This window comes from Capnocytophaga sputigena (assembly GCF_002302495.1).
In the GTDB taxonomy this organism is placed as follows: Bacteria; Bacteroidota; Bacteroidia; order Flavobacteriales; family Flavobacteriaceae; genus Capnocytophaga; species Capnocytophaga sputigena.
In genome coordinates this window covers 1-57671 of record NZ_CP022379.1, presented here as the reverse complement: position 1 = coordinate 57671, position 57671 = coordinate 1, and the positions used below count along the sequence as shown (strand labels likewise).

The 57671-nt window shown below is 38.7% G+C and carries 47 protein-coding genes and 4 tRNA genes (1 of these 51 running past the window's edge); 39 read left to right on the top strand and 12 right to left on the bottom strand.

From position 1 onward, the window contains the following. Nucleotides 1-966: the 3' portion of a ComEC/Rec2 family competence protein gene (locus CGC57_RS00255; protein ID WP_095897507.1), read on the top strand. Its footprint begins 945 nt before the window's first position; the window shows 966 of its 1911 coding nt (coding positions 946-1911); the start codon falls outside the window, past its left edge; its stop codon occupies nt 964-966. Here CGC57_RS00255 and CGC57_RS00250 read toward each other — a convergent pair. Continuing rightward, a complete protein-coding gene (locus tag CGC57_RS00250; RefSeq protein WP_095897506.1) occupies nt 952-1656 on the bottom strand; it encodes a CDP-alcohol phosphatidyltransferase family protein in 705 nt (234 codons plus the stop codon). The genes CGC57_RS00255 and CGC57_RS00250 overlap by 15 nt on opposite strands. 1 nt (nt 1657) lies before the next feature. Then, complete coding sequence (locus CGC57_RS00245; protein WP_095897505.1) at nt 1658-2494, bottom strand: FKBP-type peptidyl-prolyl cis-trans isomerase; 837 nt, start codon at nt 2492-2494, stop codon at nt 1658-1660. Between the two features lie 86 nt (nt 2495-2580). Here CGC57_RS00245 and CGC57_RS00240 point away from each other — a divergent pair, with 86 nt between their 5' ends. Further along, the gene (locus CGC57_RS00240) at nt 2581-2970 is read left to right on the top strand and encodes an RNA-binding S4 domain-containing protein (protein ID WP_095897504.1); all 390 of its coding nucleotides are present in this window, start codon (nt 2581-2583) and stop codon (nt 2968-2970) included. 50 nt (nt 2971-3020) lie between these two features. On the opposite strand, the gene CGC57_RS00235 is transcribed toward CGC57_RS00240, so the two are convergent. Continuing rightward, nucleotides 3021-5399, bottom strand: a complete 2379-nt coding sequence (locus CGC57_RS00235; RefSeq protein WP_095897503.1) for an alpha-ketoacid dehydrogenase subunit alpha/beta — start codon at nt 5397-5399, stop codon at nt 3021-3023. Between the two features lie 413 nt (nt 5400-5812). Between CGC57_RS00235 and CGC57_RS00230 the strand changes: the two genes are divergently transcribed. From CGC57_RS00230 to CGC57_RS00195, 8 genes are all read left to right on the top strand, one after another. Continuing rightward, nucleotides 5813-6451, top strand: coding sequence for a hypothetical protein (locus tag CGC57_RS00230; RefSeq protein WP_123862243.1), 639 nt, complete (start codon nt 5813-5815; stop codon nt 6449-6451). A 119-nt stretch (nt 6452-6570) separates the two neighbouring features. Beyond that, nucleotides 6571-6645: transfer RNA gene (locus tag CGC57_RS00225), tRNA-Val, on the top strand. A 34-nt stretch (nt 6646-6679) separates the two neighbouring features. Beyond that, nucleotides 6680-6757 (top strand) — tRNA-Val (locus CGC57_RS00220). A gap of 38 nt (nt 6758-6795) precedes the next feature. After that, nucleotides 6796-6870, top strand: a tRNA-Val gene (locus CGC57_RS00215). A 169-nt stretch (nt 6871-7039) separates the two neighbouring features. Continuing rightward, on the top strand, nt 7040-7738 hold the full coding sequence (locus CGC57_RS00210) for a MotA/TolQ/ExbB proton channel family protein (RefSeq protein WP_095897501.1): 699 nt from the start codon (nt 7040-7042) through the stop codon (nt 7736-7738). A gap of 24 nt (nt 7739-7762) precedes the next feature. Continuing rightward, complete coding sequence (locus tag CGC57_RS00205; RefSeq protein WP_002678130.1) at nt 7763-8149, top strand: ExbD/TolR family protein; 387 nt, start codon at nt 7763-7765, stop codon at nt 8147-8149. Between the two features lie 8 nt (nt 8150-8157). Then, complete coding sequence (locus CGC57_RS00200; RefSeq protein ID WP_002678076.1) at nt 8158-8982, top strand: TonB C-terminal domain-containing protein; 825 nt, start codon at nt 8158-8160, stop codon at nt 8980-8982. A gap of 102 nt (nt 8983-9084) precedes the next feature. Continuing rightward, complete coding sequence (locus CGC57_RS00195) at nt 9085-10299, top strand: bifunctional folylpolyglutamate synthase/dihydrofolate synthase (protein ID WP_095897500.1); 1215 nt, start codon at nt 9085-9087, stop codon at nt 10297-10299. A gap of 41 nt (nt 10300-10340) precedes the next feature. Here CGC57_RS00195 and mgtE read toward each other — a convergent pair whose 3' ends face one another. Further along, entirely contained in the window at nt 10341-11696 is a 1356-nt protein-coding gene (gene mgtE, locus CGC57_RS00190) for a magnesium transporter (RefSeq protein ID WP_095897499.1), read from the bottom strand. Between the two features lie 262 nt (nt 11697-11958). Between mgtE and CGC57_RS00185 the strand changes: the two genes are divergently transcribed. From CGC57_RS00185 to uvrA, 10 genes are all read left to right on the top strand, one after another. Continuing rightward, nucleotides 11959-12031: transfer RNA gene (locus tag CGC57_RS00185), tRNA-Pro, on the top strand. Between the two features lie 37 nt (nt 12032-12068). Next, nucleotides 12069-12635 carry a hypothetical protein gene (locus tag CGC57_RS00180; protein WP_095897498.1) on the top strand — a complete coding sequence of 189 codons (567 nt, stop codon included), beginning with the start codon at nt 12069-12071 and terminating at the stop codon, nt 12633-12635. Between the two features lie 26 nt (nt 12636-12661). Further along, entirely contained in the window at nt 12662-13711 is a 1050-nt protein-coding gene (gene queA / locus CGC57_RS00175; RefSeq protein WP_095897497.1) for a tRNA preQ1(34) S-adenosylmethionine ribosyltransferase-isomerase QueA, read from the top strand. A gap of 26 nt (nt 13712-13737) precedes the next feature. Continuing rightward, nucleotides 13738-14574, top strand: a complete 837-nt coding sequence (locus CGC57_RS00170; RefSeq protein ID WP_095897496.1) for a hypothetical protein — start codon at nt 13738-13740, stop codon at nt 14572-14574. 108 nt (nt 14575-14682) lie between these two features. Beyond that, nucleotides 14683-16374, top strand: coding sequence for an energy-dependent translational throttle protein EttA (gene ettA, locus CGC57_RS00165; RefSeq protein WP_095897495.1), 1692 nt, complete (start codon nt 14683-14685; stop codon nt 16372-16374). A 78-nt stretch (nt 16375-16452) separates the two neighbouring features. Next, nucleotides 16453-17094, top strand: a complete 642-nt coding sequence (locus CGC57_RS00160; protein ID WP_095897494.1) for a ribonuclease H1 domain-containing protein — start codon at nt 16453-16455, stop codon at nt 17092-17094. Between the two features lies 1 nt (nt 17095). Further along, on the top strand, nt 17096-17998 hold the full coding sequence (locus tag CGC57_RS00155; protein ID WP_095897493.1) for a NifU family protein: 903 nt from the start codon (nt 17096-17098) through the stop codon (nt 17996-17998). A gap of 16 nt (nt 17999-18014) precedes the next feature. Continuing rightward, nucleotides 18015-21347: a transcription-repair coupling factor gene (gene mfd, locus CGC57_RS00150; protein ID WP_095897492.1), complete on the top strand. Its 3333-nt coding sequence runs from the start codon at nt 18015-18017 to the stop codon at nt 21345-21347. 148 nt (nt 21348-21495) lie between these two features. Next, nucleotides 21496-21780 carry an immunity 17 family protein gene (locus tag CGC57_RS00145; RefSeq protein ID WP_095897491.1) on the top strand — a complete coding sequence of 95 codons (285 nt, stop codon included), beginning with the start codon at nt 21496-21498 and terminating at the stop codon, nt 21778-21780. A gap of 87 nt (nt 21781-21867) precedes the next feature. Continuing rightward, nucleotides 21868-24705, top strand: a complete 2838-nt coding sequence (uvrA, locus tag CGC57_RS00140; RefSeq protein ID WP_095897490.1) for an excinuclease ABC subunit UvrA — start codon at nt 21868-21870, stop codon at nt 24703-24705. A 31-nt stretch (nt 24706-24736) separates the two neighbouring features. Here uvrA and CGC57_RS00135 read toward each other — a convergent pair whose 3' ends face one another. The 4 genes from CGC57_RS00135 to CGC57_RS00120 all read right to left on the bottom strand — a co-directional run bounded on the left by CGC57_RS00135 (nt 24737) and on the right by CGC57_RS00120 (nt 30557). Beyond that, nucleotides 24737-26569, bottom strand: coding sequence for a HEAT repeat domain-containing protein (locus CGC57_RS00135; protein WP_095897489.1), 1833 nt, complete (start codon nt 26567-26569; stop codon nt 24737-24739). A gap of 9 nt (nt 26570-26578) precedes the next feature. Continuing rightward, nucleotides 26579-28408 carry a HEAT repeat domain-containing protein gene (locus CGC57_RS00130; protein ID WP_095897488.1) on the bottom strand — a complete coding sequence of 610 codons (1830 nt, stop codon included), beginning with the start codon at nt 28406-28408 and terminating at the stop codon, nt 26579-26581. A gap of 123 nt (nt 28409-28531) precedes the next feature. After that, entirely contained in the window at nt 28532-29977 is a 1446-nt protein-coding gene (locus CGC57_RS00125) for an SWIM zinc finger family protein (protein WP_095897487.1), read from the bottom strand. 121 nt (nt 29978-30098) lie between these two features. After that, a complete protein-coding gene (locus CGC57_RS00120; RefSeq protein WP_095897486.1) occupies nt 30099-30557 on the bottom strand; it encodes a hypothetical protein in 459 nt (152 codons plus the stop codon). A 176-nt stretch (nt 30558-30733) separates the two neighbouring features. On the opposite strand from CGC57_RS00120, the gene CGC57_RS00115 reads away from it, so the two are divergent. Continuing rightward, on the top strand, nt 30734-32323 hold the full coding sequence (locus CGC57_RS00115; RefSeq protein ID WP_095897485.1) for a peptide chain release factor 3: 1590 nt from the start codon (nt 30734-30736) through the stop codon (nt 32321-32323). A 27-nt stretch (nt 32324-32350) separates the two neighbouring features. On the opposite strand, the gene gldA is transcribed toward CGC57_RS00115, so the two are convergent. Together gldA and CGC57_RS12945 are read right to left on the bottom strand one after the other, a co-directional pair. Next, nucleotides 32351-33250, bottom strand: coding sequence for a gliding motility-associated ABC transporter ATP-binding subunit GldA (gene gldA, locus CGC57_RS00110; protein ID WP_095897484.1), 900 nt, complete (start codon nt 33248-33250; stop codon nt 32351-32353). Nucleotides 33251-33291: 41 nt separating this feature from the next. Then, entirely contained in the window at nt 33292-33621 is a 330-nt protein-coding gene (locus CGC57_RS12945) for a hypothetical protein (RefSeq protein WP_232034004.1), read from the bottom strand. 67 nt (nt 33622-33688) lie between these two features. Here CGC57_RS12945 and CGC57_RS00100 point away from each other — a divergent pair, with 67 nt between their 5' ends. The 18 genes from CGC57_RS00100 (at nt 33689) to recQ (ending at nt 55016) form a co-directional block, all read left to right on the top strand. Further along, on the top strand, nt 33689-35824 hold the full coding sequence (locus tag CGC57_RS00100) for a S46 family peptidase (protein WP_095897483.1): 2136 nt from the start codon (nt 33689-33691) through the stop codon (nt 35822-35824). 81 nt (nt 35825-35905) lie between these two features. Further along, on the top strand, nt 35906-37297 hold the full coding sequence (locus CGC57_RS00095) for an MATE family efflux transporter (RefSeq protein ID WP_095897482.1): 1392 nt from the start codon (nt 35906-35908) through the stop codon (nt 37295-37297). A 61-nt stretch (nt 37298-37358) separates the two neighbouring features. After that, nucleotides 37359-38450 carry a redox-regulated ATPase YchF gene (gene ychF, locus CGC57_RS00090; protein ID WP_095897481.1) on the top strand — a complete coding sequence of 364 codons (1092 nt, stop codon included), beginning with the start codon at nt 37359-37361 and terminating at the stop codon, nt 38448-38450. A gap of 31 nt (nt 38451-38481) precedes the next feature. Then, nucleotides 38482-39231, top strand: a complete 750-nt coding sequence (tpiA, locus tag CGC57_RS00085) for a triose-phosphate isomerase (protein WP_095897480.1) — start codon at nt 38482-38484, stop codon at nt 39229-39231. 185 nt (nt 39232-39416) lie between these two features. Beyond that, nucleotides 39417-40439: a uroporphyrinogen decarboxylase gene (gene hemE, locus CGC57_RS00080; protein WP_095897479.1), complete on the top strand. Its 1023-nt coding sequence runs from the start codon at nt 39417-39419 to the stop codon at nt 40437-40439. 10 nt (nt 40440-40449) lie between these two features. Next, nucleotides 40450-41046: a lipoprotein signal peptidase gene (locus CGC57_RS00075; RefSeq protein WP_009413660.1), complete on the top strand. Its 597-nt coding sequence runs from the start codon at nt 40450-40452 to the stop codon at nt 41044-41046. Further along, complete coding sequence (locus CGC57_RS00070) at nt 41047-43218, top strand: endonuclease MutS2 (RefSeq protein WP_095897478.1); 2172 nt, start codon at nt 41047-41049, stop codon at nt 43216-43218. Between the two features lie 75 nt (nt 43219-43293). After that, nucleotides 43294-45810, top strand: coding sequence for a TonB-dependent receptor domain-containing protein (locus CGC57_RS00065; RefSeq protein WP_095897477.1), 2517 nt, complete (start codon nt 43294-43296; stop codon nt 45808-45810). A 97-nt stretch (nt 45811-45907) separates the two neighbouring features. Further along, nucleotides 45908-46441, top strand: coding sequence for a 30S ribosomal protein S16 (locus CGC57_RS00060; RefSeq protein WP_002678283.1), 534 nt, complete (start codon nt 45908-45910; stop codon nt 46439-46441). 9 nt (nt 46442-46450) lie between these two features. Continuing rightward, the gene (gene rimM / locus CGC57_RS00055) at nt 46451-46981 is read left to right on the top strand and encodes a ribosome maturation factor RimM (RefSeq protein WP_002678153.1); all 531 of its coding nucleotides are present in this window, start codon (nt 46451-46453) and stop codon (nt 46979-46981) included. Between the two features lie 71 nt (nt 46982-47052). Next, nucleotides 47053-48006, top strand: a complete 954-nt coding sequence (locus CGC57_RS00050; RefSeq protein ID WP_095897476.1) for a transketolase family protein — start codon at nt 47053-47055, stop codon at nt 48004-48006. Between the two features lie 5 nt (nt 48007-48011). Next, nucleotides 48012-48866, top strand: coding sequence for a YicC/YloC family endoribonuclease (locus CGC57_RS00045; RefSeq protein ID WP_095897475.1), 855 nt, complete (start codon nt 48012-48014; stop codon nt 48864-48866). A gap of 28 nt (nt 48867-48894) precedes the next feature. Continuing rightward, nucleotides 48895-49461, top strand: coding sequence for a guanylate kinase (gene gmk / locus CGC57_RS00040; protein ID WP_095897474.1), 567 nt, complete (start codon nt 48895-48897; stop codon nt 49459-49461). After that, nucleotides 49458-50045, top strand: coding sequence for a nicotinate (nicotinamide) nucleotide adenylyltransferase (gene nadD, locus CGC57_RS00035; protein ID WP_095897473.1), 588 nt, complete (start codon nt 49458-49460; stop codon nt 50043-50045). The genes gmk and nadD overlap by 4 nt, the downstream gene beginning before the upstream one ends. A gap of 111 nt (nt 50046-50156) precedes the next feature. After that, nucleotides 50157-50624: a low molecular weight protein-tyrosine-phosphatase gene (locus CGC57_RS00030; protein WP_095897472.1), complete on the top strand. Its 468-nt coding sequence runs from the start codon at nt 50157-50159 to the stop codon at nt 50622-50624. Between the two features lie 15 nt (nt 50625-50639). Further along, nucleotides 50640-51260 (top strand): recombination mediator RecR, encoded by a 621-nt coding sequence (gene recR, locus CGC57_RS00025; protein ID WP_095897471.1) that lies wholly within the window; start codon nt 50640-50642, stop codon nt 51258-51260. Nucleotides 51261-51775: 515 nt separating this feature from the next. Beyond that, nucleotides 51776-52429 carry an SGNH/GDSL hydrolase family protein gene (locus CGC57_RS00020; RefSeq protein WP_095897470.1) on the top strand — a complete coding sequence of 218 codons (654 nt, stop codon included), beginning with the start codon at nt 51776-51778 and terminating at the stop codon, nt 52427-52429. A gap of 397 nt (nt 52430-52826) precedes the next feature. Further along, nucleotides 52827-55016 carry a DNA helicase RecQ gene (recQ, locus tag CGC57_RS00015; protein WP_095897469.1) on the top strand — a complete coding sequence of 730 codons (2190 nt, stop codon included), beginning with the start codon at nt 52827-52829 and terminating at the stop codon, nt 55014-55016. A 61-nt stretch (nt 55017-55077) separates the two neighbouring features. On the opposite strand, the gene CGC57_RS00010 is transcribed toward recQ, so the two are convergent. Then, the gene (locus tag CGC57_RS00010) at nt 55078-56250 is read right to left on the bottom strand and encodes an alanine dehydrogenase (RefSeq protein WP_095897468.1); all 1173 of its coding nucleotides are present in this window, start codon (nt 56248-56250) and stop codon (nt 55078-55080) included. Next, complete coding sequence (dnaA, locus tag CGC57_RS00005) at nt 56250-57671, bottom strand: chromosomal replication initiator protein DnaA (RefSeq protein WP_002678805.1); 1422 nt, start codon at nt 57669-57671, stop codon at nt 56250-56252. The genes CGC57_RS00010 and dnaA overlap by 1 nt, the downstream gene beginning before the upstream one ends.

The window sequence follows — 57671 nt, the reverse complement described above, 5'->3', positions numbered from 1 at the left end:
ATGTTTAGCTTCGTAGGGTTGGGTACCCTTATACGCCGAAAACAAGGGCGATTCGATGCTTTAATGCTCTCAATGTTGTTTCTGTTGCTTATCAATCCTTATTATTTATATGATGTAGGCTTCCAATTGAGTTATGCAGCTGTATTTTCTATAATGAAATTCTACCCTGTAATGCGCAAATGGTGGCAACCTGAAAATAAATACATCCAATGGATTTGGTCTTTATTTTTGGTAGGATTATCTGCTCAGATAGTTGTTTTGCCCATCAGTTTATACTATTTTCATCAATTTCCTATTTTGTTCTTTGTTTCTAACTTGGTAGTAGTACCTTTGTTACAACCTATACTTATAGGAGGTATCATTGCTCTATGTTTGGGAGGTTTAGGTATTTTGCCTTACCCTATAATTTTTGTCTTAGAAAAATTAATAACTCTGATGAACATTTTAGTAGCTTTTATAGCACATCAAGAAATGTTTATCATACGCAATATACCTTTCACAACTCCCCTACTTCTTTCTTCTTTAGTAATAGTACTAGTACTCATCATCTTTGTACATTATAGGAAATATAAAGTATTGGTAGCTCTTCTCGTTTCTGTACTTTTGTTTCAAGGGGTACTTTTCTATCACAAATACCAATTAGAAACTACCGAAGAAATGTTAGTATTTAGCAAGTACAAAGATAAGATAATCACTATTAGGCAAGGTAATAAACTGAGTGTCTATCAGGTCGATACAACTTCTATCAATCCAATGGTAAACAACTACATTAAAAACAAAGGCATCAGTGATATTACACTTTACAAAATGCCCTATATATTGCGCTTCAAACAAAAAAACTACTTGCTAATGGATAGTTTAGGGGTATACCCAAAATCCAAGCAAGTAGTTATTGATAGTGTTATCTTCTTACAAAAACCTAAAATCAATTTAGATAGAATGAAGCGTGATTTATCGCTTAGGTAGTAAGGAAAGAATAATATACAATAAAATGATTATAGGGATAGCAATTATTTTTAAACTTACAAGTAGAATAACACAAAGTGCTAAAAATATATACTTCAATGCATTATTCTTAAATGAATAATCACTGAACTTCAATGCAAAGAGGGCTATTTCAGCATTCAGCAAATATGCACTCAACAATGTAATTCCTAATAAAACCCAACTATTATGCAATAAACTATCAAATAGTTCTGTTGATTGGTATTGCATTATAAGTGGTAGAGAAAGGATAAACATTGTATTAGCTGGAGTAGGAAGTCCTATAAAACCAGAAGTTTGCCGCGTATCTATGTTAAAATTCGCCAATCGATAGGCTGATGCTAAAGTGATAAGGAAACCTATATAAGGTAAGTAGGCTGCCCAAGTTGTTGGATTTTCTACTACATAACTACTTTGGTTAAACAACTGAAACATCACAACACCTGGTACTACTCCTGAGGTAACCATATCAGCTAAAGAATCTAACTGTAACCCCATTTCTGATTTCACGTGTAGCAAACGGGCAAAAAAACCATCAAAAAAATCAAGGAAAATACCTATCGCTACAAAGAGAGCTGCCCAATCAAGTGCCCCCTTCACGGTAAAAATAATTGCCACTGTTCCGCAAAAGAGGTTTCCTAAAGTAATTAAATTAGGGATATGCTTTTTCATTTTACTTACAATCGGCATCTAAATAATCTGGAAGATATGATTGATCTTTCTTCTCATCACAATCAGGATAAGTAACCACTCCATAGTTATCACGTACAATTTCATCTTTAGATGGTTTGCCGTCGTGATCGTGATCGGCGTGACGAGCAGCGATAAGTCTTACTGTAAAAATTAAAGGTGAATAAGCTGGTATTTTTGCCTGACTATTATTGAAGTAGCCTAAACCTGATGGAATGAAGAACACCCCTACCCCTCCATCGGTAGGAGCGGTGAGTGTACCATCTGAATTTTGTGTGAGTTTAGTTACTGAAGGTTTTAGTTGAGCAACTCCCTCTCTAAATCCTCTGATAGTACCTGAAGGGCGATTGGTAACAATATTTCCCAGTAAATCCATCCAATTAGATGCTGATTGAGTTGTAGTATCATCAAATACAGTTAAGTTGAGTAACTGACCTTTATAGTTTACATATACCGAGTCGGCAATAGAAGTAGTATGGGTGCTAGTACCTTCTTGTAATACCATATAGTACAAGGTATGACGAATGCGATTGTTGTTGGCATCAAATACATCTAATTCCATTTTTTTTAGATTACTATTATTAAAAATGGATTGTGAAACATTAGTTGTACTTGTGAAGGTAACAGCATCCGATATAGCTGCCGTGGCGGAATATGTGTAAGTATGTGTTTTTAAGAATGTTTCAATAGCTTGATTGTTTTCATTCCTCACTTCTGTAACATCTCTTGGTGGTGTTACATTAGAACTATCGTTTTTCTTACAACCTATAGTCAATAGCAGAGCTATTACACTGATGCTAAATAGAATTTTGTTTATCATATAAAATATTGTCTTATTTTTGGGGCGCAAGATACAAATTATTTCTTACTTTTGCACCTCATTGTTATTTTTAAAATTATAAAAGAATGCGAATTGATAAATATTTATGGTGTGTACGTTACTTCAAAACACGCAATATTGCTACTGAAGCTTGTAAAAAAGGTCACATTAAAGTAAATGGCGAAACAGTAAAACCTTCACGTGAGATTTATAAAAACGACCAAATAGTAGTACGTAAAAACCAAATCAACTACCAATTAGAGGTTTTAGACATCCCTGAAAGTCGTGTGGGAGCTAAGTTAGTAGACCTTTATCGTCAAGATAACACACCTCCTGAAGCTTTTGAGCAAGCCGAAATACAAAAACTTGCTCAGGACTATTACCGCGAAAAAGGAGAAGGTCGCCCTACTAAAAAAGATCGCCGTGCTATTGATAATCTCTTAAATGATTTTCAAGAAAATAACGATGACGATTAAAATTCACTTTGTCAAAGTCCTAAAACTTTGACAAAGTGAAAAATACAATACTACAACAATGTAGGATATTTTGTAGGATTAACTTCGTGCATTATACTGTATATCTTCTCAATAATGCTATCGGCATTAGGTTTAGAGAAATAATCACCATCAGTTGCATAAGCAGGACGGTGATTACCTGCCGCCAAGGTTTGTGGTGCACTATCTAAATACTGATAAGCATTTTGTTCTTCCAAAATTTTCTGCAAAATATATGCCGAAGTAGCTCCAGGCATATCTTCATCAACTACTAATAGTCTGTTGGTTTTCTGTATGCTCTTCACTATATCGTGACGCACATCAAATGGCGCTAATGATTGTACATCAATAATTTCAATATCAATACCCAAGGCAGCCAATTCATCAGCAACCTCACACACAATACGCAAAGTAGACCCGTAAGATACTACAGTAATATCTTTTCCTTCACGAAGTGTTTCTACTACTCCTATAGGAGTCTTAAACTCAGTGAGATTACTAGGCAACGCTTCTTTCAAGCGATAACCATTGAGGCATTCCACCACTACAGCTGGTTGATTACCCTCCAAGAGTGTATTGTAGAAGCCTGCTGCTTTCACCATATTACGTGGGGTGAGAATATACATTCCTCTTAAAGAAGCCAACAATACCCCCATAGGTGAACCCGCATGCCAAATACCTTGCAAACGATGTCCTCTCGTTCTGATAATAAGAGGTGCCATTTGCTTACCAAAAGTGCGATAGTGCAAACTGGCTAAATCATCACTTAGCGTTTGTAATCCATAAAGAATATAGTCTAAATACTGAATTTCAGCAATTGGGCGCAAACCTCGCATTGCCATACCTATACCTTGTCCCACTATAGCTGTTTCACGAATACTTGTATCAGCTACTCTTACAGCTCCGTATTTCTTTTGCAAACCTTCTAATCCTTGGTTTACATCACCTATATTACCTACATCCTCACCAAATATCAAAAGATTAGGATATTTAGTAAGTAAAGCATCAAAATTCTCTCTCAACACAATACGCCCATCTACAAGTTCTTCTGATGCGTCATAAGTAGGAAGTACCTCTGCTATATGAATAGGATTTTGCTCATTCTCTGTGTGGAGAAATCGACTATATTTAGGCTCATTTTCCTTTATGTAGTTCTTTATCCATTCTTGTAAAGGAAGTATTTTATTTTCACCCTCTGGTAATAACAATCTCAAGGCTTTTTTCGCACTACTCAACACATCTTTGCGATTAGGTAAAGCTACTTCCAAAAGAGATTTTGATAAACTCTTTACTCTTTCTTTTATAGTATTATCGTTCGTATTGGTTAACAATGAGGAGAGAAGAGCTACAAGTTCTTTTCTTTCTTTTTCAATAGGTTTAATATAAGCTTCCCAAGCTATTTTTTTACCTTCATTCACACGTTTCTTAGCTTGTTGTTCTATAGCTACCAATTCTTCTTGAGTAGCATATTTTTCGGCTAAAATCCATTCGCGCATTTTGGTAATACAGTCAAATTCTTTTTCCCACTGAAGTCGTTCAGCACTTTTGTAACGCTCGTGTGAGCCTGAAGTTGAGTGTCCTTGAGGTTGAGTAAGTTCTTTCACGTGTACTAATACAGGTATATGTTCCTCACGGGCTATTTTGGCTGCCTTTTGGTAAATGTCATACAAAGTAGGATAATCCCAACCATTAGCAACAAATAGTTCGAACCCTTTATGTTTTTTATCACGCACAAAACCTTTTAAAGCTTCTGAAATACTTTGTTTAATAGTGTGAAATTCTTTAGGAACTGAAATACCATACTCATCATCCCAAACCGACATTACTAAGGGTACTTGCATTACCCCTGCCGCATTAAGGATTTCAAAAAAGTGTCCTTCGCTAGTACTCGCATTACCAATAGTCCCCCAAGCTACTTCGTTACCGTGATTTGAGAAGCCTTTACTTTCTGCATTAGGTAAGTCGCGATACACTTTAGAAGCCTGTGCTAAACCTAACAATCGAGGCATTTGACCAGCAGTACACGATATATCACTACTGCTATTCTTTTGTTTTAATAAATCTTTCCAATGTCCTTCATCATCTAAACTATGGGTAGCAAAGTGCCCCCCCATTTGGCGTCCAGCACTGGTAGGGTCTGCCTCTATGTCAGCGTGTGCATATATCCCTGCAAAGAAATTCTCTACAGTATGTACGCCAAGAGCCATCATTAGTGTTTGATCGCGATAATAACCGCTCCTGAAATCACCATCTTGAAAAGCTCTTGCCAAAGCTACCTGAGGCACCTCTTTTCCTTCCCCAAAAATACCAAATTTAGCTTTACCTGTAAGCACTTCTTTTCTTCCCATCAAGCTGCATTCTCTACTGAGAACAGCGATGCCATAGTCTTCTAGAATATCTTCTTTTTTCATTGGTTTTATCCTCTTTTAATAGTTTTTAAAAAAAATAATATAGAGTGGTTTATTTTGTTTGAATAAAAAATATTGGGCAAATGTAATACTTTTTTAAAAGTAAACAAAAGAAAAGTATTTAAATTTTAGATTTTAGTGATAGTTATATATACTAGTGTCTTGCTTCACAAAAAGAAAAATCTTAAAGAAACCATCATCTATCTACACAAAAAACACTGATATAAAAGTTCTTACATAAAAATAATATAATGAACTCAATTGTCAATTATTAATTTTTAATTATTTCTTATCTTTGCCAAATGAAACATACAATTCTTTTTTTCGTTTTTGTAATATTATCGACAAATTGTCAACAGCAAAAAACTATTAGCATACAGAAGGGTACTACTACTCAAAGTAACACTACTATAGTTATGTCTATTGATAGCACTGTTGTTGCAAAAGCTAATACCACTAAACCTAAAGTTAAACTCTCAAAAAATGATAGCTTATTAAAAATCTTGCAAGAAAAATATGGTGAGGACTACGAGTGTTACCAAAGAGCTGTGCGAAAATTAGTTTTGCAACAAATGAAATACAGTATTCTAAAAAATACCTGTTTAGAAGAGTTTTACTTACAAGGATTCACTAAGACTACTAAGGACAGTATCAAAGTACATTTGCCTTTCAATCTTCACACTTTTGATTGTGGAGCCCCCGATTGTTATACTACCGAAGTGAGTTTTCGTCTAACAAATGAAAAACCTATTGTATTCCCCGATTCACTTCCTTTCCACGAAGAGCAATGGGGATGTATGGAAAAATATCAATTCAGTGATGTTTATGAGCTTATAGAAGCTACAGATAAACACGTAATTTACCATTGCCCTACAAAACGACGTACTTTAGTGCTTTATTTTCCTAAAATTAAGGGTAGTTGGAACGGTGATGCTTATTATTTTGTAGGAGTAGGTCAAAAGAGATTTAATGGCAAAAACATTTATACAGTACGCGAGAATTACAATGATAATAAGCCTGAAAGTGAATGGAATAATACCCTATATGATTACTAACTTCAACCGATTAGAGTACGAGTTTATGCTAAAAGAATAAATATTTTTTCACTTTTTTCATAAAAAAATTTGGAGGTTTCAAAAAAAGTAGTACCTTTGCACCCGATTTAAAAACATAAGGGTTCTTAGCTCAGCTGGTTCAGAGCATCTGCCTTACAAGCAGAGGGTCACTGGTTCGAATCCAGTAGGACCCACTTAGGTTTAAAATTTTTATCATTGTTATTTTTGGGGTTCTTAGCTCAGCTGGTTCAGAGCATCTGCCTTACAAGCAGAGGGTCACTGGTTCGAATCCAGTAGGACCCACCAAAATTCAGATTTTATTGTTGTTTTCATAATTAAAAAAAGGATTCTTAGCTCAGCTGGTTCAGAGCATCTGCCTTACAAGCAGAGGGTCACTGGTTCGAATCCAGTAGAGTCCACTAAAAGCTACTCGAATATTGAGTAGCTTTTTTTATTAGCAATATATTAAATACAGAATTGATTATCAAATATTTACATTTTTAATAATTGTTAATTAATTATTAATAATTGTATATTGATAATTATTTCTTACTTTTGCGATATTTTTAAACAGAAAACTATAAAAATATGTTAGGATTACAAACTTCTGTAGATGTTGCTACAACTGCAACCGACACTCTTCCAGCTCAAGAAAAAACACTTTCTATAATGGATATGATTGTAGATGGTGGCACTGCTAATATTGTGATTATTGGCATTCTATTCGTAATGCTCGCTGTAGCTCTTTTCCTCTATTTCGAACGCCTTTTTGCTATCAAGGCTGCCTCTAAAGTGGATAAAACTTTTATGTATAAAATACGTGATTGTATCTCTGCTGGACGGTTGGATGCAGCCAAAATGCTTTGTGTGCAATCTAATACCTCTGTGGCACGACTTATTGAGAAAGGTGTCTCTCGTATAGGTAAACCGCTCGAAGATATCAATAAAGCTATTGAGAATGCAGGTACTTTGGAAGTGTACAAACTAGAAAAAAACACTGCTATTTTAGCTACTATTGCAGGGGCTGGACCTATGATTGGATTCTTAGGCACGGTTGTTGGTATGATTATGTCATTCCACGAAATGGCGTCTGCTGGCGGTCAAGCCGAAATGGGTGCTTTAGCAGGAGGTATTTATACCGCAATGGCTACTACTGTAGCTGGTCTTATAGTAGGGATTATCACTTATGTAGGTTACAACCATTTAGTGGTCAAAACTGATAAAGTGGTACACCTTATGGAAGCCAATGCTGTTGAATTCTTAGACTTGTTGAACGAACCTCTATAGGTTTCAAAAACTACTTGTACAATTATGAAATTAAAAGGTAGAAATAAAGTAAGTCCTGAGTTCAGTATGTCGTCTATGACGGATATTGTGTTCTTGTTGTTAGTATTCTTTATGATCACTGCCAATAGCCCCAATGCACTCGATTTGTTATTGCCTAAAGCTAAAGGAAAAAGCACAAATACACAAAATGTTTCAGTAAGTATCGATAAAGATTTGAATTTTTTTATCGACAAAAAACCTATATCTGTAGATAATCTTGATGCAGAACTCAAGTCGGCACTAAAAGGAGTAGAAAACCCTACCATTATTTTACGCGTAGAAGAAAGTGTGCCTATTGAAAATGCAGTAACTGTGATGGATGTAGCAAACCAAAATCAATTTAAGGTAATTTTGGCTGTACGTCCTAAATAGCAAAGTATATGAACTTATTCAATACAGAACATAAACGTAAAGCTTTAGCACTCACTACAGTTGTGATGTGTTTGGTTATCTTTATCCTATTTTTCGCAGGAATGAAGTACTTAGATCCTCCACCCGAAAATGGGGTAGAGGTTATCTATGGGGTAGATATAACTGGAATGGGAGAGCGTACCCCTCCCCCAAGTGCTGCCAAACAAGAAGAAACCCAAACACCACAAACACAACCTGAACAAAGTACTTCACAAGAAGTGAAAGAGAATCTTTTAGCTCAAGATAACAACGAAGAAGTTTCTGTACCCGAAGTTCCTAAAAAACAAGAAAAGAAAAAAGAAACACCTAAAAAAGACCCTCCTAAAGAAACACCTAAACCCGCTCCTAAACCTTCACGAGAAACTTCTGATGCACTTTCTAACATTTTAGGAGCTGCTAATGCAGGAGGCAGTGGAACTGCAGGACAAGGTGATGGCAACCAACCTGGCTATCAAGGTCAAATAGATGGTAGTCAATATGCTAATTCTTACTATGGATCTGGTGGTGGCAGCGGTTCTGGCAAAGGCTGGGGTCTCAATGGGCGCTTCATTGCTTCACAAGGTAAAGTTCCTCAAAATTGTAATGAAGAAGGACGTGTAGTTGTACAAATAGAAGTAGATCGTAGCGGTAGAGTTGTAAAAGCTACTGCAGGCGTAAAAGGAACTACTAATTCTGCCCCTTGTTTATTAGATGCCGCTCGAAAAACAGCAGCTTTGCACCATTGGAATGCCGATGATAATGCCCCTGCACGTCAAATTGGTTTTATTGTTATTAACTTTAAACTTGGAGAATAAAAAAATCAATTAACAATTATAAATAACAAGATGAGATAATAGTTATATGATAACTAATTATCTCATTTTTGATTGTATAATAACTAAAAATTATTTTTAACATTGAATTATCAAGAAACTCTTTCGTGGATGTTCAACCGCTTACCTATGTTTCAAACACAAGGCAAAAATGCTCTGAACAACAAATTAGATAATATCCTCACCTTTACTTCAGCGTTAGGAAACCCTCAAACAAAATTCAAAAGTTTGCATATCGCTGGCACTAATGGCAAAGGTTCTTCTAGCAGTATGCTCGCCTCTATTTTACAAGAGGCAGGATATAAGGTAGGATTATATACTTCTCCTCACCTCAAAGACTTTCGTGAGCGTATTAAAATTGATGGAAAAGAAATCCCTGAAGACTATGTGGTAAACTTCATAAGCGAAAACAAATCTTTCTTGGAAAAACATTCATTGTCATTTTTTGAAATGACGGTAGGGATGGCTTTCAGTTATTTTGCTGAAGAAAAAGTAGATATCGCTGTGATAGAAGTAGGCTTAGGAGGGCGTTTTGATTCTACTAATATTATCACTCCCGAAGTTTCTCTTATTACTAATATTTCCAAAGATCATACAGATATTTTAGGAGATACATTGCCTAAAATAGCTTTTGAAAAAGCTGGTATTATCAAACAAAATGTACCTGTAGTAATCAGTGAATATCAAGAGGAAACAGCTCCCGTTTTCACAGCAAGAGCTAAAGAAATAAAGGCTCCTATTATTTTTGCCAATCATATAGAAACTTCTCTTACAACCGACCTTCAAGGTGCCTACCAAGAGAAAAACATCAAAGGAGTAATAGCCGTTACCGAATTGCTTATCCACCAGGGGTGGGATATTACTCCGGAGAATATTGCACAAGGGCTTTTACACGTGGTGCACAATACAAATCTGAAAGGTCGTTGGCAAACCCTTGGCTCCTGCCCTACTATCGTATGTGATACAGGACATAATGTGGGCGGACTTACTTATGTGATGGAACAACTCAAAAAGCAAACCTATACACATCTTCATATTGTAGTAGGTTTTGTAAAAGAAAAAGATGTAAATAGTGTTTTAGAGCTTTTCCCAAAAGAAGCTACCTATTATTTTTGCAGTCCTGCTATTGCAAGAGGACTTAATGTAGATACATTAAAGGAAATTGCCACTACAAAAGGTCTCCAAGGGGAGAGATATTCTTCAGTAGCAGAAGCCTTAAATGCTGCTAAAGCACAAGCACTTCCCACCGACTTTATCTTTGTGGGTGGAAGCACGTTTGTAGTTGCGGAAGTAGTGTAAAATAACAAAAAGTGAATATTGAAAAGCAAATGAAGATTGTTTTAAAACCCTAATATCATTTTGGCGATAAAAAAGTAAATCAAAATACCTAAAACATCGTTGCTGGTAGTGATAAACGGACCCGTAGCAACCGCTGGGTCAATACCGCGCTTGTGGAGGAGTATCGGGATAAAAGTACCTATCACAGCAGCATTTACAATCACTGTAATGAGTGCTATGGCTACCGTAATACTTACCAAATACTCGGCTTGAAAAGCAAAATGGCTTACTAATATCACTATTCCTGCAATGGTTCCTCCGTTGATGAGTCCTAATAAAAATTCTTTAAGCAATCGCTTGATAAGTTCGCCATCAATAGAATTATTTGCCAACCCTTGTACTATTATCGCCGATGATTGTACCCCCACATTTCCCGCAGTAGCTTGAATAAGCGGAATGAATATCAATAATATAGGGTAAACCATCATTGTATCCTGAAAACCATTGATAATACTCGCTGCACCTAATCCTCCGAACATTCCAATAAGTAACCAAGGCAAGCGCGCTTTAGTGAGTTTCCATATACTGTCATCTGCCTCTACATCATTGGTGATACCCGCTGCTAATTGATAGTCTTTTTCAGCTTCTTCCCTAATTACATCCACCACGTCATCAATAGTGATACGTCCTACAAGGCGTTTCATCTCATCAACTACTGGAATCGCCTCCAAGTCATACTTACTCATTATGTGAGCTACTTCTTCGGCTGTATCAGTAACATATACGTAGTCTACTTTTGGAATATAAATATCTTTCACTTCTGATCGTGTGGAAGTAGTAAGCAAATCTTTAAGTGAAAGTCTGCCTTTTAGCACATCATTATCATCTACCACATAAATAGAATGTACACGAGTAACATGAGCCGCTTGTTCTCGCATTTCTTTCACACATTTGAGTACATTCCAATTCTCATTTACCTTTACGAGCTCCTTCGCCATTAGTCCCCCAGCAGTATCTTCATCATAACGAAGCAAATCTACGATATCTTTTGCATGTTCTACATCCTTGATATGTGAAATAACTTCTGTTTTTCTATCTTCTGGCAGTTCAGAAATGATATCTACAGCATCGTCGGTGTCTAACTCGATAATTTCATCAGCAATTTCTTTTGCTGAAAGGTTTTTTAAGATATTTTCGCGGTAATCATCGTCTAATTCAGTGAGTACATCCGATGTTTTTTGTGCATCTATAAGACGAATAATATATACTCCCTCTTCAGTATCTAATTCGTGAATGATTTCTGCTATATCAGCATAGTGCAAATCACTTAGGAGGGTTGTTAGTTCTTTATTTTGTTTTTGTTCAATGAGTTGCTGAATCTTTTCAATGAGCTCATCTGTTATCTTAAAAGTTGTCATATTATCTCCTAAATTCTATTTTTGCAAAATTATAAAATAATTGTGAATACTGAATAAAGAATCTCAAAATATTTTATATTTTTAAGAATTTAAACTACATTCTAAGTATTGAATATGTAGTTAAAATAGCTTTTCAATATATCCAACTTAAGATAGTGATTTCAGATTATCAAATAAATAAGTCCATCAATAAAAAAATTCTATTTATTTATTTGGTGGTTTCAACAAAAAGTAATACTTTTGCACTCTGAAAAATAAAAATCGGGATGTGGCGCAGTTGGTAGCGTACACGTATGGGGTGCGTGTGGTCGCTGGTTCGAGTCCAGTCATCCCGACTTTTTTCTTTTATACAATAGCTATTTTTATAAAGAAATGAACAAAGTTTATTTTCTTTTTTTATTTTCCCTATTCACCTTTTTTTCTCAGGCACAAGCTCTTAAAAACAATTTTGTTATAGGGGCACAACTTCCTTTTTTATATAATAACGATCGAGAAAAACCAGATAATGACTCTTCTTCATCAACTTCTTTATCTTTTCGCCCACGTATAAATATATATGTTCAAGCCGATAGATATGATGCCGAAAAGTATGGACGATTATCTAAATTTAGCACTCGTGTAGATTACACTTTCCTGCAAACTCAACAAAATGATGATTACGATCGTTATAATCATATTCATCAAGTATCTTTTCTCTATATTTTAGGCGGAATGCACAAAACTAATGGTTTGCAAGTAGGCATAGGGCCTAACATCAACTTTGGAGATGCAAAAGGGGTAAATGCACGCTTGTTTTTAGGAGGTTATGGTGAGTGGAAAAGATTTATAGGTAGTGTAGATATCAACTTCTATATTCCTAATGCTAAAAGAAAAGAAGGTATCCCAAATGATAATTATAAATATGGGCACATAGCAATAGGAGTGGGATACCGTTTATAAACTAACAATAATTTTGTAGAAAATATATGAAACTTTCAAACTTTAATTTTGATCTTCCTAAAGAGTTATTAGCTGAATATCCCAGCGAAAACCGCGATGAAGCTCGCCTAATGGTGGTACATCGCAAAACAGGAGAAATTGAACACAAATTGTTCAAAGATGTAATTGATTATTTTGATGATGGCGATGTGTTTGTACTCAACAACACCAAAGTATTCCCAGCTCGCTTATATGGTAATAAAGAAAAAACTAAAGCAAAAATAGAAGTTTTTTTATTACGTGAATTGAGCGCTGAACAACGTTTGTGGGATGTACTTGTAGATCCTGCACGCAAGATACGTATAGGCAATAAACTCTACTTTGGTAAAAATGCCGAATTAGTAGCCGAGGTAATCGACAATACGACCTCTCGTGGTCGTACACTTCGTTTCTTGTATGATGGTACTTATGAAGAGTTTCGCCAGCATCTCACTGAGCTCGGACAAACTCCACTACCTAAATACATCTCTCGTCCTGTAGAACCTGAAGACGAGGAACGTTACCAAACTATCTACGCTAAACACGAAGGTGCTGTTGCTGCTCCTACAGCTGGTTTGCACTTCTCTAAACACTTGATGAAACGTTTAGAAATAAAAGGTATTACCTTCGCCGAAGTAACATTACACGTTGGTTTAGGAACTTTCAACCCTGTGGAGGTAGAAGATCTTTCTAAACACAAAATGGATAGCGAAGAGATTCATATTCCTGAAAGTCAAACAAAAATCATCAACACTGCTAAGGAAAATAAAAAACGTGTTTGTGCTGTAGGAACTACTGTAATGCGTGTTTTAGAGAGTTCTGTATCTTCTGATGGCTTCGTAAATCCATTTGATGGATGGACAAATAAATTTATTTTTCCTCCTTACGATTTTAGTGTTGCCAATGCGATGATCACTAACTTCCACACTCCTAAATCAACTTTACTGATGATGGTATCAGCTTTTGCTGGTCACGATCTCATTATGCGTGCCTATAAAGAAGCTGTAGAACAAAAATACAAGTTTTATTCTTATGGCGATGCAATGCTAATCTTGTAAAAATCAATAACTAAAAATAATCATTAATGAAAAAATTTTTTGTCACTATGGCGTTAGGAATGAGCACCCTAACATTTTTTGCGCAAGAAACGCCTAAAGAACTTTACACTGCTCATAACAAAGGTAAATTTTTCTTCTTCTGGGGGGGCAATCGCGGCTGGTACTCTAATTCTGATATTACTTTCACTGGTAATGGCTACGATTTTACCATCAAAGATGTTGAAGCAGTAGACCGTCCTAAAGGTTGGCATATCGACTATATCAATCCTTTGCGAATGACTATCCCTCAAACCAATTTTCACATAGGATATTACATTTCTGATCATTACACTGTTTCTGTAGGAGTAGACCATATGAAATATGTAATGAAAAACGGTCAAACTGTGAAAATGAATGGATATATCAATGGATCTGGCACTTCACACGATGGTGTATATAACAATGCCGATAAATTGCTCAGTGAAGACTTCCTTACTTTTGAACATACTGACGGACTCAACTATGTAGTAGTGGAAGGGGCTCGTATCGATGATATTTCTCGTTTGTTTGGCATCCGTAACACTGATATATTACAAGTGAGCTTAACCGAAGGACTTGGTTTTGGTGCTTTATATCCAAAATCTAACACCAAACTTCTTAATAAAGAACGTTACGACGAATTTCACATTGCAGGGGTAGGAGTAAATGCTAAAGCTGGATTACACCTCACTTTCTTAAAGTATTTTCGTGTAGTTGGTGAACTCAAAGGCGGTTATATCAATATGTACGATGTGCGTACCACTTACGACATAGCCGATAAAGCTAAACACGATTTCTTCTTCTTTGAAACTGTATTAGGTATTGGCGGTGTTTTTAGATTCTAAAAATTTATACAACATAGAAAAAGAAAAACTGGCGTAGTTTTGAACTATACCAGTTTTTTTATTATTTTTGCACCAATTTTACTAATCACTATATTAGCTAATTACATTATGGCAGACGATAAAAAGATTATTTTCTCGATGAATAAGGTAAGTAAAACCTATTCATCTACTAATAAACAAGTACTAAAAGACATCTACTTGAGTTTCTTTTATGGAGCTAAAATAGGTATTTTAGGTCTCAATGGCTCTGGTAAGTCTTCTTTACTAAAAATTATAGCAGGAATTGATAAAAACTATCAGGGTGAAGTGGTTTTCGCTCCTAATTACACTGTAGGGTATTTGGAACAAGAACCTCACCTTGATGATGAGAAAACCGTGATAGAGGTAGTACGCGAAGGCGTAGCCGAAACCGTTAAACTACTCGATGAATTTAACCATATCAACGACCTTTTCGGCTTGGAAGAAAACTATTCCGACCCCGATAAGATGCAGAAGTTGATGGATAAACAAGCAGAGTTACAAGATAAAATAGATGCCTTGAACGCTTGGGAACTCGATAACCAGCTGGAAGTAGCTATGGAAGCCCTACGCACGCCCGAACCCGATACACCTATCAAAGTGCTTTCGGGAGGGGAACGCCGCCGTGTAGCCTTGTGTCGCCTGCTCTTGCAACAACCCGATGTACTCCTTTTAGACGAGCCTACTAACCACTTAGATGCCGAATCGGTATTGTGGTTAGAGCAGCACCTACAACAGTACGCCGGAACCGTGATAGCCGTAACCCACGACCGTTATTTCTTGGATAATGTAGCAGGCTGGATATTGGAGCTCGACCGTGGAGAAGGGATTCCGTGGAAAGGAAACTACTCTTCTTGGCTTGACCAAAAAGCCAAACGCCTTGCCCAAGAACAGAAAACCGAAAGCAAACGCCAAAAGGTGTTGGAGCGCGAGTTAGAATGGGTGCGACAAGGAGCAAAAGGACGACAAGCAAAACAAAAGGCGCGTTTGCAGAACTATGATCGGTTACTAAATGAAGATCAAAAACAATTAGAAGAAAAGCTTGAAATATACATCCCTAACGGACCTCGTTTGGGTACTAATGTAATTGAGGCACGCCACGTAGCCAAAGCCTTTGGTGATAAATTATTATATGACGACCTCAACTTTGTATTGCCTCAAGCGGGTATTGTAGGAGTGATAGGACCTAACGGAGCAGGTAAATCTACTATTTTCCGTATGATTATGGGGGAAGAAAGACCTGATAGCGGTGAGTTTTTGGTAGGCGAAACCGTAAAAATTGCTTATGTAGACCAAACTCACAAACAGATAGACCCTGAAAAATCTATTTGGGAGAACTTCTCAGGAGGACAAGACCTTATAATGATGGGTGGCAGACAGGTAAACTCTCGTGCTTACTTGAGTCGTTTTAACTTTGGTGGTAGTGAGCAGAACAAGAAAGTAGCTACTCTCTCAGGGGGTGAACGCAATCGCTTGCACCTTGCGATGACCCTAAAAGAAGAAGGTAACGTATTGCTGTTGGACGAGCCTACTAATGATTTGGATGTGAATACACTCCGCGCCCTAGAAGAAGGTTTAGAGAACTTTGCAGGCTGTGCAGTAGTAATCTCACACGATCGTTGGTTCTTAGATCGTATATGCACCCATATTTTAGCTTTTGAAGGTGACTCACAAGTCTATTTCTTTGAAGGCAGTTTCTCAGAATATGAAGAGAACAAGAAAAAACGCCTTGGCAAAGAAGTTACGCCTACAAGGATTAAATACAAAAAATTGGTACGATGAAAGAAAGTGATAACAATATTATTATCGGAGTAATTGCCATCGTAATGGTTCTTTTAGTCTTAATATTCTTCCTATAAAATGCCAAAAAAGAAGTACTATGTAGTGTGGGAAGGACACAAAACGGGTATCTTTAGCTCGTGGGATAAGTGCAAAAAAGCCGTTGAAGGCTATCCGTATGCTAAATTTAAGAGTTTTGAGAGTCAGGCAATGGCTGAAAAAGCCTTCAATGAGAGCTTTGAGCAATACAAAGGCAAGAAAGTAGCCTCCTCTCCTACCCTATCCCCCTTAGAATTAGAGCGTATAGGTTCCCCCATATTGCCTTCTATAGCTGTTGATGCTGCTTGCAGTGGTAACCCTGGAATTATGGAATACCGAGGGGTAGATACCGAAACTCAAGCCGAAATATTCAGAATTGCACCAATAAAAGACGGCACGAACAACATAGGGGAGTTTTTAGCTATCGTACACGCTTTAGCCTTTATGAAGCAACGCAACCTCAGCTTACCGGTCTATTCTGATAGCAAAATAGCGATGAGCTGGGTGCGCCAAAAGGTGTGCAAAACTAAAGTGCCACGCACCTCTCATAACGAAAAAATATTTGAACTGATAGCCCGTGCTGAACAATGGTTACACAACAATACTTATCCTAACCCTATTTTTAAATGGGAAACCCAAGCGTGGGGCGAAAATCCTGCCGATTTCGGACGTAAAGACAAATAAAATGACAGACCTTACCCTGAAAATACAACCTACTGCTAACCCCGACATCATCAAACTCGAAGCTAACAGACCTTTGGTAAAAGGGAGTTATGAGTTTAAAAACATAGATGAAGCTAAAAACGCTCCTTTAGCTAAGGAGCTCTTTTATTTGCCCTTTGTAAAAACTGTTTATATTTCGAGTAATTTCATTGCTTTGAAACGCTTTCCCATTGTTGAATGGAAAGAAGTGCAGGAAGAGGTTGCTCAGCAAGTATTAGTGTATTTACAATCGGGTAAAGATATATTATTAGGAGAAGCTGGAAAACCTATAGGGGAAGCTATTACTGTATATACTGAAACAACCCCCAACCCCACCGTGATGAAGTTCGTCGCCAACAAGCGTTTGGTACCTACTGTAATAGAGTATAAATCAATAGAAGAAGCCACAGAGGCACCTATGGCAGCAACTCTCTTAACGCGTTTTCCATTTATTGAAGAAGTTTTTTTTGATGATAATTATATATCACTCACCAAAAAAGGTATGGAAGAATGGGAAATGATAGCTGGCGACTTGCGCGATTATATCCGTAAATACCTAAGTGAAGGTCGCCCTATCATCAACCCTGCTGAGATAAAAAGACGACAAGAAGAAGCTCAAGCGCGCTTGCTCTCTATGGTTACTACCGATGAAATATCACAACAAATCGTGGCTATCATAGAACAATATGTAAAACCCGCTGTAGCATCCGATGGAGGAAATATACAATTTATTTCTTACAACCGCGACACTCATCACGTCGAAGTACTCTTACAAGGGGCTTGCAGTGGCTGTCCGTCATCTACTCAAACCTTAAAAAAAGGCATTGAAGTTATTTTGAAAGACAAGTTAAACAATCCGCTTATCAACGTTGAAGCACTACTTTAATATTTTATAATTTACTGTGAAATCATTCCTACAACAATTTACTAAAAACAGCACCTATCAATCCCTATTAAAACACCTACAAACAAAAGAAAATGCAGAGGTTACGGGATTGGCAGGGGCTTCTTTGTCAATAGTAATAGCTAACTTGTTCAATACAGTCCATAGACCTCTATTAGTACTGCTACCCGATAAAGAAGAAAGTGCCTACATACTCAATGATTTAGAAACCTTAGTAGGAGAACAACAGGTACTTTTCTTTCCTGATAGCTATCGTCGACCTTATCAAATTGAAGATACCGATAATGCCAATGTGTTATTGCGTGCTGAAGTCCTCAACCAATTGAGTCATAGTACAAAACCATTGCTCATAGTCTCCTACCCCGAAGCTCTTTTCGAAAAGGTCATCACGCGAAAGCAATTAGAAAAAAATACGCTAAAAATCCAAAAAGGAGACTCACTCACTATTGATTTTCTCAATGAAGTGCTTTTCAGCTACCATTTCAACCGCACTGATTTTGTTACCGAACCTGGTGAGTTCTCGGTACGTGGTGGGATTGTAGATGTATTTTCTTTTTCAAATAATGAACCTTATCGCATTGAATTCTTTGGAAACGAAGTTGATAGTATCCGTACATTTGATGTAGAAAGTCAGTTATCTACTGCTCAACTATCAAAAATTACAATTATCCCTAATGTAGAAAACAAAGAAAGTGATGAGATACGACAGTCATTCTTGGAGTATATCAGTGAGCAGACGCTATTCATTGGTAAGGATATGGGATTTTTTGATGCCAAGATTGAGAAACTCTTTGCTAAAGCTACCGATATTTATCAAAAACTCCCCAATGAAGTAAAACGTACCCCTCCAGAGGAACTCTATTGTCAAGCAACAGATTTATTAAAACAAATCCAGAGATTCCAACAAGTAAACATCAATGCTACAACTCCCGCTTCTAAAAACAAAAAGGAGTTCTCTTTTCATACCACCCCGCAACCTTCTTTTAACAAACAGTTTGAACTCCTTATTAGTTACTTCAACAACAAACACGAGGAAGGATTTCAAAACTATATCCTCTGCGGAAGTGAACAACAAGCCAAGCGATTTCAAGATATTTTTGAGGAAATGGAACAAAAAGTACCTTACCAAACGGTACAATTATCGCTACACGCTGGCTTTGTAGATACTGAATTAAAATACAATGTATTCACCGATCATCAAATCTTTGAGCGCTACTATAAATTTCAGCTAAAAAATGGTTATGCCAAAAAACAAGCCATTACACTTAAAGAACTGATGCAATTAGAGGTAGGCGATTATGTTACACATATAGACCACGGTATTGGTAAGTTCGTTGGCTTACAAAAGATTGAAGTAGAAGGCAAACAACAAGAGGCTATCAAACTGATTTATGGAGATCGTGATGTGTTATTCGTTAGCATTCACGCGCTACATAAGATTACTAAATATAACGGAAAAGATGGTAAACCTCCTAAGATTTATAAATTAGGTTCAGGAGCGTGGAAAGCCCTCAAACAGAAAACCAAGGCTCGTGTAAAAGAAATTGCTTTCAACCTGATTCAGTTATATGCCAAACGAAAAGAAGCTCAAGGGTTTGCTTTTGCGCATGATAGCTATATGCAGAACGAGCTCGAAGCCTCATTCCTCTACGAAGATACCCCCGATCAAAGCAAGGCTACTGCTGAAGTAAAAGCTGATATGGAAAGCTCTAAACCTATGGATAGATTGGTGTGTGGTGATGTAGGATTTGGGAAAACTGAAGTAGCCATTCGCGCTGCCTTCAAAGCTGTCGATAATGGCAAACAAGTAGCTGTACTCGTTCCTACTACAGTGCTAGCTTTCCAACACTTTCAAACATTTAGCCAGCGTATGAAAGACTTCCCTGTGCGCATCGATTATCTCAACCGATTCCGCACAGCCAAGGAAAAGAAAATCATTTTAGAAGAACTGGCAAAAGGTCAGTTAGATATTATCATCGGTACACATCAAATAGTAGGCGAAAAGGTTACTTATAAAGATTTAGGATTACTGATTGTTGATGAAGAGCAAAAGTTTGGTGTAGGTGTGAAAGATAAGCTTAAAACCCTCAAAGAAAACCTCGATGTACTTACGCTCACCGCTACGCCTATCCCACGCACACTACAATTCAGTTTGATGGCAGCTCGTGACCTATCAGTTATCAATACCCCTCCTCCTAACCGCTACCCTATTGATTCACAAGTAGTGCCTTTCAATGAAGAGGTAATACGCGATGGCATTCGATATGAAATTCAGCGTGGCGGACAAGTATTCTTTATGCACAATAGGGTTGAAAATATTCAAGAGGTGGCTGGAATGATTCAGCGATTGCTCCCTGATGCTCGTATCGCCATTGGTCACGGACAAATGGACGGAAAGAAATTAGAAGAGACAATGCTCGCCTTTATGGAAGGAAGGTATGATGTATTGGTTGCTACCACCATTATTGAAAGTGGTTTAGATGTTCCTAATGCCAACACTATCTTCATCAACAATGCGCATAATTTTGGCTTATCCGATTTACACCAAATGCGCGGTCGCGTAGGTAGAAGTAATAAAAAGGCTTTTTGCTACTTCATCACGCCTCCTCTGATAGCGATGAGCGACGATGCCCGCAAGCGTATTGAAGCGATAGCTCAGTTCTCCGATTTAGGAAGCGGACTCAATATCGCTATGAAAGATTTAGAGATTAGAGGGGCTGGCGACCTCTTGGGGGGAGAGCAAAGTGGTTTTATCAATGAAATAGGCTTTGACACCTACCAAAAGATACTACAAGAAGCCATAACAGAACTCAAAGAAAATGAATTCTCTGAACTATACCACACCGCCGAAGAAGACAAAACTTACCTCACCGATACTCAAATAGATACTGACTTTGAACTGCTCTTCCCTGATACTTATGTCAATAGAGTAGCCGAACGACTCAACCTTTATAACGAACTGAGTAATCTGCCCAATGAGGAAGCCTTACAAGTCTATGAACGCAACCTTATCGACCGTTTTGGCAAGTTACCCCCTCAAGCTATTGACTTGCTCAATAGTGTACGTGTAAAATGGTTGGCTACCCGTATGGGAATTGAGAAACTTGTTATGAAAAACGGAAAAATGACTGGCTATTTCATTGCCGACCAAAATAGTCCGTTCTATCAAAGTGCGCGCTTCCAAAAGCTACTGTTCTTTGTACAACGCTACCCCGATAAGTGTCGTATGCAAGAGAAAGAAACCCGCAACGGCTTGCGTCTATTGCTTATTTTTGAAAACATCAACAGTGTATACCAAGCTCTAAAAGTTATGCAAATGATAGAAGCATAAGTATCGTTACACTTTGCCTAAGTTTCAGACTTTGGCAAAGTTTACACATTGATAATCATCCGCTTTTTGGGCATATTATAGGAGCGATTTGCCAATCGCCCTCTAAAAATAAGTTTATTATTTTTATTTGTCTATAATATTAAACACTATGGAAACATTTAAAAATTGGGTAGGTAAAAACCCTATTACATTTGGTGGTATTGTAGCTCTTTTGCTCGCTGCTTTTGGTATTTGCCTCATCATAGGTGCTCTAAAAAACTGGGATTGGCTATACGAACCTGATAAACATTACCAAAACAATTGGACTATGGGGCAAATAAGCCGTTATTTAGGTCGTGATATGGCACGTGTTATTGGTTTTATTACAGGTGTTTTCTTTATAATTATAGGAATTTATTTTTCTTATATAGCCTTTACTTATGGAGGTACTTAATTTTTATGTTAACTCAAAACTATCTTAAAACACTTTATCCCATTTTTTTTCCGTACTTTTGCCCCTTGATAATATTATCATTTCAAAATGAAGAAGAAAACTACAAATATCACCCCTGTAGAAAACCTTGAAGTTCAAGGCGCAAGGGTGCATAACCTCAAAAATATAGACCTTTCCATTCCCCGCGAAAAACTTGTTGTCTTCACTGGGCTTTCTGGTAGTGGTAAGTCCTCATTAGCATTCGATACTATTTATGCCGAAGGACAACGCCGTTATATCGAGACTTTTTCGGCTTATGCTCGTCAGTTTCTCGGGGGATTAGAACGCCCCGATGTAGATAAAATCGACGGACTATCGCCTGTGATTGCTATCGAACAGAAAACTACCTCCAAATCACCACGCTCTACAGTGGGTACTATCACCGAAATCTACGATTTCTTGCGCCTGCTATTTGCCCGTGCTTCTGATGCTTATAGCTATGCAACAGGCGAAAAAATGGTAAGTTATACTGATAACCAAATTCAGGAACTTATCACCAAAGAATACAATGGCAAACGCATTAACCTATTAGCTCCTGTGGTACAATCGAGAAAAGGACACTACCGCGAGCTCTTTGAGCAGATTGCCAAACAAGGATTTGTAAAGGTGCGTACCGATGGCGAAATTCGTGATATCGAAAAGAGTATGAAGCTCGATCGTTACAAAACTCACGATATTGAAATCGTGATCGACCGTATGCAAATTGATGATACTGACGACACCCAAAAACGCCTACAAGAAAGTATCAAAATTGCAATGAACTACGGCAACGATGTGCTAATGGTTTTAGAACACGACCAAAAAAAAGCTCACTATTTCAGCCGACATTTGATGTGTCCTTCTTCAGGCATTTCATATCCTCTTCCTGAACCTAATACCTTCTCATTCAATTCTCCTAAAGGAATGTGCCCGCACTGCAATGGGTTGGGTGAAGTACAAGAAATCAACCTCTCCAAGATTATCCCTGATCCTTCTATCTCTATCAAGAACGGCGGGATTACAGCAGTAGGAGAGCAAAAGAACACTTGGATATTCAAACAATTAGAGCTCATTGTACAAAAGTTCGGTCATAAACTCTCCGACCCTATTGAGGCACTTCCTAAAGAAGCGATGGATATTATTCTCTATGGTGGTAAAGATAAATACGCTATCAAATCGGATGTATTAGGCATTACGCGCAATTTTGAAATTGATTTTGAAGGTATCATCAACTTTATCAAAAGCCAGCACGAAAATGCCGATATGGCAGCTATCAAGCGCTGGGCTGAAGAGTTTATGGATACTATTCCTTGCGAGGAATGTCACGGAACTCGCTTGCGCAAAGAGGCGCTTTACTTTAAAATAGCTGATAAAAATATAGCTGAACTATCTGCCTTAGATATTACAGATTTATTGGCGTGGTTCAAATCTCTACCTGAGCATCTCTCTACCAAACAGCGCAAAATTGCAGAAGAAATTATCAAAGAGATCATCACCCGACTCCAATTCCTCATAGATGTAGGGCTTACTTATTTAGCTCTTAACAGAAGTTCTAAATCGTTGTCTGGAGGAGAAGCTCAGCGTATCAGACTGGCAACGCAGATAGGCTCTCAACTCACAGGGGTACTCTATATACTCGATGAACCTAGCATTGGTTTGCATCAGCGAGATAACAAAAGGCTTATCAACTCGCTGAAATCGCTCAGAGATATTGGCAACTCAGTAATTGTGGTAGAACACGATGAAGAAATGATACAAGAAGCCGATTATGTAGTGGATATAGGACCTAAAGCAGGCGTAAATGGAGGGGATATTATCTTTCAAGGAACGCCTAAAGAGTTGCTAAAAGCAAATACCATCACCGCCGACTATATGAGTGGGAGAAAACGAATTGAAATACCTACCCAAAGGCGCAAAGGCAATGGCAAGGAAATTATCCTAAAAGGCTGTACAGGTAACAATCTAAAGAACGTAACCGTAAAATTTCCTTTAGGGGTAATGATAGGGGTAACAGGTGTATCGGGAAGTGGTAAATCAACGCTTATTAACGAGACTCTGTATCCTATCTTAAACGCTCACTTCTTTAATGGCGTAAAAAAACCGATGCCTTACAAAAGTATTGAAGGCTTAGAACATATTGATAAGGTAATCGATATCGACCAATCACCTATTGGGCGCACACCTCGTTCAAATCCTGCTACCTACACAGGTGTTTTCAGTGAGATACGCAACCTTTTCACCCAAGTACCCGAAGCGCAAATACGTGGCTACAAACCAGGTAGATTTAGTTTCAACGTGAAAGGCGGTAGATGTGAAACCTGCGAAGGCTCAGGTTTAAAGGTGATTGAAATGAACTTCCTCCCTGATGTCTATGTGCCTTGCGAAACTTGTAAAGGAAAACGTTTTAACCGCGAGACGCTTGAAGTGCGATACAAAGGGAAATCTATTGCCGATGTGCTGGATATGACCATAAGTGAAGCAGTAAAATTCTTTGAACCTATCCCTAAAATATACCGCAAACTAAAAACTATTGAAGAGGTTGGTTTAGGCTACATCACTTTAGGGCAACAATCTACTACCCTTTCAGGAGGAGAAGCCCAACGGGTGAAGTTAGCCACTGAACTTTCTAAAATAGACACGGGCAATACTTTTTATATATTAGATGAACCCACCACAGGACTCCATTTCGAAGATGTGAAAGTACTCCTCGAAGTACTCGACCGTTTAGTAGATAAGGGCAATACTGTTCTGGTGATAGAGCACAACCTTGATGTTATCAGAAAAGTAGATTATATCATAGATATAGGGCACGATGGGGGTAAAGCAGGTGGCGAAGTAATAGCTTTTGGTACTCCTGAAGAAGTGGCTAAAAACAAGAAGAGTTTCACTGCCGAGTACCTAAAATAAAAAGGGCGTGCTGTTAAAGCACGCCTCTTCTTTATAAAGATTTTTCTATTTGATCTGCTATATTTTCAAACAAATCGTTCTTTGTTTTTTCGTATAATTCGCGGAACTTCTTAGCGTATTCTTTAGGAAAAGACTTCCAAAAGTTTTCATCTTCTATTATGTTATTATAATAATAGTGGTATCCTTTAGGTATCTTTGCTATCGACTCATATAGCACTTCAAACTTGTTAGGTATATTGCTTTTCGCAATAAAGTAGTACAGAATTTCTTTCTTATAAATAGATGCTTTAGGAAGTATTTCCAAAATAAGTTTGTTAAGGCGAGAACTATTTTCTTCTAAATTAGAAAGAACTTTAAGAGCTTCTAAACTGTAATTATCATCGCATTTCTTAAGACTTAACAGATAATTATAGAATAAATCAGCCCAACGTGAGTCTATTTTATCAGGTGTAATAGGACGTAATTTTTTAAAGAAAAAACCTACGGCATATCCCCCTTTAGTCCCTGCTAATCCTTCTATAGCATCATAATGAGCAAGTACTTTTCCAAATTGAGGAGCAAAAATCTCATAGATTTTCTCTTTGCTATATTCGACTTCTCCGTTAAGAATACGATAAAAATAATCAGTAAAAAGAGGATATGCCCAATCACTATGTACTAATGTATCAGTGTATTGCTCATAAAAAGATATGATTTTCTCTTGTTTAAATGTATCTAATACATCTACAAGGCGTGGTATAATATGATAATTAGTAAGTGAACGCTTCTTAGCCATCACATTGAAGAGTTTATTACCAAACATTTCTCCCAAAAGTGCATAAGTCTCAGGGTAATCTTTGTATTTTAACACTTCCAACTCTATAGGCAAACGTTCAAAAGCTGCTACTACTGCTTTCTCGTCAGAGTCATCCATTGCAAGTAACGCTTCAAAGTATTCACGCACTTTTTGAACAAACGACTGATAGTGCGAGGGTAGCGGAACTGTAGCAATAGCATTTGCTAAGAGTTCCGCATTTCCTTTCTGTTTGTTATTGCTGTACAATTCGTAAAGTTTGTCAATACTGCGTTGCGTACCGAGTTTGGCTAACGCTTTATAAGCTGCTCCTCGTACCACTTTATTCTTATCACTTGCCAAACTGATTATAAAGTCTTCTGTCTTTTCATCTTTCTTGTCTGAAAGTATAATGACGGCTTCAGCTTGTAAGTTAGGCAGATTTTCAGCAAATATTTTATCTACCAAAGCATCTATTCCTTCATAACCTAATTGGTGTAGCAAACGCAATCGGCGTACGTGTTCTGTTTTGTCTTCCAAACGAAAGTCTGATAAAAGAAAGGGGAGCATTGCTTTCCCACAAGCGGGGATAATAGTTTCCTCTACATAATCGGCAAGTTCAGTGTATTTATCTGCTAAAACATAACTCAAGTAACCATAAGTCCGCGAATCGTCAAACAGTTTGCGTTCAAAAGCATCTTTAAGCACCTCCAAGCGTCCCGACTTGCTCTCAGTAAGAGCTTGTAACACGGGTTTCAGCTGTAAATAGGAATAAGTAGTATTCACATCTGCCAAAGCGATAGTGGGAACCTGCTCGCTCTTTTGGGCTTCAGCCTCTACAGTAACACCTTGAGTGTAGAGTACTGAATAGAGCAAAGTAGCAACATTCAATAACTTTTCGGCAGCTTGTGTACTTTCTACTTGTAGCAAAGATTCTACTTCTTGGGCTAACTTATTGAATACAGGAGCTTTTTCACCTAACTTTTTCAGTATAGGAACGTGCTTCTGCAAGCGTGGATCATTCTTCGCAAACTTACTTCCCGCTATAAACAAGCGATTCAGTTCTTGTTGTAAATCGTATAAGGGTTTCATTTTAATCTGCTATTTAACTGATTTCTCAATCTCATCTGCTATATCTTCAAATACATTTAGCTTGTTCTTCTTTGCTAAAGCTCTAAACTTCTCTACATATTCCTTAGGAAACTGATTCCAGAAATCTGCATTAGAAAGATAGTAAAGATAGTAATAAGAATTACCTGCTTTTACTCTCTCTAAGGTATGATAAATCACCTCAAACTTATTAGGCAAATTGCGCTTTAATACCAAGTGGAACAACCATATCATATCATCTGAATACGATTGAGACAGAGCTTTCAATAACAAATCATCTAATCTTTGGCTTGTTCCTTCTAAAGCATCAAGTACAAAGAGTGCTCTATAGGTATAATTGTTGTTGAGCTTCTTAAGACTATTGATGAAAGAATAGAAAGTGTCTACCCAGCGAGGATCTAACCTATCTACTCTCACTTCCGATTCTTTGCGAGCATTATAAGCATAAGCTCCTGCAATACCGCTAAAAGCCTCTAAAATATTATCCGTAGCAGCTGATTTTCCCAATTGAGAACTGAATACCTCAAAGAGTTTTTCTTTGCTGTAGTGCTCATTCTTGAAAGCACTATAGAAATAGTTAATCCACATATCGCTATAGCCATTGGTATAGGTGAGAAGTTGCTTATGGGTATCATAAAAGGCGAGTACTTTATCGCTGTTCAAGGTATTTAATACCCCCATTATATTGTTAGTGGTAGAGTCATACGTATTCTTGAACACTTTCTTGCGTCGTGCATTAAACTCTTTGTTCTGCAACATCTCCGCAAAGAGTGCATATACTCCCTCACAATCCTTATTTGCTAAAATATCTATATCAATAACAAAGCGTTCAAAAGCTGCACTAAGCGCTTTCTCATCTGAATCATCTATGGTTAATAACTGCTGATAACGCTCTTGAATTTTCTCCACAAATGGCAGGAAATACTCAGGAACAGCTACTTTGGCGATAGCTTCTGCCAAGAGCTCTGCATTGCCTTTCTGCTTATTAGTGTTGTACAATTCGTAAAGCTTATCAATACTGCGTTGCGTACCGAGTTTTGCTAAGGCGCTATATGCTGCTCCTCGTACTGCTTTGTTCTTATCACCCGTCAAACTGATGATAAATGCTTCAGTTTGTTCATCTTTCTTGTCTGCTATAATATCAATAGCTTCTGCTTGCAGATTGAGGAGATTTTCACTAAATATTTTGTCTACTAAGGTACCTATTTCTGCATATCCTAATTGGTGTAACAAACGCAATCGGCGTACATTCTCATTTTTGTCTTCTAAACGGAAGTCGGCAATGAGGAAAGGTATCATCGCTTTCCCACAAGCAGGAATGATAGTATTTTCAACGTAATAAGTAAGTTCTGAATACTTGTCAGCCAAAGCATAACTCAAATATCCATAAGTACGTGAATCGTCAAATACCTTGCGTTCAAAGGCATCTTGCAATATTTCCAAACGTCCTGAGTTGCTTTGGGTAAGGGCTTGTAGTACAGGTTTCAGCTGTAAATAGGAATAGGTAGTATTCACATCTGCCAATTGTATCGTAGGAACTTGGCTTTCTTTTGTAGCCTCTGCCTCTAAAGTAACACCTTGAGTATAGAGCACTGAATAGAGCAAAGTAGAAACACCCAATAGTTTTTCGGTAGCTTGTGTGCTCTCTACTTGTAGCAAAGCTTCTACTTCTTGAGCTAATTTATTGAAAACAGGAGCTTTTTCGCCTAACTTTTTCAGTATAGGAATGTGCTTCTGTAGGCGTGGGTCGTTCTTAGCAAACTTACTTCCCGCTATAAACAAGCGGTTCAGTTCTTGTTGTAAATCGTATAAAGGCTTCATAATAATTGACAATTGATAATTAACAATTAACCCAAAATCCGCATTAAAATAATTATTCGCTAATAAATACTTGCTTTTGCGGATTGTCCCTCTTCGAGGGAACGGGGGCTTTTTAGCTATCTATTAGTATAGTAGTCTAATTACTTTCTCTGCTGTGATAAGTGAAAGTGGTTGCGCTGATAGCAATCCGCTGGCTACATCGTTGTGCATCATTACCACAAGGGAAAGCCCCTCGGCATTTGCTGGCAAAAACGACTTCAGATTGCCCGTTGGTGATACAGCGCCTTCCTCAATATCTCTTAGGGTGATAGCAAAGCCATTAGCATCTTCTACTACCAAGTCCTCCCCTACTCTATAAGCCTTGTGCAACGCCAAAAGCACTACAGGGTGTTTATCCATTAGTGGATTCTTAATAGTATTCTTTACATTCTTTATCGTCTCAGCAAATTGCCCCGAAGCAAAACCTTTCACTGTTGCAAGGTCAGCTTGTGATAGCGGACGCTCTGAAGCTCCATCAGCCTCCCAACGAATACGCGGATTGGTATCCCCAGGATAGATGTAAAGGTCTTTTAGTTGCAACACGCTGAACACACTATTATCTTCTTTAATATACTTGGCAGCTTTATAAGGACGATAGTTTAATGTTTTATAGATTTTACCCGTTTTGAGGTTCAGCCATACACCCTCATCTACATACTCTTTGCGTGCCTCATTGTCATAACTATTGAATGACAATTGCACCAAAGAAGCATTCTCTTCATATTGCCCATACTGCATCAACTCAACAAGTTTCCACACATAGCCTATTTGCTCTTCAATTGCTGAAGACAGTTCAGGAGTCCCTTCTGGGTCTTCTTTGCGCGCCTTGAGGTAGTCAGTAGCTTTTTTAAGCAAAGCCGAAAGATAGTTTAAGTTGTCTACCACCGCAGTATATTCCTCATTCTTTACCTCCTCAATAGAAAGCAACAAATTGTTGAAAGCCGTTTGAATACCGCCTATGTAGTAGTTTCCTAAGTCTTTTATCTGTGTTTTGAGGGTCGCACGCATTTTAGCATCCACTGATGAGAGCCCTGTATTCACCATATCGCGTAGCAGCTTTTGGGCAGTTTCAATACCTATGAGCTGGGCATCAACCTTCTTAGTGAAAGCCGCCTTATTCACCTTCTTAGGTTTCTCGGCTTTCTCTTTGATAGATTCCTTTTCTTGGGCTTTCTTCTCTTGCTTCTTCTCTATCTTCTCACGTTTAGAGAGAATGTCCTCAGGTACTTCTCCTTCGGTAAACTGACCTGCATTCGCCTCAAAACAGTAAAGCAAACCCACAGAGTGTTTACACGGAAACTGTCTACTCGGACAGTTACAGCGGAATACAGGGTTATTAGGGTCTACATAATCGGCAGAGCAGTAGTAAGGATTCTTCCCACTCCCTGCGCATTCACCCCATATAAGGTTCTTTTCTGCGTTAATTTTTAAGTTGCTGAATTTGTTTTTCTTCACCAACTCACGTCCTTTTTTAGCCGCCTCAGCATTGGGGGCAAGCTCTTCAATCTTCTGTTGCGTTACTTCTATCATATTTTATATTGTGATTTTTATATACTTTAAAGCGCAAAGATACTAAAAACAATCTAAAAAGCAAGTATTACTCTTTTGAACTCTATCTAATATCAATCAACCATCCAAAGTGTGATTCTTCCTATAAAGCTCTATGCTCTTCAGGTACTTCATCATATTTCTTATCGTCCTTAAAGGCTGAAATAGGAATAATATCCCCCGAAACAGGCTCTATAATCCGAATATCATCGCCATTGTTCCTGTTTACATAAAGAATATAATACGTTTCAAACCGAATAGAACTATCATACCCTATCCTTATCTCATAAAACTCTTCACCGTCAATAGTAGCAGCATCCGAAAAATAACTAATACCCCTCTTCCCCTCCGAAATCGTCTCTATATACTTAGCCACTCGTTTAGCCAAAGGCAAAGCAAGCACTCTATTCTCAGCTTCTTCTAAACTGATATAAGCCGAAGTATCTTTCACAACAAGTGAATCAACAGTAGCTACAGCTCTCTTAGCCTCCTGACTACCAAACCATTGACAGCCAAAAAGACCACCAATACATAGTAATAATAAAATCTTTACTTTATTCATAATGTAACTTATTACTTAAAAAAGTGCACAAAAATATAATAAAATCTTCAATTACAAAATTTTACCTTTAAATTAACAATAAATTCACTCTTTTTCTTATTTTCTATTTATAAATATTTTGTACCTTTGCCCCCAATTTACAAATCAGCTAATATACAAATTGACAAATAAACACTATGTCTTTAAAACAAGAAATACAAAAGCGCCGTACCTTTGGCATTATATCTCACCCCGATGCCGGAAAAACCACCCTCACCGAAAAACTTCTACTCTTCGGAGGGGCTATACAAGAAGCCGGCGCCGTAAAATCAAATAAAATAAAAAAAGGAGCTACCTCCGACTTTATGGAAATTGAACGCCAACGCGGAATTTCCGTTGCCACTTCAGTACTCGCTTTCAATTACAAAGAACATAAAATAAACATCTTAGACACCCCTGGTCACAAGGATTTCGCCGAAGACACCTTCCGCACTCTCACCGCCGTCGATAGTGTCATCGTAGTCATCGATGTCGCCAAAGGGGTAGAAGAGCAAACCGAAAAGCTCGTCGAAGTATGCCGTATGCGTAACATCCCTATGATTGTCTTCATCAACAAGTTAGACCGTGAAGGGAAAGACGCCTTCGACCTCTTAGATGAAGTGGAACAAAAACTCGGCTTAAAGGTAACACCGCTGAGTTTTCCCATCGGAATAGGCTATGATTTCAAAGGAATTTATAACATTTGGGAGAAGAATATCAACCTATTTTCTGGCGACAGCCGAAAGAATATAGAAGAAACTATCGCCTTCAACGACATCAATAGCCCTGAATTAGAGAGGATAATATCCGAACGTTCTGCGGCAAACCTCCGTTCCGACTTGGAATTAGTATATGAAGTATACCCAAAATTCGACCGTGAAGCCTACCTCAATGGAGAACAGCAACCCGTTTTCTTTGGCTCGGCACTCAACAATTTTGGCGTACGTGAGTTACTCGATTGCTTTGTCGAAATCGCCCCTTCACCACGTCCCAAAGCCAGCGAAGAACGCATCGTAAACCCCAATGAACCTTCCTTCACAGGTTTCGTCTTCAAGATTCACGCCAATATGGACCCTAACCACCGCGATCGTTTAGCATTCGTGAAGATTGTTTCAGGCACTTTTGAACGCAATAAACCCTATTTGCACACACGCCTTGGCAAGAAGCTGAAGTTCTCCAGCCCGAATGCTTTCTTTGCCGAAAAAAAAGAAGTAGTGGATATATCTTATGCAGGGGATATTGTAGGCTTGCACGACACAGGGAATTTTAAAATCGGAGATACACTCACCGAAGGCGAAATGCTACACTTCAAGGGAATACCGAGTTTCTCTCCTGAACATTTCCGTTACATCAATAACGCCGATCCACTGAAATCCAAACAATTAGAAAAGGGCATCGACCAGCTAATGGACGAAGGGGTCGCGCAGCTATTCAAATTAGATTTCAATGGTCGCAAGGTCATCGGAACGGTAGGAGCACTTCAATATGAGGTCATTCAATACCGATTGGAACACGAATACGGAGCGAAGTGTAGTTATGAAAACTTCCCTATCTACAAAGCCTGCTGGGTAGAAGCGCCCGAAAACCCTAAAGACCCCGAATATCTCGATTTCCTACGTGTAAAACAGAAGTTCTTAGCACGCGACAAACAGAACCAATTAGTCTTCCTCGCCGACTCCGCATTCTCTATTGAGATGGTAAAACAAAAATACCCGAACCTGAAGCTACACTTCACATCCGAGTACTAACCCCTGACACCTGTCCCCTGACACCTATTACCTACCCCCTGTTACCTGAATAAACGTTTCCTCCAAGTCTCTATGTTTATGGTTGATTTGGAGGATTTTCAATCCGTTCTCCTTAGCAAAGTCAAACACAACAGGGCGCATATCTTCCTCAGTGTCAAAGGTGATTTGATATAAGAAATCATATACATTCTGCGCTGCCGACACATTTGGCAAAGCGCGTAAAAGACGTTCCTCTACACGGAAATCGAACGCTACTTCTATCACTTGTTCCTTGCCTTGCAGCTCACTCATTTTCTTATCAAGCACTATATTGCCTTGGTGCAGTACGATTACCCTATCGGCAACCGCCTGAATTTCCTGCATAATATGCGACGAAAGCAAAACTGTCTTCTCTTTGCCAAGCTGCTTAATGATATGGCGTATCTCAACCAACTGATTTGGGTCGAGTCCTGTTGTCGGCTCATCGAGAATCAGTATCTCAGGATCGTGAATAAGAGCTGAAGCAAGTCCCACACGTTGTCGATAACCTTTTGAGAGTGCCTCTATCTTCTTATTGCTCTCTGGTGTGAGTCCCGTAAGGGCAATCACCTCCTCCACCCTACTCTTAGGCACGTTGGAATATAAGTCAGCGGTGAAGCGCAAATATTCTCTCACATACATTTCGGTATACAGAGGATTATGCTCAGGCAAATAGCCAATAGTCTTCTGTGCCTCAATAGGATGCTGAAGTATATCAATACCGTTAATAGTAACCGAACCACTGGTAGGCATCAAAGCCCCCGTGATCATCTTCATCGTCGTTGATTTCCCCGCTCCATTAGGACCTAAAAAACCGGTAATTTCTCCCTTTCTAAGTTCAAAACTGATAGAATTCACAGCCGTTTGCTGTCCATATATCTTTGTTAATTGATTGACTGTTACTGACATTTCTTTTTATTTTGGGCTCAAAAGTACAATATTTCTCTATTCTAACAAATTATTTCTAAATATATTTTAATTCCTCCCATCACTCCCATCACTCCCACTGCTCCCATCACTCCCTCTACCCCCATCACTCCCTCTGCTCCCATCACTCCCTCTGCTCCCATCACTCCCTCTGCTCCCATCACTCCCTCTGCTCCCATCACTCCCTCTGCTCCCATCACTCCCTCTGCTCCCATCACTCCCTCTGCTCCCACACCTCCCACCACTCCCACACCTCCCACCACTCCCACACCTCCCACCACTCCCACACCTCCCACCACTCCCACACCTCCCACCACTCCCACACCTCCCACCGCTCCCATATTAATTGTCAATTGTCAATTGTTAATTGTTAATTATTTTGTACCTTTGCCCCCTAATAAATCATTATATCACTTTTTTATGAAGAAAATAACACTTGTAATATTAGCTTTCTTGTTGCTCACTCCCGTAGCAAGAGCTGATGAAGGAATGTGGTTTTTGATGTTCATCGAACGTCTCAACCAAAGAGATATGCAGAAGTTAGGATTACAACTCACTGCACAAGAAATTTATAGCATCAATAACAACAGTCTCAAAGATGCTATCGTACAATTTAATGGAGGTTGTACAGCGAGTATCATCTCCAAAGATGGATTGGTACTCACTAACCACCACTGTGGTTATGGCAATATTGCCCAGCTTTCTACTCCCGAAAGCAACCACTTAAAGAACGGATTTTGGGCGCGTTCTCACGCCGAAGAACTCTCCCCTAAACAATCATTCGTCCGTTTCTTTGTGCGTATGGACAATGTAACCGATCGTATGTTGGCTGCTGTTACCCCCTCAATGAGCGAAAAAGAACGCGAAGCCGCTCTCAACCAAGAAATGTCTAAAATACAAAAAGAAAACAGCGAAGGTGGTAAATATGTAGTCTCTGTGCGTTCATTCTTCCAAGGCAATGAATATTATTACTTTGTATATCAAGACTTCAAAGATGTACGCCTCGTAGGTACCCCTCCTGAAAACATCGGAAAATTCGGTGGTGATACCGACAACTGGGAATGGCCTCGCCAAACAGGTGACTTCTCTCTCTTCCGTGTATACACTGATAAAGATGGAAATGCCGCCGACTATTCTCCTAACAACATTCCTCTTAAAGCCAAACGTTACCTTAAAGTGAGCCTCAAAGGCGTACAAGATAAGGACTTTGCGATGATTATGGGATACCCTGGACGCACCAACCGTTGGGAAAGCTCTTATTGGGTAGATCAAAAAGTAAAATATGCTTATCCTGCTTGGGTCGAAGCCTCTAAAACAGCAATGGATGCAATGAAACGCTATATGGATAAAGACGATGCCGTACGCTTGCAATACGCCTCTTTATACTCTCAATTAGCCAACTATTGGAAAAACCGCCAAGGTATGATTGATGCCCTTACAGCCCATAAAACAGCCGCTGAAAAACGCAAAACCGAAGCTATTTTTGGAAAATGGGCTAACAAAACCGAAAATAAAGCCGAATACGGCGAAGTGCTCAACACTTTGGCTAAATATTTTGAAAAGACAAACTTGCGCTCTGCCGATGAGAACTATGTGAGTATCTTGTCCCGCGCTTCTTTCTTTATCAAAATGCCTTCCCTATACATCAACACTATTGCTGCGGCCCAACGTGGTGGTATGCCCGAAACCGACTTGCAAAACAGAATTGACAACATCCTTGCTAATTACGATAAGATAAATGTTAATGTCGAAAAAGAAATCCTTGCTGATATGTTGCAACTCTATGCCAACAAGGGGAATAATGTACCTGCTTTGCTAAAAGATGTTAAAACAAAATACAAAGGTAACTTCCTCAAGTATGTCAATGAACTCTTAGCAGGTAGCATTTACCGCAGTAAAGAAGCCTTACAAGCTAATACACAACGCGATGTAGAAGAACTCTTAAAAGACCCTTTGTTGCAACTCGCTGAAGCCCTTGTTGAAGACTTCCGTTCACCTTCTCAAGAGATTATAGACTTAGAAGATAGCTATGCCAAAGCCTACCGCAAGTTTGTAAAAGGAATGCGCGATTCTAAAATTAGCACAATCTTGTATCCTGATGCTAATTCCACCTTGCGCCTTACCTATGGTACAGTAAGTCCGTTGGGTGCCGATAAACGCAACCCCGATGTAAAAAAGAACTACTATACCACTTTCAAATCTTTAATGGCTAAATACAAAAAAGGCGACCCTGAGTTCGATATGTCTCAACGTATGCTCGACCTTTATAAAAAGAAAGAGTTTGGTAGATATATAGACAAAGATGGCTCTATGCACGTAAACTTCCTTACCAACAACGACATTACAGGTGGTAACTCTGGATCACCTGTGATGAATGGCAAAGGAGAACTCATAGGTCTCGCTTTCGATGGTAATATCGAAGCAATGGCTGGCGATGTAATTTTTGATAAACAACTACAGCGCACCATCAATGTCGATATCCGCTATGTACTTTGGGTAATTGATATTTATGCCAATGCTAAAAACATCATCAACGAAATTGAAACAGTACAATAAAGAGTAAAAATTAGAAATTAGGAGTTAGAGGATAGGGATTACCCTATCCCCTGACACCTGATCCCTGATCCCTGCCTCCTTATGCCTAACTTATCAAACTACACAAAAGAATTTAAATACAACTTCAAGATTGCTTACCCTGTCATTTTAGGAATGTTGGGGCACACCTTTGTAGGCTTTGTCGATAACGTAATGGTAGGCAAAGTAGGTATTACCGAGCTCGGTGCTGCTGCTTTGGGAAATACCGCTATTTTTATCGCTATGTCCTTCGCTATAGGCTTCTCAGTAGCTACTACTTCCTTGGTAGCAATGAACGATGAAGCTGGCGATAAACAAACCGTGCAATCCATCCTCAACCACAGTATGCTGCTCAATATCATACTCAGCACGGTACTTTTCTTGCTGATGTTCTTTGTCGAACCGGTGATGAGAATCACAGGACAAAGTGAAAATGTAATCGCTTTAGCAGTTCCCTACACTCATTTGGTTGCCTTTTCATTGATACCTTTAGGCGTATTCAACACTTTCAAACAATTTGCCGATGGTCTCTCAATGACTAAATATGCAATGTATGTTACCCTATTGGCAAACCTTATCAATATATTTGGTAATTATCTCTTCATCTATGGCAATTGGGGTTGCCCAAAATTAGGCGTATTAGGTGCTGGAGTAGGAACGCTCATTTCGCGTATAGCAATGCCTATAATGCTCTATTATATGCTCAAGTATTTACCTAAAACTAAAGAATACGTTACCCATATCAGTTTCAAAAACATAACTGAATCAATGATAAGAAAGATAAGCAACATTGGACTTCCTACAGGATTACAAATGATTTTTGAAACAGGTATTTTCTCTGCTGCTATATGGATAAGCGGTGTATTGGGTGAAAACCAACTCTCAGCTAACCAAATAGCTCTCAACCTAGCAAGTATGACTTTTATGGTTGCTAACGGGTTAGGTATCACAGCTATGATACGTGTTGGCAATCAGTTAGGAGCTAAAAACTATGTCAATTTACGTCGGGTTGCCTTTTCTGTATTCTTATTAGTGTTGTGTACCCAAGTCTTTTTTGCAGGACTCTTAGCCTTATTACGCGATTGGTTACCCTCATTGTATTTGGAAATGGACAATATCGAAAAAGCAACTACCAATGCAGCTGTAATAAGCGAAGCCGCAAACCTACTGCTGATAGCTGCTATTTTCCAAATCTCCGATGGATTACAAGTTACAGCTCTCGGGGCATTGCGTGGAGTCCAAGATGCTAAAATTCCTATGGTCATTACCTTTATAGCCTATTGGCTCATTGCCTTCCCTATTCTTTGTTTTTTAGGACTTCACACTTCTTTAGGTACTATGGGTATTTGGATAGGATTACTCACAGGACTCACTGCTGCTGCTATATGCCTCTTGTATAGGTTCAACCATATCAGCTTGCGACTCATTACCAACCGTCATAAATTACCCAATTAACAAATTGCCTAATTGACAAATTATTATTACCTTTGCACGCTCTTTAATTTAAAAAACGAATATGAAAGCAGGAATTGTTGGACTGCCCAACGTGGGAAAGTCTACTCTATTTAATTGTTTATCAAATGCTAAAGCTCAAAGTGCCAACTTCCCGTTTTGCACTATAGAACCTAATTTAGGGGTAGTAAATGTACCCGATCCCCGTTTAGAAAAACTCGAAACTCTTGTAAAACCTGAACGTGTATTACCTGCAACTGTAGAAATTGTTGATATTGCAGGTCTCGTAAAAGGAGCGAGTAAAGGCGAAGGCTTAGGCAACCAATTTTTAGGCAACATACGTGAGTGTAATGCCATTATCCACGTATTGCGCTGCTTTGAAAACGATAATATCGTACACGTAGATGGTAGTGTAGACCCCATCCGCGATAAAGAAACTATTGATATAGAACTACAACTAAAAGACCTCGAAACTGTCGAAAAACGCCTCGAAAAAGTAACCCGTGCTGCCAAAGCTGGCGATAAAAAAGCAGCTAAGGAAATGGAATTGCTCAATCGTGTAAAAGAAGCCTTGCTCACAGGTGTTTCTGCCCGCGCTGTACAAGTAGCCGATGATGAAAAAGAATTGTTAGACAGCTTCCAATTGCTCACTACCAAACCTGTGTTATATGTGTGTAACGTCGATGAAAAGTCAGCTAAAAACGGGAATGCTTATGTAGACCGTGTAAGAGAAGCTGTAAAAAACGAAGAAGCCGAAATAATTGTTTTAGCAGTAGCTACCGAAGCCGATATTACTGAATTAGAAAGCTATGAAGAACGTCAAATGTTCTTGGAAGACATAGGATTAGACGAGCCTGGTGCTTCTAAATTGATTCGTGCAGCTTATCATTTACTAAACTTGCAAACTTACTTCACCGCAGGAGTAAAAGAAGTACGTGCTTGGACAATCCACAAAGGAGATACAGCTCCTCAAGCAGCTGGTGTTATCCATACTGATTTCGAAAAAGGATTCATCCGTGCCGAAGTAATCGCTTATGATGATTTTATCACCTATGGAAGTGAAGCTAAAGTAAAAGAAGCAGGAAAAATGCGTGTTGAAGGTAAAGAATATATTGTAAAAGACGGTGATATTATGCATTTCCGCTTCAACGTATAACCAAAATTGCTAATTATTAAAGTTTCATTATATGAGAAAAAAAATTGTAGCAGGTAACTGGAAAATGAATAACGACCTCAACAAATCGTTAGCTCTCATTTCCGACCTATTGAAAAAAGTACCTCAAACGGATGCTGAGGTAATGATTGCCCCTACCTTTGTAAACCTTATTCCAGCAGTAGAAGCTGCTAAAGGTAGCAAAATCGAAGTGATTGCCCAAAATATGCACTTTGCTGAAAATGGTGCTTATACAGGTGAGATTTCAGCTGAAATGTTGAATAGTATCGGCGTAAAAACCACTATTTTAGGTCACTCTGAACGCCGTGCTTACTTCAACGAAACGGACGAAAGTTTGGCTAAAAAAGTAGATACAGCCCTTAAACACAATATGCGTGTAGTGTTCTGTATCGGTGAAGAATTAGCAGAACGCAAAGCTAATAAACATTTCGATGTAGTAGGCAGCCAAATCAAAAATGGTTTGTTCCACTTGTCTGCTGAGGCTTGGAAACACATCGTATTGGCTTATGAGCCCGTATGGGCAATTGGTACAGGCGAAACAGCTACTCCTGATCAAGCACAAGAAATCCACCACTTTATCCGTAAAACTATTGCCGATAAACACGGTAAAGAAGTAGCCGATAAGGTATCTATCTTGTATGGTGGTAGCGTAAAACCTGATAATGCTAAAGAAATCTTCGCTAAAGAAGACGTTGATGGTGGTCTCATCGGAGGTGCTGCCCTCAAAGCCGACGATTTCGTTACTATCATCAAAAGTATTTAATTTTCATTCTTAATACACAAACTTTGCCAAAGTTTCCTGCCCATGCGGCTCGCACCTTTGGCAAAGTTGATTATTCTAATAATCAATTACTTTTTTCGGGTATGTCCTGTAGGGGCGTTTTGCAAACGCCCTTATAAATAGAACTTTTTGGACAGCCTCAAAGTTTATTTTTTTTAAATTCAAAAATGTTACAAAACGACTTATTCCTTAGAGTACTCAATGGCGAAACTACTAAGCGTCCTCCCGTGTGGATGATGCGTCAAGCAGGCAGATACCTTCCTGAATTTAGAGCCCTACGCGACAAATACGACTTCTTTACTCGTTGCCAAACCCCAGAGTTAGCAGCCGAAATTACTGTACAACCTGTCGATATAGTAGGTGTAGATGCCGCTATTCTCTTTTCAGATATATTGGTAGTACCCCAAGCGATGAATATGCCTTTCGAAATGAAAAAAGGAGTAGGTCCTTGGTTGCCTAACCCTATTCGTACGGCTAAGGATGTAGCGCAAGTAACAATTCCTAACATCGAAGAGCGTTTAGGGTATGTGATGGATGCTATCAAACTCACCAAACAAATGCTCAACAACCGTGTGCCTCTTATTGGATTTGCTGGCTCTCCTTGGACGATACTCTGCTATGCTGTAGAAGGGGCTGGCTCACGCGACTATGCTACTGCTAAAGAATTTTGCTTCACTCAACCTGAGTTAGCTCATCAACTATTGCAAAAAATTACTGATACTACCATTCTCTACCTCAAAGAAAAAGTAAAAGCTGGCGTAGATGCAGTACAATTGTTCGATAGCTGGGGAGGCGTTTTATCTCCTGACGACTATCGCACTTTCTCTTGGCAATACCTCAATCAAATAGTAGAGGCTTTAGCACCTCTTACCAAAGTGATAGTTTTTGCTAAGGGTTGTTGGTATGCCCTCCCCGAAATGGCTACTTCCAAAGCTGCTGCCTTAGGAGTAGATTGGACTTGTGCCCCCGAAATAGCACGTGAACTCACTCGTGGCAAAAAGGTATTACAAGGCAACTTCGACCCTTCACAATTGCTTGCTTCTCCTACTCAAATTAAGAAAAAAGTAAAAGAAATGATCGATGCTTTTGGTAAAGACCACTACATCGCCAACTTAGGACACGGCATCCTGCCTAATGTCCCCGTTGAAAACGCTATCGCCTTTGTAGAAGCTGTAAAAGAATATCGTTAAGAAAAAACTTATGAAATTAAAACACGCATTCCTTATTATTCTGTTGGTACTTATCATTGACCAATGGAGCAAAATATACATCAAAACACACTTTATCCTCAACGAAGCCGTAACCGTTTTCAGTTGGTTTCAAATCTACTTTGTAGAAAACGAAGGTGCAGCTTGGGGTACTAAAATCCCCGGCGAATACGGCAAACTCATTCTTACCCTCTTCCGCATTGTAGCGGTAATAGGTATCGGCTATTGGCTGGTATCGGCAGTGAGAAAGCAACAACCTAAGATACTTATCATTTGCATTTCTTTAATATTGGCAGGAGCACTGGGCAATATCATCGATTCGGTGTTTTACGGCATAATTTTCGACCATAGTTATGGTAACATTGCTACCCTATTTGCCGAAAATCCTTACGGAACCCTCTTGCACGGCAAAGTGGTGGATATGTTCTACTTCCCTATTATCGATACTACACTTCCCAGCTGGGTACCCTTTTGGGGAGGCGAACGCTTTCGTTTCTTCGAGCCCGTATTCAATGTGGCTGACTCTGCAATATGTATAGCAGTGGGGCTGATGATTTTATATCACAAAAAGATATTTCCTAAAAACTAAATGAATACAAAAACACTTGAAGACTTAGAGTTCCCCATTGTACTCTCTCATTTGTCTGACCTTTGCCTTACTGAACTCGGCAAGAAATACGCCTTACGTATCAAGCCTTTCGACAATCAGGAGAGCCTGTTATTGGCACTGAATCAAACCAATGAATACCTATCGTCTTTTGATAATAACAACACAATCCCTTCACACTATTGCGAATCTATCACTTCCGAAATTAAACTTCTATCTATTGAAAACGCCTTGTTAGAAGTTTCGAGCATTAGGAAGATTCATCGTATCAGCGAGGTTGTAAACACTCAAATTCTTTTCTTTAAGAAGTTCAAAACGCTATACCCTACCCTTTTCGAAACGGCTGATAGTATCGAGTATACTACCGAACTGCTGAACGCTATCGATAAAGTGTTGGACAAGTACGGCGAGATAAAAAACGAAGCCTCTCCTACGCTTGGCAATATACGTCGCGAGCTGAGCGCCTTGAAAGGAAAACTCAACGAAAGTTTCAACCGTGCTCTCGCCGAGTATAACACTGCCGACTATCTCGATGATATCCGCGAGACCGTAGTAGAAAACCGCCGCGTGCTGGCAGTGAAAGCGATGTACCGCCGAAAAGTACAAGGCACCGTATGGGGGAGCTCAAAAACGGGTAGCATAGTGTATATAGAACCGCGACAAACCGAAATCTACTCTCGCGAACTCTCCAATCTGCTTTATGACGAAAAAGAGGAAATCCAGCGTATATTAAGAGAACTTACCGCCTTCATCAGTCAGTTTGCCGACCTGCTAAAAGACTATCAGCGATACATCACAGCCGTTGATATTATTTGCGCCAAAGCCAAGTACGCTCACCAAATGAACGCACTTTTGCCAGAAATCACTCAGGAGCGCGAACTATTCCTCCGTGAAGCATATCACCCTTTGCTGTACCTGAGCAATGCCAAAAAAGGTGTTACTACCTTCCCTCAAACCATAGAACTGAATGATGAAAATCGTATTATCGTCATCTCGGGACCTAATGCGGGCGGAAAGAGTATTACACTTAAAACCATTGGCTTATTGCAATTAATGTTACAAAGTGGAATGCTCGTTCCGGTGCATCATCGTTCTAAAATGTGTTTGTTTGAACGCATTCTTACCGATATCGGCGATAACCAATCTATTGAAAACCACCTTAGCACATACAGCTACCGACTCAAAAATATGAATTACTTCCTCAAAAAGTGCAACCACCGCACCTTGTTTTTGATAGATGAGTTCGGGACAGGTAGCGACCCTGAATTAGGAGGTGCTTTGGCTGAAATATTTTTAGAAGAGTTTTACCACCGAAAGGCTTTTGGGGTGATTACCACCCATTACACCAATTTAAAAATGCTGGCAGATGAATTGCCTAACGCCAGCAATGCCAATATGCTTTTCAACGATAAAACCTTAGAGCCCATCTATAAGCTGATAATAGGCGAAGCGGGAAGTTCTTTCACTTTTGAAGTGGCGCAGAAAAACGGCATTCCGTTTAGCCTCATCAATCGGGCTAAGAAAAAAATAGAGAAAGGAAAAGTGCGTTTTGATGCCACTATCGCCAAATTGCAGAAAGAACGCTCCAAAATGGAAAAAACTGCCGAAACCCTGAAAGATGAGGAAACCAAAGCTCGCGAAGAAGCCAAACGTTTGGAGGAACTTAATGATAAAGTAAAAAGCAAGCTCATAAATTATCAAGAGCTCTATGACCAAAGCCAACGTATGATTACCTTAGGTAGTAAGGTAGATCAGATAGCCGAACGTTATTTCTACGATGGTAAGCGTCGCCCTTTGGTATCCGAATTTCTCAAACTCATTGAAATGGAAAACGCCAAGCGCAAACAAATGAGCAAAGAGGAACGCACTAAGCAAAAAGAGGAGAAAAAAACTACTACCCAAGAAGTTCATAAGCAAATGGAGGCTATCCGACAGCAACGCAAAGAAGAGAAGAAAGAGCGCATTGCCCAAGAACGCGCCGAAAAAGAAAAGCTACAACGCGCCCTTTCAGTAGGCGACCGTGTGCGCATTAAAGACAGCCGGAGCGTGGGAAGTATCGATAAGATTGAAAAAGGCAAAGCCATAGTAAATTACGGGGCGTTTACTACCTCTGTTTCTTTGGACGAATTGGAGCTCGTACAAAAAATAAGATAATTTTATCGAAATTTTATTTGCTACATAAAATATAATTGCTAATTTTGCATCATTCTAAATTAATAACTATATTTTATGTTCAAACACATCATATTATTTGTAATGCTCGTGATGAGCCCACTGCTTTTTGGGCAACATCACAAAATCAAAGGAACAATTTCCGATGAAACTAAATTTCCTGTAGCTGGGGTAATTATCCAACTGCAAAACAACCCTAGTATTGCCACTCAAACCGATGCTAATGGGCTGTATACCCTCAACTTTATACCCAGCAGTAAAGAGATAACCTTGGAAATTATCAAAGAGGGATTTGAAAAACAAATGGTTGTTGTTACGCTCCAAAACAACGAAAACCGCGTCACTTACGTAGATTTCACACTCCCAAAGGAGGCTATTGCTTTGGAAGAAGTTGTAGTGAGTGATAACCCCAGCTTAATTGCTAACTCCGAGAGTTTATCGCGAAAAAAATTAGATAAAGTTCCTGGAGGTACCAATATAGCCAACTTAAAGGATTTGTCCGAAAAGCGTTCTCAAACCCTCAAAGATGCTCTTGTGCGTCAACCAGGGGTAGTTATTCAAGAGTTTTTCGGTGGTAACGACCAGCCTCGCCTCAATATCAGAGGTTCAGGAATACAAAGCAATCCACAATCACGTGGAGTTGCTCTATATCAAGATGGTATTCCCATTAATTTCGCTGATGGATCGTATATTATAGGTGTTTTAGAACCTCAAGCATCCAATTTAGTAGAAGTATATCGTGGAGCTAATGCTATGGAATATGGCGGAGCTACCTTAGGAGGTGCTATGAACTTCGTGACCAAAAATGGCTATAATGCCTCTCCTCTTAGTGTAAAAATGGAAGCGGGGAGCTTCAATTACTTCAACAGTAGTCTTTCTTCAGGATTTTCTTCTGGCAAAAACGATGGTTTTATTTCTACCTCGTATAGCAAAAGCGATGGATACCGCACTTACAACTCCTCCAAACGCTTCAACGCATTGCTAAATATTGGCAGACAGTTTACCAATAAGTTTGAAACTCGCCTATATGCCTCATTTACCGATTTATATTTCGATATTCCAGGTCCTCTTACCAAACAACAATACGAAAGTGATAGCAAACAAATAAACGGAGCCCCTAAACTCACCGTTCCTTATGCTTTCGGACCTAATGTACAACGCGATAAACCTAATAGATCAAGCAAAATCGCACGTTTTGGTAGTAAGTCGGCTTATAAATTTAACAACCATAGTTTGCTCACTGCCACTTTGTATTACCAATATGCTGATGATGCCTTTGTATATCCCATAGCCACCAATATACGTCACGATTACAACAACGATTATGGTTTGCGCCTTACTTATGATTATAATACTCGTGAAAACGATTTATCAATAGGGGTACAACTCAGCCAAGGTAAAATGCATCAATTGCGAAACATCAACGAAAAAGGAAGTTTCGGTGCATTATTTGCCAAACAAGACCTCTTGTCAAACCACGCCGTAGCCTACATTTCCGATGTGTACAAAATCACCGATAAATTCCTTGTGAATGTAGCCGTACAAGGTAGTTACGACACCCGAAAGTTAGAAGATAAATTTGAGGATAGTAGCCGACCCATATCCTTCTTTGCTGGTCAAAATTTGCGCCGTGTCCAAAGCCCTTCTCCTGTAAAAAAACTTGATAATGAGTATACGTACAACGCTGTCAATCCCAAAGCAGGTGTGATTTATAAGTTTAGCGATAATGCCCAAGTATATGGTAATTATAGCTTTAGTTATGAACCCCCTACCTTCCTTGAAATCATTCGCTTAACAGGAGGTGCTGCAATGAGTGGTACACAAGTAATTTTCCCTAATAGTAGCAATGCCAATTCCAGTGCTAAAAATATTGCAGCCTTTGAATTGAAAGCTCAAAAAGCACAAACTGCCGAAATTGGAACTAAAGGAAATATTAATGATGTCTTCGTGTGGAATGTAAGTGCCTATCACTCTTGGGTAAAAGATGAGATTTTTACCCTCACCGATGGCGAAATTGGCATCAATGGTATTACTGTAAACGCTCCTTATACCTCTGTCCACCGAGGAGTTGAGGCGTCATTGCAATCTACCTTTGCTAAACGTGTATTTTCAAGCAAAGGCGATGCCTTTACTCTTTTTGTAAACTACAATTACAGCGATTTCTTCTTTGATGGAGGCGCTCTAAAAGGCAACCAAATAGCAGGTATCCCTAAACATTACATCTATGGTACTTTAGACTACAAACACCCTTCTGGATTCTTTGCCGAGTTCAACGTTGAAGCACTCCCTGAAGATACCCCTACCGACCATAAAAATACTTATTACCAAGATGCCTATCAACTGTTAGGCGCTAAAATAGGATTTAAAAAAGGAAACTGGACGTTCTTCTTCCAAGGTAATAATTTAGCCGATACAGTTTATGCATCCAGCTATTTAATTCAAGACCAAGTAACTCCTCCTCCTGCAAAAGTAGGCAACAGAGTCTTGCGACCTACCCCCACCATTGTCGATAAAACAAACTTTATCCCTGGTGTCGGACGCAACTTTGTAGGTGGTATAACTTACACTTGGTAAAAATCTTACAATTTAGTTTTGTACATATCAAAAAAGATTGTATCTTTGCGCCCGAATTAATAACCGAGGTCGTGAACCTCACTAATTAAATTTTTTTATGCCAGTAAAAATCAGATTACAACGTCACGGTAAAAAAGGCAAACCTTTCTATTGGATTGTAGCCGCCAACTCACGTGCAAAAAGAGATGGTAAATTCCTTGAAAAATTAGGTACTTACAACCCAGTTTCTAACCCTGCTCAAATCGAAATTGATGTAGATGCAGCAGTAAAATGGTTGAAAAACGGTGCTCAACCAAGTGATACAGCTCGCCGTATCCTTTCTTACAAAGGTGTATTGCTTAAATATCACTTGTTAGGCGGTGTTGCCAAAGGTGCCCTTACCGAAGAACAAGCTGAAGCTAAATTCAAAGCTTGGTTAGACGAAAAAGCTAACAAAGTATCTTCTAAAGAACAAAAATTAGCTAAAGAAAAAGCAGATGCTAAAGCTAAAGCGTTAAGTGCTGAAAAAGAAGCTAACGAAAAACGTAAAAACGACGCTGCTGCTAAAGCTGCTGAGGCTGCTGCCGAAGCTACCGCTGAACAAGCTGAAGCTGAAGCTCCTGCCGAAGAAAACAACGAAACTGAAGCATAGACTCATAATATGACCATTAAAGATTGTTTTTATGTAGGAACAATTGTGTCAAAGTTTAGCTTTAAAGGGGAAGTGCTCATCAAATTAGATTCTGACGACCCCGAAATGTACGAAGAATTGGAATCAGTTTTTATTGCTTTAGGCAATAATCTGGTTCCTTTTTTTGTTGAAAAAAGCTCTTTGCACAAATCCGATTTACTCCGTGTAAAATTTGAAGAAGTTAATAGTGAAGCCGATGCCGATGCTTTGCTAAAACACAAAATCTACTTGCCCTTAGCGGCTCTTCCTAAACTTTCGGGTAATAAGTTCTATTACCACGAAGTAATAGGATTTGAGGTTGAGGATATAAACTATGGAAAAGTAGGTAAAATTGTGAGTATCAACGATACTACTTTCCAACCCTTATTCGAAATAGAAAATGAAGAAGGCAAAGAAATCCTTATCCCTATGAACGATGAGTTTATTGAAAAAGTAGATCGCCCTAACCAAAAAATCATCGTAAAAACCCCCGACGGTCTTATCGATTTATACGTAAATTAAACTTTTTATTAGGAGAAATTAATAAAAAGCATTACCTTTGTCGCTCAATAACATTAACACTCATTTTTCCAATGAAAAAATATATCGATACAGGAAAAAAAGATACCCGAAGTGGCTTCGGTGCAGGTCTTGCCGAATTAGGACGAAAGAACCCTAATGTTGTAGCCCTTTGTGCCGACTTGATTGGCTCTCTAAAAATGGAAAAATTCATAGAAGAAAACCCTACGCGTTTCTTCCAAATAGGTATTGCCGAAGCTAATATGATGGGAATTGCTGCTGGTCTTACTATCGGTGGTAAAATTCCTTTTACAGGCACTTTTGCTGCATTTTCTACAGGTCGCGTTTATGACCAAATACGCCAATCAATTGCCTATTCTAATAAAAATGTAAAAATATGCGCCTCTCACGCCGGACTTACCTTAGGAGAAGATGGTGCTACTCACCAAATATTAGAGGACATCGGACTAATGAAAATGTTACCTAATATGGTTGTAATCAATCCTTGTGACTACAATCAAACTAAAGCGGCAACCCTTGCTATTGCCGATTATGTAGGTCCTGTATACCTCCGCTTCGGTCGCCCTACTGTGGCTAACTTTACCCCCGAAGATCAAACTTTTGAGATTGGCAAAGGTATATTACTAAACGAAGGCTCTGATGTTACCATTGTTGCTACAGGTCATTTGGTTTGGGAAGCTCTTTTAACTTGTGAAGTTTTAGAACAACAAGGTATCTCTGCCGAAGTTATCAATATACATACTATCAAACCTTTAGACAACGAACTAATCCTCAAATCTGTAAAGAAAACCAAAGCAATTGTTACTTGCGAAGAACACAACTACTATGGTGGTTTAGGTGAAAGTGTAGCTCGTGTACTTACACAGCACTGCCCTACCCCACAAGAGTTTGTTGCTGTAAACGATACCTTTGGTGAAAGCGGTACGCCTGCTCAGCTTATGCAAAAATATGGATTGGACAAAGAGGGTATTTTAAAAGCAGTTGAAAAAGTACTGAAAAGAAAATAAATAGTATGATACAATCAATGACAGGATTCGGAAAGAGCGTGTTATCTCTTTCCGATAAACATATCAGTATAGAAATCAAATCTTTAAATAGTAAGAGTATTGATATCAACACGCGTATTCCTCAGGTATATCGGGAAAAAGAACTCGATTTCCGCAAACTTATTGCAGAACAATTAGTGCGTGGAAAAGTGGATTTTAACATCTTCGTAGAAAATACAGGTACTCAAACACCTTCTAAAATCAATCCTAACATCGTAAAATCGTACATCGAACAAATGCGTGCGATTGTGGATGGCGACCTTACCGAGTTGCTTAAAATGGCAGTGCGTATGCCCGATGCCTTGCAAACCACTTCCGAAAGTATTTCTGAAGAAGAACTTGCTAATATTTTCCAACATATCAACCTCGCTATTGCCGATTTGCAAAACTTTCGTTCTCAGGAAGGTAAAGTGTTAGAAAAGGATTTTATTTTGCGTATTAACAATATCAACCGCCTATTACAAGAAGTACAAGGTCTTGATGAAGAACGCTTAGCTTTGATACGCGAACGCCTTGAAAAAGCAGTTGCGGATATCCAAAATGTAGATGCCAATCGCTTTGAGCAAGAACTTATTTTCTATTTAGAAAAATTGGATATTACCGAAGAAAAAATCCGACTCAAAAAACACTTAGACTATTTTCTCGAAACCCTCCAAAGCGAAGATTCTAACGGACGTAAACTGAGCTTTATTGCACAAGAAATTGGAAGAGAGGTAAATACCTTAGGTTCTAAAGCTAACTTTGCCCCTATGCAACAGTTAGTAGTGCAAATGAAAGATGAACTCGAAAAAATTAAAGAACAAGTATTAAACGTCCTGTAACCTGACACCTATCACCTGACACCTAAAAATGAACAAACTAATTATTTTTTCAGCTCCCTCAGGGAGTGGTAAAACTACTATAGTAAGGCACCTATTATCAATTGAAAAACTCAACTTAGCCTTTTCTATTTCAGCTACCTCTCGTGCACCCCGTGGCGAAGAACAACACGGCAAGGAATACTACTTCCTATCATCCGATGAGTTCAAAAATCGTATTCAGCGCGATGAATTTATGGAATGGGAAGAGGTGTATGCTGGTTGTTACTATGGCACTCTAAAATCAGAAGTAGAACGCCTTTGGGCAAATGGTAAAAATGTAGTATTTGACCTTGATGTTGCTGGAGGTCTCCGCTTGAAAAAAAAATACCCTGACCAAACCTTGGCAATTTTTGTAGAACCTCCTAGCCTTTCTGCCTTAGAAGAACGATTGCGCAATCGTAAAACCGAAACTGATGAGAAAATTCAAATGCGCCTTAACAAAGCCGAACAAGAAATGGCTACTGCTCATCAATTTGATGTGATTATCAAAAACAATGAGTTGCAAAAAGCCTTACAAGAGGCTGAGAACGTAGTAACCGAATTTATCAATCGATGAAAAAACAAATAGGCTTATTCTTTGGATCGTTCAACCCTATCCATATAGGACACCTCATCATTGCTAACCATTTAGTAGAACACAGTGCTATGAACGAATTGTGGTTTGTAGTAACACCTCAAAACCCATTTAAAGAAAAACAATCGTTGTTAGACAATCACTTACGGTTAGAAATGGTAAATTTAGCAATAGATGAATATCCCAAGTTAAGAGCTTCAAACATCGAATTTCAGTTGCCTCAACCTAATTATACAGTCAATACTTTAACCTATTTGGAAGAAAAATATCCTCAAGCTAACTTTGCCTTGATTATGGGAGAAGACAACCTAAAGAGCTTTCACAAATGGAAGAACTACAAGCATATTTTAGCAAATTACCCTATTTATGTCTATCCTCGTATTTCAGAGGGAGATATCCCCCAATCCTTAATCAATCACCCACAAATCACTCGTATAAATGCCCCTATCATCGAACTCTCAGCCACCTTTATTCGTGAAGAAATCAAAGTTGGACGCAATATACGTCCACTCCTCCCTGAAAAAGTATGGCAATACATTGATAAATTAGGACTCTATTTCAATTAACAATTGACAAGTAACAATTAACATTTTTGCGTCACACACTTAGCCAAAGTTTCACACTTTGGCTAAGTTAAAACCAATAATATCAGGCGTAAGTCTTATCTCTTTTAATATATGAAAAAAACGAAAATACTAATGGTTTGCTTAGGCAATATTTGCCGTTCTCCTTTAGCCGAAGGCGTGATGAGAAGCAAGCTCCCTTCCGATAACTTTGAAGTAGATTCAGCTGGTACTGCTAATTATCACGTTGGTGATGCCCCTGATGATCGTTCTATTGCTTCTGGTAAACAACACGGAGTAGATATCTCTATGCTTAGAGGACGACAATTTTCTGCAAAAGATTTCTCTCACTTCGATTATATCTTCGTAATGGACAAAAGTAACTACCAAAACGTGATCCGCCTTGCTAAGAACGAAAAAGAACGTGCTAAAGTACATTTTTTAGCCGATGCTTTAGGAGGAATGGCACAATGTGAAATCCCCGACCCTTATTATGGTACAGAAGCTGATTTTGAAAACGTCTATCAGCTCATTGATGAGGCTTGCACAAAAGTTGCTCACAAACTATCTCCTAACCCCTAACTACTACCTCCTAAAATGGACTTCTCATCTAAACTCTTAGAAAACGCCGTATACGAAATAGCACAATTGCCCTCTATAGGCAAGCGCACTGCTTTGCGTTTGGCTTTACATTTGCTCAAACAGCCCGAGGAACAAGCCTTACAGTTAGCACAAGCTATTGTAGCGTTACGAACCCATATACAGTATTGCAAAAACTGCCACAACATCTCCGATGTCGACCTTTGTGAAATATGTGCCAATCCCGCTCGTGATACAGGCATTATTTGTGTTGTAGAGGATTTTCGTGATGTAATGGCAATAGAGAACACAGGGCAATTCAGAGGACAGTATCACGTCTTAGGAGGCAAAATATCCCCCATCGATGGTATTGCCCCCTCCAATCTGCACATCGCCTCACTGATAGAAAAAGTAAAGGCAGGCAAAGTAACCGAACTCATTCTCGCCCTCAGCAACACTATGGAAGGAGATACAACCAACTTCTACATCTACAAACAAGTAGAGCCCTATCACATCACCATCTCCACCATTGCACGAGGCATAGCTGTAGGCAGCGAACTCGAATACACCGATGAAGTAACCTTAGGTCGCAGCATTGCCCATCGCATCCCTTTTGAAAAAGCTATCAAAGCAGTATAATCCTTACCCCCAAGTTCCTCACCCCATTATCACGTGCAGCTCCTACCTCACCTTTACTCCGCCTCGTCTGACCTATTTTCTTGCCCCCCTTTACTTCGCCTTGTCTGCCCTGTCTGCCTCTCCCACTACCTGCTCGGAACTCGCACTTCCCATTACTCTGCCCTGTCCTACTTGTCTGAGTCGTCCTACCTCATCCTACTATCAAACTTATCCTCTCTAAAACTCTCTCAAAAAAACTAATTTTATTAGGTTTTCCAACTTTTTTATAATATATTTGCAGCACTTATTTAACGTCAGTTCGATATAACAGAAAAATGATTTAGAGCAATATAACACAATATATTCACAAAATAATTCACCGCCAGGTGAAAATTTGTGAGATTATATAAAGTAAAGAGTTTTATACTTTCCCAAATTCGTGAAAATTCGTGAAATTCGTGGGAGATTCAAAATATTTTGCTGATTGTTAAATAATTACTTACATCGAACTCACGTTATTTAATATTAAAAGGAATATGAAACGTATTTTAATTGCTTTTTTAGCAATATTATTTGCTCAACTTAGCGAAGCTCAAACTCAAAAGTATTCAACTTTTTATGTTCAACGAGCTAGTTTGTTCAGTAAATTGGCTATCACCCCTAAAGACATTGTTTTCATTGGCAATAGTATTACCAATGGAGCTGAGTGGTCTGAACTCTTTCCACAAAAACGTGTAAAGAACAGAGGCATTAGTGGCGACACTTCCGAAGGTGTCTACGACCGATTAGCCCCCATTGTAAAAGGAAAACCTGCTAAAATATTTATCTTCATCGGTATTAACGATATTTCTCGTGGGATACAGGTCGAAACTATCATCTTAAATATGAAGCGAATTGTTGAGAAAATACAAAACGAATCACCTAAAACGAAGATTTATATTCAAAGCATTCTACCTGTAAATCCAGATTTCGGAATGTTTAAAGATCATCAGAAACCCCAACTCATTAAAGAAATCAACCAACAGTATCAAAATATAGCCAAAGAGTATAAAGTGAATTATATTGATTTATATTCATATTTCCTTGAAGAGGGAACCGACAAAATGAATAAGAACTATACTAATGACGGATTACACTTGTTAGGCGAGGGATATTTATTGTGGAGCGAAATTATAAAACCATATCTTTAACTTCAGTTCAATATAACAAAACACCGATTTACAATTACATTTAAGGTAAGCTCCCTAAGAATTTTAGACTATACTGTTCAGCTTGCACCTCTCACACCTCCCATTGTTTTCACCTGCCCGTCAGCCTTGTCATAACAAAATATTTTATGTAGCCCCTATTTTGTGTAAATTCGTGAGAGATTTAAACTATATACCCTCAAACTACCTTCCTGTCCGGATCGCACTCTTTCGAGGTTGTTGGCAATTGCCGAATAAATGAGTCGGAGGCTAAATAAAAACGAGTAAATCAGCAACACTTTTTGCTAAAAAATTTTTGTGGTTTGGAAAAATGTCGTATATTTGTAAAATATATTTTGATAACAAAGAAACTCAACACTAAAACAGGAGAATATTTAATATGAAAATGACAAAAAATGATTTACACAATGCCCTGAAACACTACTTTGGGTTTGAAGCGTTCAAAGGGCATCAAGAAGAAATTATTACCAGCGTGATCAACAAAGAAAATACCTTTGTAATTATGCCCACAGGTGGTGGTAAATCATTGTGCTACCAATTGCCTGCCTTAGTTCTGGAGGGAACTGCTATTGTGATTTCCCCCCTTATCGCCTTGATGAAAAATCAAGTAGACGCGATGCGTGGTATTTCATCTACCGATAGTATTGCCCACGTACTCAACTCTTCTCTTACCAAAAACGAAATCCGTGAGGTAATGGAGGATATCAGCGCTGGCAAAACCAAATTGCTATATGTCGCCCCCGAGTCCCTCATCAAAGAGGAATATGCTAACTTTCTCAAAACCGTTCCTATCTCCTTTGTCGCTGTAGACGAGGCGCATTGCATCTCTGAATGGGGACACGATTTCCGCCCTGAGTACCGCAATATCAAAACCATTATTGAGCGTCTGGGCAGCAATATCCCTATCGTCGCGCTTACAGCTACAGCTACCCCTAAAGTGCAAGAGGATATTCTCAAAAACTTGGGAATGCTCGAAGCTAATGTATTTAAATCATCATTCAACCGCCCTAATCTCTATTATGAAGTACGCCCTAAAACCAAAAACGTAGATGCCGATATCATCCGTTTTGTAAAACAGAACAGCAAAAAATCAGGAATTATATACTGTCTCAGCCGTAAAAAGGTAGAAGACCTTGCACAAACCTTACAAGTAAATGGTATTTCGGCGGTACCTTACCACGCGGGATTAGATGCCAAAACACGCGCCAAACACCAAGATATGTTCTTGATGGAAGAGGTAGATGTGGTGGTAGCAACCATCGCCTTTGGTATGGGTATCGATAAACCCGATGTACGCTTTGTAATCCACCACGATATCCCAAAAAGTATTGAAAGTTACTATCAAGAAACAGGACGTGCTGGTCGTGATGGTGGTGAAGGGCATTGCTTGGCTTTCTACTCTTATAAAGATGTAGAGAAACTGGAAAAGTTTATGATAGGCAAACCTATAGCCGAGCAGGAAATAGGACAAGCGCTCTTGCAGGATATTGTAGCTTACGCCGAAACCTCTAGTTCTCGCCGTAAATTTATCTTGCATTACTTTGGCGAAGAGTTTGACGAGGTAAATGGCGAAGGTGCTAATATGGACGACAATGTGCGTTTTCCTAAAGAGAAGAAGGAAGCCAAAGATGATGTAGTAAAATTGCTCAACGTGATTATTGCTACCAAACAAAAGTTCAAAGCTAAAGAAATTGTAAATACACTTATCGGTAAAGTGAGTGCCCTTATCAAAGCACATCGTATTGATGAACAAGACTTCTTTGGTATTGGTAAAGATAAAGATGATGCTTATTGGATGGCTCTCCTTCGTCAGGTAATGGTAAACGGACTCATACGCAAGGATATAGAAACTTACGGAGTAATGTTTATCACCGATAAAGGAAAGGAATTCTTAAAAGAAGTGCCTTCATTTATGATGACTGAAGACCATAGTTATGAAGAAGAACCTGAAGATATCAATAGTGCTAATGCAGTAGCTGCAGACCCTGTACTTCTTGATATGTTAAAAGATTTGCGCAAAAAGGTAGCCAAACAGAAAGGGGTGCCTCCGTTTGTGGTATTCCAAGACCCTTCACTCGAAGATATGGCTCTCAAATATCCTATAACCATTCAAGAACTTACCAATGTACACGGTATAGGGGAAGGTAAAGCTAAGAAGTTTGGAGCAGAGTTTATAAAGCTCATTGGTCGTTATGTTGAAGAAAACGACATTGTGCGCGCTGAAGACCTTATTGTAAAAACTACAGGTTCTAACTCTGCTTTGAAGTTGTTTATTATTCAGAACATAGACCGCAAATTGCCTTTACCCGATATTGCCCAAGCTAAAGGATTAGAAATGGATGAGTTCCTCAAAGAAATGGAACAGATAGTATATAGCGGAACTAAGCTAAATATTGATTATTGGGTAAATGAAATCTTTGATGAAGAACAACAAGAAGAGCTTCACGAATACTTTATGGAAGCTGAAAGTGATAAAATATCTTTAGCTTCTAAAGAATTTGCTGGCGATTACGAAGACGATGAGCTCAGAATCTATCGTTTGAAGTTTATCAGTGAAGTAGCAAATTAACAGATGTGTACATAAATTAAAAAGAGAATTAAGTATAATGCTTAATTCTCTTTTTTAATATCTATAAAAACAATAAATGCAGTGGTTTACAAGGTAACCCAAACCATTCTGAAACAGTACTATGAGTAAGAATTCCGTGGTAAGAATAAAGTCCGTTTCTAAAACCTTTATCTATTTGTAAAAAGTTTTCTACTCCTCCCTCCTCCCCTATTTTTAGTAGGTATGGTAATAAAATATTACTTAACGACGTTGAAGCTGTACAGGCATAACGTGAAGAAAGATTAGGTACCCCACAATGTACAACTTCGTATTTAGTAAAGGTGAGTTGTTCTAAAGTTGTAAGTCCGCTAGTTTCTACACAACCTCCATTGCCTATACTTGTATCTACAATCACAGCGCCTCGTGGCATCTGTTGTACCATATCTTCTGTAACAACTATAGGTGAGCGATGAGTTCCCGTCATAGCTCCTATAAGTACATTACAACGCTTCAAGGATTCTCGAAGTAATTGAGGTTGTAAGGTTGCGGTATATACTGAGGAAGGTAAATGTGTGCGTAGTTTCCTTAAATCGGTAAGGGAGGAAGCAAATATCTTTACATTAGCACCTAATCCTAAGGCAGCTTTAGCAGCAGCTTCTGTGATGTTATTAGCTCCCAAAAGTACCACCTCTATAGGAGGTACTCCTGTAATATTTCCAAATAGAAGTCGATTTTCTTCTGTGATGAGTTCTGAAGCAGTTAGCACAGCAGCTATACCCGTAAGCTCATCCACCGATTGTTGTATAGGATAATTTTCAGCCTCATCTTTGATATATTCAAAAGCTAAAGCAGTAATTTGCTTTTGCGTAAGCATCTCAAAGTAGGCTATATCTTGTGTATTGGGTTGTAAAGCTGAAAGCAATACAGTTTGAGGGTTGAAGTAAGCGAGTTCTTTAGTAGTAGGAGGCTCAACTTTCAGTACCATTGGACAAGCAAAAACTACTTCGGTATCATACACAATTTCAGCACCTGCCTCGCTGTAATCAGCATCAGGAAAGTAAGCTTCTTCACCTGCCCCAGCCTCTACGAGAATTTGGTGACCATTAGTTACTAATACCGCTACTTCATCTGGTGTTAAGCAAATTCGTTTCTCTTGAAAAGTGCGTTCTTTAGGAAGTCCTATTTTCAACGATTGTTGCTCATTGCTCACCGCTAAGCGTTCTTCTTGTGGTAATAGTTGAGATATGGTTTGCATCAGTCTGAGAATTTAGTTTCTAAATCACTCACATATTTCTTGAAAGCGCGATCGGTTTCTATTAAGTTTTCCACTGTTTTGCAAGCGTGTAGCACCGTGGCGTGATCACGTTGCCCTATCTGGCTTCCAATGGTAGAAAGTGAGTTTTTAGTGTATTTCTTCGAGAAAAACATCGCCAATTGTCGGGCTTGTACTACATTGCGTTTACGGGTCTTGGAATGTAGTGATTCGATATCTAAATTGAAGTAATCGGCTATAATTTGCTGAATGTGGTCAATAGTTAAATCGTTTTTATTATTTTTCACCGATTTATCAATAATGCTTTGTGCAAGTTCTATAGAATATTCTTTGCGATTAAACGCTGCTTGTGCAATCAATGAGTTGCTCACCCCTTCTAATTCACGTACATTCGTACGTATATTTTCAGCCAAATAAGCAATTATATCTTCTCCTATTTCGGCTCCATCATTATAGAATTTATTTTCTAAAATCTTGTAACGTGTTTCGTAGTCAGGAGTTTGTAATTCAGCCGAAAGCCCCCATTTAAAACGAGAAAGGAGACGTTGTTCTATATCAAATAAATCTACAGGAGCTTTATCCGAAGTGAGGATTACCTGCTTGCCGTTTTGGTGTAGGTGATTGAAGATATGAAAGAAAGCATCTTGAGTTTTCACCTTCCCCGAAAGGAATTGAATATCATCTACGATAAGTACATCGATGAGCTGATAGAAGTGAATAAAGTCGTTAAGGGTATTTTTATCCTTGTCTTTAGCTGTAGAAGCACTGATAAACTGTTGAGTAAACTTTTCAGCAGAAACATAAAGCACTTTTTTCTTGGGGTATTTTTCTTTAATATCCACCCCTATAGCGTGAGCTAAGTGAGTTTTTCCTAAGCCTACCCCTCCAAAAATAAATAGTGGATTAAAAGCCGTTCCACCAGGTTTATTGGCTACTGCCATACCTGCAGAACGTGCCAAACGATTAGAAGCACCTTCTACAAAATTATCAAAGTTTTGATGTAAATTGAGTTGAGGATCAACAGTTATCTCACGAATTCCAGGTATTACAAAAGGATTTTTAAGTCCAGGGTCTTTGGTCTCAGTAGCTAAAGTCAAAGTCTGTTTTGCTAATTCTGGACGATTCGTACTTGGAAGTTGTTCTTTAGTAAGTGGATTATCAACAATATACACAAGGCGGGAGTTTACTCCCAAAGTAAATGTCATTGCTGATTTGAGAAGAGAAATAAAATTTTCTTCTAACCATTCATAAAAGAATCTACTTGGAACTTTGATTTTCAAAGCATTCCCCTCTAATTCAACAGGAACAATAGGAACAAACCAAGTATTAAATTGTTGCTCAGTGATGTTGTCTTTTATAAATTCAAGACACTTACTCCAAACTTTTTCAGCTGCTTCTTTCAT

Bases quoted from the DNA above. Each gene is read 5' to 3' on its own strand.
- CGC57_RS00250 (WP_095897506.1), bottom strand. From the start codon at position 1,656: ATGAAAAAGCATATCCCTAATTTAATTACTTTAGGAAACCTCTTTTGC.
- CGC57_RS00245 (WP_095897505.1), bottom strand. From the start codon at position 2,494: ATGATAAACAAAATTCTATTTAGCATCAGTGTAATAGCTCTGCTATTG.
- CGC57_RS00240 (WP_095897504.1), top strand. From the start codon at position 2,581: ATGCGAATTGATAAATATTTATGGTGTGTACGTTACTTCAAAACACGC.
- CGC57_RS00235 (WP_095897503.1), bottom strand. From the start codon at position 5,399: ATGAAAAAAGAAGATATTCTAGAAGACTATGGCATCGCTGTTCTCAGT.
- CGC57_RS00230 (WP_123862243.1), top strand. From the start codon at position 5,813: ATGTCTATTGATAGCACTGTTGTTGCAAAAGCTAATACCACTAAACCT.
- CGC57_RS00210 (WP_095897501.1), top strand. From the start codon at position 7,040: ATGTTAGGATTACAAACTTCTGTAGATGTTGCTACAACTGCAACCGAC.
- CGC57_RS00205 (WP_002678130.1), top strand. From the start codon at position 7,763: ATGAAATTAAAAGGTAGAAATAAAGTAAGTCCTGAGTTCAGTATGTCG.
- CGC57_RS00200 (WP_002678076.1), top strand. From the start codon at position 8,158: ATGAACTTATTCAATACAGAACATAAACGTAAAGCTTTAGCACTCACT.
- mgtE (WP_095897499.1), bottom strand. From the start codon at position 11,696: ATGACAACTTTTAAGATAACAGATGAGCTCATTGAAAAGATTCAGCAA.
- CGC57_RS00180 (WP_095897498.1), top strand. From the start codon at position 12,069: ATGAACAAAGTTTATTTTCTTTTTTTATTTTCCCTATTCACCTTTTTT.
- queA (WP_095897497.1), top strand. From the start codon at position 12,662: ATGAAACTTTCAAACTTTAATTTTGATCTTCCTAAAGAGTTATTAGCT.
- CGC57_RS00170 (WP_095897496.1), top strand. From the start codon at position 13,738: ATGAAAAAATTTTTTGTCACTATGGCGTTAGGAATGAGCACCCTAACA.
- ettA (WP_095897495.1), top strand. From the start codon at position 14,683: ATGGCAGACGATAAAAAGATTATTTTCTCGATGAATAAGGTAAGTAAA.
- CGC57_RS00160 (WP_095897494.1), top strand. From the start codon at position 16,453: ATGCCAAAAAAGAAGTACTATGTAGTGTGGGAAGGACACAAAACGGGT.
- CGC57_RS00155 (WP_095897493.1), top strand. From the start codon at position 17,096: ATGACAGACCTTACCCTGAAAATACAACCTACTGCTAACCCCGACATC.
- CGC57_RS00145 (WP_095897491.1), top strand. From the start codon at position 21,496: ATGGAAACATTTAAAAATTGGGTAGGTAAAAACCCTATTACATTTGGT.
- uvrA (WP_095897490.1), top strand. From the start codon at position 21,868: ATGAAGAAGAAAACTACAAATATCACCCCTGTAGAAAACCTTGAAGTT.
- CGC57_RS00135 (WP_095897489.1), bottom strand. From the start codon at position 26,569: ATGAAACCCTTATACGATTTACAACAAGAACTGAATCGCTTGTTTATA.
- CGC57_RS00130 (WP_095897488.1), bottom strand. From the start codon at position 28,408: ATGAAGCCTTTATACGATTTACAACAAGAACTGAACCGCTTGTTTATA.
- CGC57_RS00125 (WP_095897487.1), bottom strand. From the start codon at position 29,977: ATGATAGAAGTAACGCAACAGAAGATTGAAGAGCTTGCCCCCAATGCT.
- CGC57_RS00120 (WP_095897486.1), bottom strand. From the start codon at position 30,557: ATGAATAAAGTAAAGATTTTATTATTACTATGTATTGGTGGTCTTTTT.
- CGC57_RS00115 (WP_095897485.1), top strand. From the start codon at position 30,734: ATGTCTTTAAAACAAGAAATACAAAAGCGCCGTACCTTTGGCATTATA.
- gldA (WP_095897484.1), bottom strand. From the start codon at position 33,250: ATGTCAGTAACAGTCAATCAATTAACAAAGATATATGGACAGCAAACG.
- CGC57_RS00100 (WP_095897483.1), top strand. From the start codon at position 33,689: ATGAAGAAAATAACACTTGTAATATTAGCTTTCTTGTTGCTCACTCCC.
- CGC57_RS00095 (WP_095897482.1), top strand. From the start codon at position 35,906: ATGCCTAACTTATCAAACTACACAAAAGAATTTAAATACAACTTCAAG.
- ychF (WP_095897481.1), top strand. From the start codon at position 37,359: ATGAAAGCAGGAATTGTTGGACTGCCCAACGTGGGAAAGTCTACTCTA.
- tpiA (WP_095897480.1), top strand. From the start codon at position 38,482: ATGAGAAAAAAAATTGTAGCAGGTAACTGGAAAATGAATAACGACCTC.
- hemE (WP_095897479.1), top strand. From the start codon at position 39,417: ATGTTACAAAACGACTTATTCCTTAGAGTACTCAATGGCGAAACTACT.
- CGC57_RS00075 (WP_009413660.1), top strand. From the start codon at position 40,450: ATGAAATTAAAACACGCATTCCTTATTATTCTGTTGGTACTTATCATT.
- CGC57_RS00070 (WP_095897478.1), top strand. From the start codon at position 41,047: ATGAATACAAAAACACTTGAAGACTTAGAGTTCCCCATTGTACTCTCT.
- CGC57_RS00065 (WP_095897477.1), top strand. From the start codon at position 43,294: ATGTTCAAACACATCATATTATTTGTAATGCTCGTGATGAGCCCACTG.
- CGC57_RS00060 (WP_002678283.1), top strand. From the start codon at position 45,908: ATGCCAGTAAAAATCAGATTACAACGTCACGGTAAAAAAGGCAAACCT.
- rimM (WP_002678153.1), top strand. From the start codon at position 46,451: ATGACCATTAAAGATTGTTTTTATGTAGGAACAATTGTGTCAAAGTTT.
- CGC57_RS00050 (WP_095897476.1), top strand. From the start codon at position 47,053: ATGAAAAAATATATCGATACAGGAAAAAAAGATACCCGAAGTGGCTTC.
- CGC57_RS00045 (WP_095897475.1), top strand. From the start codon at position 48,012: ATGATACAATCAATGACAGGATTCGGAAAGAGCGTGTTATCTCTTTCC.
- gmk (WP_095897474.1), top strand. From the start codon at position 48,895: ATGAACAAACTAATTATTTTTTCAGCTCCCTCAGGGAGTGGTAAAACT.
- nadD (WP_095897473.1), top strand. From the start codon at position 49,458: ATGAAAAAACAAATAGGCTTATTCTTTGGATCGTTCAACCCTATCCAT.
- CGC57_RS00030 (WP_095897472.1), top strand. From the start codon at position 50,157: ATGAAAAAAACGAAAATACTAATGGTTTGCTTAGGCAATATTTGCCGT.
- recR (WP_095897471.1), top strand. From the start codon at position 50,640: ATGGACTTCTCATCTAAACTCTTAGAAAACGCCGTATACGAAATAGCA.
- CGC57_RS00020 (WP_095897470.1), top strand. From the start codon at position 51,776: ATGAAACGTATTTTAATTGCTTTTTTAGCAATATTATTTGCTCAACTT.
- recQ (WP_095897469.1), top strand. From the start codon at position 52,827: ATGAAAATGACAAAAAATGATTTACACAATGCCCTGAAACACTACTTT.
- CGC57_RS00010 (WP_095897468.1), bottom strand. From the start codon at position 56,250: ATGCAAACCATATCTCAACTATTACCACAAGAAGAACGCTTAGCGGTG.
- dnaA (WP_002678805.1), bottom strand. From the start codon at position 57,671: ATGAAAGAAGCAGCTGAAAAAGTTTGGAGTAAGTGTCTTGAATTTATA.